Genomic DNA, 57,671 nt, shown 5'->3' on the forward strand with positions numbered 1-57,671 from the left:
TATCTTTTTTCATGTCATACTCTTTTGTTACTTCAGGATGAGCAGCTAAAAATTCATCGGCTGCTTTTACTTGTTCTTCTGTTAATTCGCTAATTGGAACAGTATGATAATGGTCACCATGGGCAACGATGTATTTATCATCTTCTTTTTTTACTACATCATCCACGTCAAATTCGAATCCATCTTCGTGATCGTGGTCATGGTGGTGATGCTCATCGTGGTGGTCATCTTCATCATGATGTTTGTCGTGAGTGCAGTTTTCTTCTTCTTCAGCAAAAATTGTAGTGCTGAATGAATTAATGGCAGCACCTCCTAATAACATTGAGCTAAATAATGCTGCTAATATTCTTTTTTTCATATAAAAATCCCTCCAGATTATCTTTTTAGTAAAAGTTACTTTTTAATAGTAACATAGGGTGGGATGAAAGGCAAGTAAAATGTAATTGATACGATAAATTGTAAATTGCAAACATACATTACAAAGTTAATCTTTAGGTAACCATTTTTCAAGATTGGCAATAGGTACTTGGATATGTTGCGTTAATTGCTGACAAAGTTCAGCTAATATTTCAGGTTCATAAATAAACTTATCATTTACCCATTCAACGAGTATATTGAAAATACTACCGATGACACCTCGCATCAAATACCGGTCATGTAAATTTTCTAATGGTAAGCAAAATGCTTCGTTTAAATAGGCGAGAAAATGATGATTTTCTTTAGGAGATAAAAGAATTTCTGCGACGTCTTGATGCTGGTATAAAAACAAAAATAATCCTTTCCAAATGTTAAAACCATGACGTTGCATTAGTGGAGATTTATTTTCTTGGAAAAATTGTTGGAAATAATCGTCATACACATCGTGATATAAATGGGTAATCGATTGATAGTTACGATAATATGCCATGCGTGAAACACCTGCCCGTTGCGTGAGGGAAGTGACACTGATTTGTTCGACTTCATTGTCTTTGAGTAGTTGAATTAAGGCAGTTTTTAAAGATTCTTTTGTTAATTGATTGAGATCTTGATTGTTTGACATGGTGGGGGCCTCCGTTTTTGGATTGATTGTATAGTGTTTTGCCTGTTTCAAAATGGTAGAGTTTGTCACAGCAGTATGGAAACTGATTGAAAAATAAGTTACTAGATGTTACGATTGTAACATCAATAAAAGGCGATGTATAGTAAGTATAAACAAGTGTACTATGCATCTTTATTCGACTGAAACAGGAGATAAATATGAGATTACATAAATTAACGAATCAAGCAGTTAAACGGATTGAATCCGGAGAAAAGTTGTTGCGTGCAGAAGATTTTGTTTTGCAAGATGCAGCTAGAGGACAAAAAGAGGGAACAATTTTACAATTAGTGGACGAAAATAAGCGATTTGTTGCAAAAGCATTTGTTAGTCAACAAAACAAAGGCTTAGCTTGGGTCTTTACGCAACATGAAAAAATCTACTTCAATGAGGATTTTATTGATAATTGTATTGAAGATGCGATTGAATTGCGAGCGTCTTATTTTGATGATGAAGAAACAACAGCCTTTCGTATTTTTAATGGTGAGGGTGACGGTATTGGTGGTGTCACGATTGATTGGTATGCTGGTTTTGTGCAAATCAACTGGTATACACGAGCTATCTATAATGAGCGTGAATGGTTTGTTACTGTATTAAAGCATTACTTACCCGAGATTAAAGGAATTTATGAAACGAAACGCTTTACATTAGTAGAAGGTGAAGTGGCGATTGAACATACTGACGGTGAAGTGGCACCGAGTCCGATTGTGATTTTAGAAAATAATATTCGCTATGCTATTCATTTAGGCGAAGAATGGATGACAGGATTATTTTTAGATCAACGAGAAGTGCGACGTTTCATTCAACAACAATCGCAGGATATGAGTGTGTTAAATTTATTTAGTTATACCGGTGGCTTTTCGGTTGCAGCAGCAGTAGGTGGTGCAACTAAAACGGTGAGTGTTGATGTGGCAAATCGTAGCTTGGAAAAAACACAGGAGCAATTTGAATTAAATGGAATAATGACTCCGAGTGATGCTCATGAGATTCGTGTTATGGATGTTTTTGACTACATTCAATATGCTAAGCGTCATCAATTACAATTTGATTGGGTTGTTTGTGATCCACCGAGTTTTGCTAGAACGAAGCAATATCAATTTAGTGTAGAACGTGATTATCAACAATTAGCAAAAGATTTATTTGATTTGACGGCTGTTAATGGTTTTTGTGTCATAAGTACGAATCATAGTGGTTATGAGAAGCAACAGTTAATTCAAGATATGAATCATGTGATACAAGCACATCAAGGTGATTTTCAATTGATTCAAGTTGCGACTATGCCGAGTGATTTTCCAACTTCTGCTGATGAGGCGAGTCAATATTTGAAAGTGCTAATTTATTATCGTGTAAGTTAGAAGGGATTATCGATGAGTTATATTGAATTTAAAGATGTAGTGAAAGAATACCGAACTGGCGATGTAGTGACTAGAGCGAATGATGGTATTAATTTTTCGATTGAACGTGGGGAGTTTGTAGTTATTTTAGGGCCGTCTGGAGCAGGAAAATCTACTACCTTAAACATTTTAGGGGGTATGGATCAAGCGACGAGTGGTGTGGTGTCTATTGACGGTGAAAATATCGCTAACTATTCGCAAAAGCAGTTAACAACTTTTCGCCGTAATTCAGTTGGATTTGTCTTCCAAAATTACAATCTTGTGCCTAATTTAACGGCAAAAGAAAATGTGGAATTAATGATTCAAATTGCAAAGAGTGATTTGAAAGCAGAAGATGTATTGCAACATTGTGGTTTGAGTCATCGGTTGGATAATTTCCCAGCACAATTATCCGGTGGGGAACAACAAAGGGTGTCGATTGCTCGTGCGATTGCAGGAGCACCTAAGCTACTATTATGTGACGAGCCAACTGGTGCATTAGATTATGAAACAGGTAAACAGATTTTGCAGTTATTGCAAGATACATCACGACATTCGGACACGACGGTCATTGTGATTACGCATAATAGTATGATTGCTGACATGGCAGATCGTATTATTGAAATTCGTAATGGTAAAGTAAAATCAGAGCGATTGAATGCCACACCAAAAGCAGTGGCTGAAATTACATGGTAGGTGAGTGAAATGAATCGAACAGTATGGCTCGATAATCTTCGAGAGATAAAAAAATCATGGCCACGATTTCTTTCAATTTTACTCATTATGATGCTAGGTGTTGCATTTTTTGTTGGTATTCGTGCGACAAGCCCAGCTATGTTAGAAACGACAATACGGTACTTTGAACAACATCAATTGCCAGACGGTCAAATTTTATCCACTATGGGTTTAGATACGACTGATGTTGAGTTATTTGAATCGCTTGGATTAGAAGTAGAGCCATTACAAACATTAGAAACTTCATTATCTCCACTCGGTGAGCGTGTAAAAGTGTACCCTTATTTATCACAACACTCTTATTTTTATGCTGTTGACGGACGTTTACCACAATCAAAAAATGAGATTGCATTAGATGTTCGTTTTCAAAATAAAGAAATCCAAATAGGAGATTCCATAACACTGGAACAAGTAGCAGCAATGCCGAATGATGAAGATGAAACGTTAGACGGAATGCAAGCACCTTATTTATCACAATTGGAATATACTGTAGTTGGTTTTGTTGATTCACCATTGTATTTTTCTAGGTTATCACGTGGTGTGGGTAATATTAGTGGTTTTGTAGTTGTATCGAATACGGCTGTTACTGGTGATTTATATACCGGTCTATTTTTCTGGCAAAAAGATGCCCGTCATTACCGAGCGTATGAATCGGCTTATGATGAGTTACTTGCGGCAACTCAACTAACACTAGAAGAAAAGTTGACACCCCAAGCAGAATTACGTCTTGCCGATGTGAAACAAAAAATGATGACTAAAGTATCAGACGGACAAGAAGAAATTGATAATGGGTATCAGAAATTAGCTGATGCTGAAGAAAAATTGCAAAATGCCAAGAAAGAATTAGAGGCAGGACGCAAGAAATATGAGGACGGTCAGAAAAAAATAGCAGACGGTCAAAGTTCATTGGTTGTTGGGCAACAGACGTTGCAACAATCAGAGCAAGATTATCAAGCGGGACTATCGCAGTGGCAATCGCAATCAGATTTATTATCCGACAAGGAGCAAGCCTATCAGACAGGATTAGCAGCACATAAGACAGGTGAAGCGACATTTCAAACTAAAATTATGAATGCAGAGACTGAAATCGCAGCAAATCGTACTAATCTTGAAGTAGCACAGCAGCGTTTAGCTGCAACTAAGGAAACCTTAGATAATGGTTTATCACAATTATTGTCAGGAGAATCAACTTATCTTGCGTCACAAGAAACGCTAGTATCGCAATTAAAGGCTGCTATTCCTGATTTAGAGCAGCATTTGGAACAGTTAAAACAACAGGCGAAAGCAGATGAGTTAGAAACTGAACAAAAAGAATTTGTTTTATCAGAATTAACGACGACACCAGAATTAACTTTGATTTATTTGAAAGAACAAGAAAAAGCCTTAAAAGTAGGGTTGAGCCAATTAACGCAGCAAATGGAACAAGCACCAGAACAATTAACATCAGTGCAACAAGCATTGGATACTATTGGTGAGCGATTAGGAACAATTTCAGAGCAGTTGGCTGCGATTGAAGCGACTAAATTGGCACTAGATACAGAAGTGAATGAAGTAACAGAAAAGTCGCAGTCATTATCTGAAACACTGGAATCAGCTAAGACACAGCTGGCAACGGTTACGACCCAATTTGAGCAACTTAATAATGTAGCACCATTAGCGGAAGATGAATCGGAGCATCAAGCTGCGATTGCAGCGGCACAAGTAGAAGTGGATATTGCGACCCAAGCAGTTGCGGAGGCAGAAACAGCTTTTGTAGAAGTGATGTCACAACTTGAATCGTTACAACAACGACAAAATACATTGCAATCAGAGAAAGAAATATTGCGTGCTACACAGGAATCTTTAATCCAACAACAAACAGAGTTGACAACGAAACAACAACAATTGCAATATTTACTCAGTCCGGAAATGACGGAAGAAGTAAATATACGAAAAGCACAAGCAAAGTCATTATCACAGCAAATTGTGGAATTAGAGTCGGCTATTCAATCTTTATCAGAAGCTAAAATGCGGTTGGAAACTAGTCGCAGTGAACTAGCAACTGGTCAAGCTGAATACGATGCAGGAGTTATAGCGTATGAGAACGGCTTAGCTCAGTTAACTGCAGGCGAACAAGCATTAGCGACTGAAAAAGCAACGGCTCAAGCTGAATTGAATGCAGCTTTGATGCAATTAAATGATGCTCGTTTGCAATTAGATAGTGGCTGGCAACAATTACTTTCTTCAAGAGAAACATTAACTTCAGCAGAAAATCAACTACAATCTGGACGTGAAGAACTCATTAACGCAGAAAATGAACTTGAACAAGGTCAGCGTGAATTAGAGCAATCTAAACAAGAATTGGACGACGGTGAAAAAGAATATCAAGAAAATCTCAAAAAATTTGAGCGAGAGAAAAAAGATGCATTAAAAAAACTTCAAGAGTCAGAAAAGAAATTGGTTGATGCAGAAGATGAAATTAAAAAATTAGAAAAGCCGAAATATTATGTCAATTTACGTGATAATTTCGACTCGTACGAAAGTTTATATGATAATGCACAACAAATTAAGCAGATTAGCCAAGTGTTCCCACTATTTTTCTTTGCGATTGCAGCCTTAGTAACCTTTACAACGATTAAGCGAATGGTGAGTGAACAACGTAATTATATGGGAACAATGAAGCAAATGGGTTATCCTAATCGTATCATTTTAAGTAAATTTGTTTTATACGCATTACTGGCAACTTTGATTGGTATCGTAGTGGGAATTGAACTAGGGTATCGTATTTTTCCACCGGTGATAATGAATGCGTATAATAATTTATTCCATTTTGATGAACCGATGATTGTACGCTCATGGCCTTTAAATATTGGAGTTGCAATGATTGCTTTAGCTTGTGCTTTGATTCCGGCTATTTGGACACCGATACAATTATTGCGTCAACAACCAGCCCATTTATTGCAGCCTGAGGCTCCTAAAGCAGGAAAGAAAATTTTATTGGAACGTATCCCAGTCATTTGGCGACAATTGAGTTTCAATAAAAAAATGACGATTCGCAATTTACTGCGTTACAAAGGTCGTAATTTGATGACATTAATTGGGGTAGCAGGTTGTACAATGTTGATTGTAACAGGATTTGGTATTAGTGATACGATTAAAGATTTAGTATCTACTCAATTCGAACAACTCCATACTTATAATTCGTTAGTTTATTTGAATGAGGATGTCAAGAATAATGAACAAGTAGTTTCAGCATTGAAAGAAGAATATGGTGAGACGCATTTACTTAAAGCTCGCAGTGAACAGTGGCAGACGAGTAGTGCTAAGGCAGTACAAAATGTTTCGGTTATGGTACCAATGGGGGACATGACATCATTTGTGCATTTGCGTGAACGTCATCAAGCTAATCAAACACTCACGCTTGATGATTCAGGAGTTGTGATTTCTGAGCGTTTAGCAGAATATGTAGGGGTTAAAAAAGGTGAGCTACTCACATTAGTTAAAGACGGTGAAATGGTTCACTTACCAATTACTAATATTACTGAAAATTATATTGGGCATTATGTTTATTTGACACCGAAAGTCTATCAACAAGATTTTGCCCAATCAGCGACAGTGAATGCTGTGTTAGTCAATGATTTAACGAACGAACAAGTACAGACTTTAGAGGAAGAATGGAATGACGATAAGCGAGTGCTGACGATTTTGAATCTAGGTGTGGCAGCAGAAAAGGTTAATGCGACAATGGGAAGTTTAGGTGTAATCACTTTGGTACTGATTTTATCAGCAGCAGCCTTAGCATTTGTCGTTTTATACAATTTAACGAATATCAATATTTCGGAACGAATGCGTGAATTATCAACGATTAAAGTCTTAGGTTTTTATAGTCGTGAAGTTAGTATATATATTTATGATGAAATTTTGATTTTAACCTTATTAGGTTCGGCTATCGGATTAGGGTTAGGTACTTTTTTGAATCGCTATATCTTAAAAACTATTCAGATGCCAAACTTACTATTTTACCCAGAAGTTAGTTGGAAAAGTTATCTTATTTCAGCGATTATTACCTTTATTTTTGCCTCATTAGTAATGTTAGTCATGCATCAAAAATTGAAAGCTATTAACATGGTTGAAGCACTCAAAGCAGTTGAATAATAAGTGAAGCATAATCTTAATGGAGCAGTCTATTAGGATTATGTTTTTATTTTGCAAGATTTATGCATTCGTTTTTGCAATTAAAATTATTTGTTCGAGTAACCGTTATTGATGTAGATAATTTTCATTGAGTTCCTATGCTAACAATGATAAAATGAGAACGAATTGTAAAATGTTACACAAAGGAGAGTGTTATAAATGAAGAAGTGGATAATCTCAAGTTTGAGTACCTTACTTTTAGCAACAAGTAGTCTAATGACAATATCAGTAGAAGCAGCACAAGCATTACGCTTTGGTGCTATGCCAGCAACTGATTCGGTACCAGTATTATGGGCAGTTGAAAAAGGTTATTTTGAAGAAGCCGGATTAACGGTTGAAATTGTTCCGTTTACGAATGCTTTAAACCGTATTACAGCTATGCAAACAGGAAATATAGATGCAGATGTAGAGGGGCTAAATGAATTTTTAAACTTAGTTCAACAAGATGCTGAGTTTGGGAAAATTATTACGACAACGAATGATAATTTTCAGTTGGTAGCTGCTAAAGACTATCAAAAGGAAGATGATAAAGAAATTGTTGTCGGTTCATTATTAAATTCAGTGATTCATTATTTAACATTGACATACTTTGAATCGCATTCAGGTGGGTTCCGTGAAGAATATATTCCGGAAATCCCAGTTCGTATCCAGATGCTGCAACAAAAGCAAATTGATATGGCAATTTTACCAGAGCCTATCGCATCAACAGCTGCAATGCAAGGGTTAACGAAAGAACGTTTGAAATTTGATGAAAATCCTAATGCGATTATTTTTAAACAATCTTACTTAAAAGATAATGAAGCTGCAGTAGAGGCATTTTTAAAAGGGTATAATCGTGCCATTGATGATTTGCAAGATGTAGAGAATATTGAAGCAGCGAAGAAATTATTAGTTTCAAAATTTGAGTTGCCAGAAGCATTATTAGAGCACATTGATTTTCCAGAATTTGAAGCATCAGCATTACCAACTGAAGCATATATTCAACATTTACAAGATTGGTTAGCGAAAGAGTTTGACCAAACATTTGATCGCTTGTATAAGGACGTTGTTTATGAACATTAAGATTAAAGAATTAACGGTCAAACGTGACGGGCAGATTATTTTAGAGAATCTGTCCGTTGATTTTTCTGATAAACAAATCACAGCACTTGTAGGTGTTTCAGGGTCAGGGAAAACGACTTTACTTCATGCATTGGCGGGGTTGGTACCGTTGGATAGTGGTGTCATTGAACCGAAATTACAGGCACAAGATGTTGCACTAGTAATGCAAGAGCATGGGTTATTTCCATGGAAGACGGTAAAGCAAAATATCGAATTAGCACGAATTAATAAAGGTCAAAAGACACAGTGGTTGCATGAATTAGTGGCAGAATTAGGGCTTGAATCTTTATTGAATCGTTATCCACACCAATTAAGCGGTGGACAATCGCAACGTGTAGCGATTGCACGTGCTTTGTATCAAGAGGCAAAAGTGATTTTAATGGACGAGGCGACTGCGTCTTTAGATGAGGTAACGCAATTAAAATGGCAACAATTATTGAAAAAAGTACAATCACATTATCCGATGACGATTATTTATGTGACACATCGTTTACAAGAAGCTGTAGCATTAAGTCAACGCATTGTGTTGCTTTCAAAAGGTAAAATTGTCGAAGTGGTTGATGCTGATGAAACTATGACCTTAGAGCAGCGAGAAAGTTTGTTAAGAAATAAATTAATGCAACTAATGGAGGACGAGCAAGATGTCAATGAAATCTAAGTATAATCGTTTAAAAACATTATATGCAGTCATCATTGTACTGCTTGCATGGTCACTATTGAGCCTTTTACTCAATTCAATAGTATTACCGACACCGTGGGCAACATTTGAACAGTTGACGGTATTATTTATGGATAAATTATTACCCCATACTTTAATCAGTTATACACGACTAATAGTTGCTTTAGTCATTTCTAGCTTAGTGGGAGGGCTGATTGGTATTAGTTGTGGTTTATTTCCAAAAGTTGAAGTATTGGTTATTCCAATCGTTGATTTGTTTTATCCAATTCCACGTATTGCTTTTTTACCATTGTTCTTAATTTGGTTCGGATTAGGTGAGATATCGAAAGTGATTGTAATGGTGGCTGTTTCGGTGTTTTATTTCATCTTACCTGTACATCGTGCGATTAAGCAATTGCCTACTACCTACCATTTAATTGCTCAAACTTTAGATTTGAATCGTTGGCAATGGTTTTATCATGTTGTATTGCCAGCTTGTTTACCAGCCTTTTTTACGGCATTAAAATTGACGGTCGGTGCAGCAATGGCAGCCTTATTTTTTGCTGAAAATGTTGCATCTACCACGGGGCTTGCTTACTACATTATGAATGCGTGGAGTTTTGGAAATTATCCGGCAATGTATGCAGGGATTGTTCTGTTATGTGTAATGGGTGGTTTGATATTTTCCCTATTAAATTATGTAGAGCAATGTGTGACACCTTGGTTGAAACAGAAAAAGGAGTAGGTAGCAGATGTTCAAACATAGTGTAGGTATCAAAGGCATATTATTCGATAAAGACGGGACGTTGATTTATTTAGATGATTTATGGGTAGAGCCGACGATTCAGTTTATGGAGAATTTTATATCGCAGCATACTACGATGACAGAGGAAAAAAAAGCAGCATTCTATGTGGAAATCGGTATTGAAAATCATCGGTTAGTTGCTAATGGTATCGTTGCTGCTGGTACGATTCGTGAGCAGGCAGAAGCACTTGCAAAGCATTGCCATTTACCAATTAATCAAATAGAAACAGAGATGACGCAATATTTTACGGACTATTTAAGTCATTATCCGGAAAAATTAATTCCAGTGACGGATTTAGTAGCATTACTATCGAATTTGAAAGAACAAGGATATGAATTAGGGGTTGTAACAGCCGATAGTCGCCAACCAACAATAATGGCATTGGAACTATTGGGCATTGCCAATTATTTTAGCTTTGTAGTAGCTGCAGATGATGATTATGCACTAAAACCTAATCCTGAAGCACTTCATGCTTTTGCTCAGTTGATTCAAGCTGAGCCAGAGGAAATTTTATATATTGGGGATTCGATTAAGGATATGCAGTTTGGTAAACATGGTTATGGTGCTATTGGTGTATTAACAGGAAATACATCGAAAGAAACATTATTAGCTCATACTGATTGTGTTATTGAGTCGATTGAATACTTGCCGTCATTACTTAAGAGCATTAAATAATTAGCGGCAATAGGTAGTAATTTTTACAAAACAGTAATAAGAATATTTATGTAAAAATAAAGATAGAAAAGTAGTGTGAAAACGATGAAAACATGGTACAATAAAGCGTATACAAAAAGAAAGAGGGGAAAATGGTGGAATTAAGTAAATTTTCTGAATGGACGTTTTATGAAGAAGTTACCAGTACCCAAGAAATAAATAGTATGTTGCGTGAAGATGAACATGTGTTTAAAGCGTATAAAACAATTCGAGATGTTGCTGTCTTTACTAATTTGCGATTGATTGTCGTGGATTCTCAAGGTTTTACTGGTAAGAAAAAAGAAATTTACAGTGTGCCGTATAAAAGTATCCATATGTGGTCGACTGAAAATTCAGGGACATTTGATTTGAACTCAGAAGTTCAATTGTGGACAAAAGCAGGGGTCATCAAAATTAACTTAGGTAAAAAAGTGAATGTTCGAGATTTTGACAAATTAATCCAAAATGTCTGTTTATAATATAGGATTCAAAGTATGATTTTAGGTTAAAGGAGAGTGACAATGGTTACGATAAATGACATCGCAAAGAGAGCTGGGGTAGCGAAAAGTACGGTTTCACGTTATCTTAATGGAGGGTCTATCAGTCAAAAAACGGCTGAAAAAATAAATGCTATTATTAAAGAAACAGGCTATGTTCCCAATACGTTTGCACAGAGTCTGAAAGCTAAAAGCAGTAAAATGATTGGTGCCATATTGCCTCGTTTGGATAGCTATGCTTCGAATACGATGCTAGCTGGTGTGGAAAACCAATTGCGAAAAAAAGGGTATCGTATGACCTTTGTCAATACTAATTTGAATCAAAATCATGAGTTGGAGGCTATGCACTATTTTCAAGTGACGAAAATGGACGGCATTATTTACTTAATGACGCATTTAGATGATCAAGTTGAAAAAGCTATGGAGCAGTCGTCAGTACCGATCGTGGCGATTGGTCAAGAAAGTCCATTGGGAGATTCGATTTATTTTAATGAAACTCAAGCGGGTAGATTAATGGCGGATTATTTGTATAAAAAGGGACACCGTCAATTACACTTTTTAAAAGCGACGAGTACCGATCCAGCAGTTGGTGTGTATCGAAAATTAGGACTTAAAGATAGGTTTATGTCATATGGAGATACACAATGGGTTGAAAGCGAATGTGGATTTAGAATGGAAGAAGCGTATGCAGTAACTAAGAGTGAATTGCTGCCACAAAAACCGACATTAATTGTGGGGGCTACTGATATGATGGCGATAGGTGCTATGCGTGCGTGCTTAGAAGAAGGGTATTCGATTCCTAATGATATTAGTATTGCCGGATTTGGTAATCATGCGACAGGTTCAGCTTTCTATCCACGTTTAACGACAATTGATTATCCATATTATCGTGCCGGTGAAATGGCTGCTGAGTATTTAGTTAATCGTATTAAAACAGGAATTATCGAAACGAATATTCAATTATCAACATCATTAGTGGAGCGAGAATCGGTTAAAGATTTAACAAAATAATAGATTAATAGATATGAACGAGTAGAAAACGATGAGAAATTATGCGAGCTTTTGACGTATGATTATCCATTTGTTTGATATTGAGAATCATATCTATTTTTTTATTTAGATGTCAATTTTTTTAGTTGCATTAATAAACAATTGTTCGTATAATATACTCATAAAACGGAACCGTTTCCGAATAGTAACAATATGGAGGAATCACAATATGGAATTTAAAAATATTGCTGAATCGGTTGTGGCCAATTTAGGTGGAATCGAAAATATTAATAGCATCGCACATTGCGCAACACGTTTACGTGTAATGGTGCGTGATGAAGCAAAAATCAATAAAGAGGCAATCGAAAATACAGATAAAGTAATGGGTGCCTTTTTCAATTCAGGACAATATCAAATTATTTTTGGTACTGGTACTGTCAACAAGGTGTATGAAGCAGTAGCTCAAATACCAGGTATCAATGCTGTGACAAAATCAGAGCAAAAAGAGGAAGTAGCAGCGAAACCACAAGGAAATGCTTTCCAACGTGTTGTTCGTACATTTGGTGATGTCTTTGTACCAATTATTCCTGTACTTGTTGCGACAGGTTTATTTATGGGATTACGAGGTTTAGTGACACGTCCTGAAATTTTAGGTTTATTCGGTATGACGAAAGATATGATTAGTCCAAACTTTTTACAATGGACTGAGATTTTAACGGATACTGCATTTGCCTTTTTACCAGCTTTAGTTGCATGGTCTTCATTTAAAGTATTTGGTGGTAATCCAGTATTAGGGATTGTCTTAGGATTAATGATGGTACATCCGTCATTACCAAATGCGTATGATGTAGCAGCAGGACGTTCTGAAGCCTTAACATTCTTTGGCTTTATTCCAGTAGTAGGTTATCAAGGAACTGTTATTCCAGCCTTTATCGTAGGGTTTGTTGGTGCGAAATTAGAAAAATGGTTGCACAAAAAAGTTCCAGATACTTTCGATTTATTAGTAACACCATTCTTAACTTTATTAGTAATGAGTATTCTTGGTTTATTTGCGATTGGTCCAGTTTTCCACTCACTTGAAATAGTTGTATTAACTGCAACTGAATGGATTTTAGGTTTGCCATTCGGTTTAGCTGGTTTAATTATCGGTGGTTTACAACAAGTAATCGTGGTAACGGGTATTCACCATATTTTCAATTTCTTGGAAGTGCAATTAATTTCAAATTCTGAACAAGCTACTGGTGTTGCAGCAAACCCATTCAATGCCTTTTTAACGGCAGCGACTGCAGCACAAGCAGGTGCAATTTTTGCAGTTGGTCGTAAAACTACGAATGCAAAGTTAAAAGCATTGTCATTCTCTGCTGGTATTTCTTGTTTATTAGGGATTACAGAACCGGCGATTTTTGGAGTTAACTTACGATACGGAAAACCATTTATTATGGGATTAATTGGTGGTGCAGTCGGTGGCTTTGCTGCAGGATTATTAAACTTATCAGCAACTGGTATGTCGATTACTGTATTACCAGGAACATTATTATACTTAAATCAATTATTACCATACTTATTGATGATGGCTATTTCATTCGGTGTTGCGTTTGTGTTAACCTATACAATCGGATTTAACGATGAAATGACAGCTAATAATTAATAATATTATTGGGACGATGGGTGAAATATCTCAGCAGTCCCTTTTTGTATGTTGATTCCAATAATCTGAAATGACATTGATTCCAGAAATTTTACGAGTGTTTCTAAGCACTTGGACAGTTTCTAATATAGACGTTCATTTCAAAGTATTTGTTATCACACCATGTTTATTTTAGAATAGGAGAGTGTTATGAGAAATATCGGAAAGTTTGCACAGCATTATCATATTACCCCAGAACAAGGATTATTAAATGACCCAAATGGATTGAGTTATTTTGACGGTTATTATCATGTGTTCTATCAATATAATCCGCATAAAACGGATCATTCAGTGAAGTATTGGGGGCATGTTCGTTCAAAAGATTTAGTCCATTGGGAGCAATTACCTATTTCTTTAAAATCAGATGACTGGTTTGATAAAGACGGTGTGTATTCTGGGGGTGCTTGGGTACACGAAGGGGAATTGTATTTATTTTATACTGGTAATACGAAAGATGAAAATGGTGTACGCACGAGTTATCAATGTTTAGCGACATCAAAAGACGGAATCCATTTTGAAAAACAGGGGCCGATTTTAGAGCAAGCTCCTGGTTTTACAGGACATGTGCGTGACCCAAAAGTGTGGTTTGATACAGAACGACAAGGTTGGTGGATGATTTTAGGTGCTCAACGTGAAGATGAAACTGGAGATACGATTGCTTATTTTTCTACTGATTTAAAAAATTGGGAATATACAGGGTCAATTTTCCAATTTGATAAGTCATTTGGTTATATGTGGGAGTGTCCGGATATTGTCTTTTTACATGATGAAGTGACGGGTGAAGAGAAAGCAGTCTTTATCTTTTCGCCACAAGGGATTGAACCACAAGGAGTAGCTTACCAAAATATTTTCAATACAGTTTATTTAGTAGGACAATGGGATAGTGCAAGTGGCAAATTCATTCCAGATAATCCGTCAATTGAGGCTTTAGTAGAGTGTGACCATGGTTTTGAATATTATGCTCCCCAAACATTTGTTGACCCACAAGGTCGTGTGATTCAATATGCGTGGATGGGAACTATGGCACCAGATGTCGAAGCAAGTGTGCCAACGATTGCAGATAATTGGTTACATCATTTATCGATGCCGAAGACATTGCATTTAGTAAATGGTAAATTAGTACAACGCTCGCTCAGTGAAATGGCACAATTAGTTGTAAATGAAAAAACGTATTCGATTGGTGGAGAGCGTCAGCAATTCCCACTAGCTGGGCCGAGTTGGATTGAGTATCGTGTAGGTGATGAAGTCGATGATGTAGTATTAATGGTTGATGATGCCTGCCAGATAATGTATAATCAAACAACTCAACTGATGAAAGTTAGCCGTACTAATTGGTTGACCAAGGAAGTCGAATGTCGTGAATGGTATTTGGAAGAATCATTAGAGCAATTTGATTTATGGCTAGATAGTAGTTCGATTGAATTATTGATTAATGACGGAAAGTTTGCTTTCTCTCAAAGAGTATTTGCTGAATCTCCATTGAGCAAATTGGAAGTGGCGGCAACTTCTGGGCAACTAACGATTCGTTCGTTATCAAGCTATCAGTTTGATTAAATGCTTTGTGCAACATTCGATAATCATTAGAAAACTCGCAGTTTTTCAGTTTTTGCTGAAAACTGCGAGTTTTTGTGTATCAATAATTTGTTAGATGTGAATTTTTAATGAAGTAATAGCGATAAATGGTAAATAAGTGTGATATTTTTGTGGAATCTGATTTTAAGTCAGTAGAGTATGGTACAATGAATATGTAGATGAAAACGATTAATTTTTTTAAGATAGGAGAATGAGAGATGCGTCAACATAAAATGAATTACTTGTTGCTAAGCTTAATGGTGGCATTAATGACACCTTATTCACTAGTTCAAGCACAAGAGGAAACGGTACAGTTTAATGTTCAAGTGAAAACTAATCTACCGGATTTTTCAAGTAAAACTCTGACAGATGTTAGTTATGATATTATTGATAAGACTACCAATGAAGTGGTTTGGAGTTATCGTAATGGTGTTGGGTCAACAGATAATCTGAGTCTTTCATCGGGTGATTATGTATTTCGACTTTATCACTGGGATCAACTTTCTCAAGGTGGTGCGATTATCGCTGATGAATTGGTGCAGTCCACTGTAAATCCAACGGATACGGAACATTCTAAAGCAGAGCAATATCAATTAACAGAATATCCAGGAGAAGAAGTAGTATTAGGTGACGGCAGTGTTGTTTACGATATTCCGTTTAGCGTAAAAGCGACAGACGAATTGCTCAATAAAATAAGTCTTCAATATGAAAGTAACTTTTTCTTGTTTTTATCTGATTCTGAAACAGCGAAACAAACGAATTTCAATAATGAGAATGCTCAAGGTTCTGATCCAATGGAAGAAACGAATGCTGAAGAAGTGACTGAAACCGAAGAAGTAACGGAAACTAAAGAGTTGACGACAATTGAGGAGTCGATTGATGTAGCAGACGGTGCTTTGCATGTTGTAGTGAAAGATGAATCAGGTAATCTTGTTACAGGAGCTACTTTGGATTTTCAAGGGCAACAATTATCGACTGATGAATTAGGGCAAGTTGAGTTCAATCATCTTGCAGCAGGTCAAAGTACCTTAACTTTATTATCGTTGCCAGAGGGTTATCAAGGAGAAGTAAGTGAATTAGTTGATATACCAGCAGGTGAAATTAAAGAGCTTGAATTGACAGTGATGAAAGTTGCTGAAACAAAGGCGGCAACGCAGACAGTCACATTGACAGTAACAGATGAAAATGGACAAGTATTACAAAATGTAGGAGTAGCAATTGGTGGAATTGAGTATGTGACAGATGAAATGGGGCAAATTTCATTGGAACAGTTACCGCTCGGTGAGTATGCTTATGAGATTGTTTCCGTACCTAATGGCTTTGAAATCGGTCAAAACGGTAATTTTACTTTAACGGCTGACAATCCGAATCCAATGGTGAATATCGCATTAAAACAAGAGAAAAAGGTTGCAACACTTAGCTTTTTTGCAACTAATGAAAATGGAGAAGCTTTGGCAGGAGTAGGTATTACCGTTGCTGGACAGCAACTCTTTACGGCAGAAGACGGAAAAGCGTCTGTTCAAGGACTTGATTTAACGGAGTATCCGTATCAAATCACAACTGTTCCAGAGGGGTATCTTGCACCAGTAGATGACATAGCGGCATTAACAGAGCCTAATGAAGTGAAACAAGTCAATTTATCCTTTACAAAACAACAATCAAAGGCAAGTTTATCCATAGTTGCGGTTGCTCAAAATCAACAACCAGTTGCGAATGCTAAAGGATTGATTGATAATGCGATTCCTTTTGAAACAGATGCAAATGGGCAAGCAATGATTGCTGATTTGACGACTGGAGTACATACATTGCGTGTAACTGAATGGCCTAAAGGCTATCAAGGAGATATGTCAGAACAATCATTTGAATTGTCAGCAGAGGGGACAAAAGTGACTGTAATGGCTGAAAAAGAAACACCACGTCAGACTATTCGCCTTAAAGTTGTCGACCAGTTTGGTGCAGTTGTACCGAATGCAAAAGTAGTAATTCAAGGGCAAGAGAAAATAACGGATGCGAACGGTAATGTTGAGCTAGCAGATATAACAATAGGTCAAGCTCATTATGCTATTTCGCAATTGCCTGAAAAATTTGAATTACAATATGAGGGTGATGTTAATATTGTTGAGGGGCAAACTGATTATGCGTTAACATTGAACCGAAAAGTTACATCGGGTAGTGCGACCTTAAAAGTTGTCAATCAGCATCAACAACCAGTTCCGAATGTAACCGTTAAATTTGGTGGTTTAACAGGTACGTCCGATGCTAATGGTCAAATTAAATTCAATCAATTAGAATTAGGTAACTATTATTATGCGATTACAGCTGCTGCGAATAAAGCTGAATTTTCAAGTGAAGAAAAAATGGCGACAATAACTGAGGGATTGGCATTTGAAGACATCTTGACGGTTAAAGAACAATCTGTTGGAAAAGTGAAATTTACGATTCGAAATGCACAAGGTGTTGCATTAAAAGGTATTACACTAGCGATTCAACAACAGCACTATGTTTCAGATGAAAATGGGCAAATTCTTGTTGAAAATCTGAATCCAGGCACATATGAATATGCGATTACCGGTGCAAATGGTTATCAATTTAATCAAAGTAAAGGTATAGTTGAGATTCAATCGGATACATTGACACAAATGGATTTGATTGCTCAACCACAGGAAACTACTACCACTACTCAAACAAGTGTTACAACAATCGCAACAACGAATACAAGTTATCGACAATTTGTAGATGCGACAACCAATATTGAAGTATGGGTGGCTCAACAAGATGCCGACAAGGTGAAACAATTAAAAGTTGACAAAGTAAAAGTGGATAGTTTAGCCAATAAAGACGCAGATATTTACGCAATTCAATTATTGGATGCACAAGGACGAGTGATTACCTTAACACAGGCTGCTCAAATTAAAATTCCAACTCGTTTAGTCAATTCACAATTACAGTTAGTGAAAGTAGACGATTTACAAGCTATGACGCTTGAGCATACGCTCCATAATCGCCGAGTGACTTTTTCGGCGAATCAAACAGGAACATTCGCAGTCATTTATGGTGATAAGAAAGCAATCATTAGCCAAAACGAAGTGACAACAACTCAAGCTCAAACGCTTAAAGTAGAAACTTCAACAGCTATAGAACGCCGTATTCCAAATACAGGGGAACGTAAATCCTTATCTTATGTGATTGCAGCTGGGGCTATCATACTTGGTGCATTCTTTATCCTACGAGATAAAAAAGGTAAGCATAAGAAATAAAGTAAATCGCCATTGGAAAACAATCCAATGGCGATTTGTGTACTCTGTATCGCAGTTTAGGCATCTGATAAATCTGATTTCTTTTGAATGACTTGACTTGCCCAATGATGATTAATAATTAAAAAGCGTCCTTTAGGAGTTGTCGTAATGGCTTTGTTGAATTTACTACGAATGAAGTCTAATAATTCTGTATTATATTCTACCATTAACTGGTCTTTTTTGGTTATATACAAAAATTTCGGTTGATTTTCTTGATTGAGGTAAAAATAGCGATTGCGAATTTTTGTATCGCTATTTTCTTGTAAAAATAAGCCGTCAGTAAGTGCTTTTACTAATTCGATTTCGGTATCCACTAAGTTAAAATCGAAAATTTGTACTTTTTCCATTAATTCAGCTGTTTCTAGCATGATACGCATATGATAACCGTCCAATGATAAACGCATTGAGTAGATTAATTCTTGTAATTGCTCATTTATGGATTCGTGCTCGGTAGCATAAGTAGGGGCAACAAAAAATAATAATTTTTTGTCGGGGTCATGATACAATACTTGGGTTGTAATTCTACGTTTAGCACCACAATTAGAACATTCAAACATCAATAAAGAGCCGTCTAATAGTTTTTTCTTTAATTCGGGTTGTCTTCTTGTATTGATAGCTGTTTGAACCGTACGATGCGATTCGTGCTGACAAATTGGACAGGTTATAGTCGGTTTTTCTGCCATGTGAAACGTCACTCCTATCATTTCAGTTTATTTTATTATATCAAATTATTTAGGAAATGATAAATTCTTTTTAGTTCTTCAATTGAAAGCGTATTATGTGATATAATAATGTCACAGTGCACGTTGGATTTAGAGAAAGTGAGGTGTACAAATGGAAAAGATTGTTATTCATAGCACAAAATATGGGTCAACTGAAAAATATGCTAATCGAATTGCTAAACAAATTCAATGCCCAGTTGTAAAAGGGGATAAAGTATCAGTTGAAGATTTAAAAGATTACGATATTATTATTCTCGGTTCGTGTTTATTAGAAGGAAAATTAGCTAATTCATCTCTCTATCAACAATGGATTGCAGCTTATCCGGATAAACATTGGTTGATTTTTACAGTTGGATTATCCAATCCTAAATTGACAGATTTTCAGCAAATTTTATCTACGGAATTTGATAAGGAAATATGTCAGAAAGTTTCGTTTTACCATTATCGTGGCACGATTCAATATAAGCGTATGCAATTAATGGGAAATTTAGCTAATCGAGCTGTCATGGGGAGAATGGCATCGATTGATACGGTAAAATTAAAAGAAGAAGATAAAGCTCTGTTGCAAAAGTATGGCACAAATTATGATTTAGCCGATGAAAATAAAATTAGCTATCTTATTGAAACTGTACAGCAAATTGAAGCGAATGATATTGTGGAATAGTGAATAATTCGATAGAAATGAGGAGAATTATGGATAGTAAAGAATTAGTCGGTCGTAAAGCGGCAGAATATGTTGAAGACGGTATGGTTGTTGGTTTAGGTACAGGTTCAACAGCGTATTGGTTTGTTGATGAAATTGGTCAACGTATTAAAAGAGGCGAGCTCAAGCATATCATTGGAGTGCCCACGTCTAAACAAACTGAAATGCAAGCACGTCAATTGCGTATTCCACTATCCAGTCTAGATGAAGTGAACCATATTGATTTGTTAGTAGACGGTGCAGATGAATGTTTATCCACTTTCCATGGGATTAAAGGTGGTGGAGGTGCACTGCTTATTGAAAAAATCGTTGCTCAAAATAGCAATAAAATTATTTGGATTGTAACAGAAGAAAAATTAGTCGAGAAACTAGGTCGTTTTCCATTACCGGTTGAAATTGTGCAAACAGGTAGCTGGAAATTATTTAGAGTCTTTGATCAAGCCGGTATGAGTCCAGCATTCCGTAAAAAAGGAAAAGATTCGTTGTTTGTGACGGACTCAGGAAATTATATTATTGATTTGCATTTGAATCAAATTGATAATCCACAACAATTAGCATTTGAATTAAAGACAATGGTTGGAGTGGTCGATCATGGTTTGTTTTTAAATTATCCAGATATTATTTTGGTGGGAAAACAAGATGGTACTATTTTAACAATTGAACGATAATATAGTTGAAAGAGGGAATTTAGACAATGAGAATGGTAGATATTATTGCAAAGAAACAAGCAGGACATGAATTGAGTAAAGCTGAAATTGAATTTGTTATTGAGGGATTTACAGCAGAAAAAATTCCAGATTATCAAATGAGTGCTTTGGCAATGGCAATCTATTTTCAAGGAATGACGGAAGAAGAATCTAGTTACTTAACCTTGGCAATGGCAGCTAGTGGTGACCAAATCGATTTATCAGCAATTGACGGGATTAAAGTAGATAAGCACTCAACTGGTGGGGTGGGTGATACTACGACATTAGTATTAGCACCATTAGTAGCGAGTTGTGGTGTTCCAGTTGCTAAAATGAGTGGACGAGGTCTAGGGCATACAGGTGGTACGGTCGATAAATTTGAAGCGATTGAAGGTTTCCGATATGAACTACCAATTGAAGAATTTATCAATCTAGTCAATCGACATAAAGTGGCTGTTGTTGGACAATCGGGTAATTTAACCCCTGCCGACAAAAAATTATATGCATTGCGTGATGTGACATCGACAGTACAATCAATTCCTTTAATTGCAAGTTCGATTATGAGTAAAAAAATTGCTGCTGGAGCTGATGCGATTGTCTTAGATGTAAAAGTCGGCGAGGGTGCTTTCATGAAGACGGTTGAAGAGGCTGAGAAACTGGCTCATGCTATGGTAAAAATTGGTAATCAAGTAGGCCGTAAAACATTAGCCGTTATTTCAAATATGAATGAGCCGTTAGGATATGCAATCGGAAATGCATTAGAAGTCAAAGAAGCTATTTTGACTTTACAAGGTAAGGGACCTGAAGATTTAATGGAACTTTGCTTTGTCTTAGGTGCACAAATGTTAATGGCGGCAGAAAAAGTGAATACCATTGAAGAGGGTAAAGCATTGTTACAACAACAAATTGGGAATGGTCAAGCCTTAGAAACATTCCGTCAATTTATTGCTCGTCAAGGTGGAAATGCTGCAATTGTTGATGATGTTAATTTATTACCACAAGCTGCTTATCAAATTGAATTACCAGCTTTAGAAGACGGTGTTGTGAGCCATTGGGTAGCGAATAAAGTAGGAGAAGCTGCAATGGTTCTTGGAGCAGGACGTGAAACGAAAGAAGATACGATTGACCCAGCCGTTGGTCTAGTTTTACATAAGAAAATTGGTGACCCAGTTACAAAAGGTGAATCACTATTGACCATTTATAGTAATCGAGAAGATGTAGAAGATGTGAAACGACGCTTGTATGATGCGTTGACGATTGCACAAGAGACACATCCTGAACCATTGATTTATAATGTGATTACAGAATAATTTAAAGTAAGCAAACATAAAAAGCACTAGAATAACCCAAGTGGGATATTCTAGTGCTTTGTTTATGTATGATGATAAAAGATTATCTGACAACAGCTGCGAAGATTTTTTTACGAGTTGTCCAATAGCAGAATCTGAAACATAATCTGATAGAACAGTTAATACGAAAGGTTTCTTTCCTTTAACCACACCAGATGATTATGATGTGCTAAATATTGTTATGCTAAGAATTTATCAATTCGTCAAAAAATAATTCGGTTGATTTGGATAAGGTCTGATTAATCGGCCAAATTATTCTCATTGGAGAGGAAATAACTGGCTCCACTGGAACAAATACTAACCCACTTTTTGAACTTGTATCGACGAGTTTGTCAAAACAAAATGCATAGCCTAGTCCTTGTTTGACGAAAAGGCTGGCGTTATAAAGTAAATCATAGGTTCCAATGATAGTTAGATTTTTCTGCATATTTTTTAATTCATTAGGCATTTCATCTGAAAATCCTTGTCTCGAAATAATTAAGGGCATTTTAGTGAGGTCACTGAGTTTGATAGTATCTTGATTAGCAAATGGGCTATCTCGACGCATCAGAATACCCCATTGATCTTTGTAAGGTAATGTGAAAGTATTGTATAAAGATGTATCGACATTTTGGACCGTAATCGCAAAGTCTAATAGACCATTATTCAGTTTTTCGGTGACCGTTTGAAAATTCCCACTGTAGAGATGAAAGCGAACATTGGGATATTTTGTCATTAGTGTTTTAATAGTTTCGGCAATGATAGTGATACCGTAAGATTCGGCACAACCTATATGTAAATCACCACCATTGAAATCATTCATCGATTGAAATTCAGCCTCTGTTTTATCGACGATACTGAGTATATCAAGTGCACGTTTATATAGTATTTCACCTTCAGGTGTTAAATTGGTATTGTATTTTGAACGGACAAATAATTTCTGTCCTAATTCTTCTTCTAAGACTTTTAATTGCTTGGATAGTGTGGGCTGTGTGATATGTAGTTTATTTGCTGCTTTTGTCATGCTTTTATGGTTAGCTGTTTCAACAAAATATTTAAGTACACGAATTTCCATAGTAACCTCCTAAATGTTTCAAATTCAATTATACTTTAGATATAGACAAAAAGCATAATTAATCATTCACTATAAATATTTGCTATTTATTTTATGAGCTTACATAATAAATTTATAAATAATGTGTGAGTAAACATTTGAATCCAATCGCAAGAATAGTGCAAAGTGGATTATGATAACGTTTAAATGCACTGTAATACGAGGAGAATAAGATGAACTTAGATGAATTTTTAGCTATCATGAATAGTGGGCAAGAGGTCATTGCTGGCTCACCGACACATAAATTTATGCATACTCTGGCACAAGAGGCTATTGAGATTACGATGAATATGAATACAAAGTATCATTCAGGTGAAGAAATACGGGCTTTAATGGAAAAACTGACTGGAAGATTAATAGATGAAAGTTTTTCATTATTTCCACCATTTAATACTGATTGTGGCAAAAATATTAAAATAGGAAAAAATGTATTTATTAATTCAGGTTGTAAGTTTCAAGATCAAGGTGGAATTGAATTGGGTGACGGGACTCTGGTTGGGCATAATGTTGTTATGGCGACATTGAATCATAATTTGAGTGTAGAAAAAAGAGGGAATCTGATTCCAGCTCCAATTAAAATTGGGCGAAATGTATGGATTGGTGCCAATGCAACGATTTGTCAGGGAGTAGAAATCGGTGATGGTGCTGTAATTGCAGCTGGTGCGGTGGTAACGAAAAATGTTGAAAAAAATACTGTAGTGGGTGGTGTACCTGCGAAAATATTGCGTGTTATTGAATAAATGGGGAGACAACAATATGAAATATCATTTGCTATTGAAGTAATTCAGATACGACAATATTGAAATACATATTACTCTTACAAAAGAATCACGCTAAAATTTTGATGTAATCAATTTTTAGCGTGATTTTTTTTGATTGGAGTAATTAGTATGGGGAAGTTAAATACTATAATGTATAGATGTTGAGAAAAAGTTGGAACATATAGCTGAAATGAATATTTTTGTTGACAGTATATGTATCAAGGAATATAATAGTTCACATGCGAACTATAGTGGAGAAGAAAGGAGTTATTATGTTACATGTAGGCTTTCAAATCAGAGATGTCAGTTTAGCGTTAGATAAGTATTTAACACAACTAGCAATTAAACACGATGCTGAAAATTTAGACGGTCCGCAAGGAGCTGTGTTGTTCTTTTTACACACACATAGAGGTGTTGAAATTGTTCAAAAACACATTGAACAATTTTTATCTATCCAAAAATCGGCAGCTAGTGGACTAATCAAGCGTATGGAAAAAAATGGGTTTATTTCTGTACAATCGCATCCAACGGATAAGCGATATAAATTGATTGCGATAACCGAATTAGGCGAAAAAAAATATGAAGCAATCATTGAGTTTCTAGCCGCTTCGGAGAATTTGATTACAGACGGAATTAGTAGTCAAGATTTAACAGTTTTTAAAGAGGTTTTACAAAAAATAAAAGATAATGTTTGTTCAGTAGAATGTAAGTAATAGAGTATAATTTTGAAGGAAGGCATGATGGAATGTTAAAATTATTAAAAAAATTGAAACGACAAGAAATTATTATGATGCTCTTTAGTGTCTGTTTTGTCGTTACGCAAGTATGGCTTGATTTAAAAGTGCCAGATTATATGTCAGAAGTGACTCAAAAGTTAGTTAAAGAGGGAACAAAAGTTTCTGACTTATATCAACCAGGTGGCATGATGTTAATATTATCTTTAATAAGCTTTGCGATGAGTTTAATTGTAGGATTTTTTGCTGCTCGTATCGGCGCAGGCTTTACTCGAACATTACGTGGAAATGTCTTTGATAAAGTATTGAGTTTTTCTGCCAAAGAGGCACAACAATTTTCAGTACCAAGTTTGATTACACGTACAACAAATGATATTATTCAAATTCAATTAGTCATTACTCTTGGTTTGCAAGTAATGATTAAAGGACCGATTATGGCAGGTTGGGCAATTTATAAAATATCTGATAAAAGTGGAGAATGGATGATTGCAACAGCTGGTGCAGTATTGATTCTTTTAACTATGATTTCGATTTTAATGTTATTTGCTTTCCCAAAACAAAAAATTATTCAAGGATTAACTGATAAATTAAACGGATTAGCACGAGAAAATATTACAGGAATACGAGTGATTCGAGCATATAATGCAGAAAATTATCGTAATCATTCCTTTGATATGGCAAGTAGCGAACTAACGAATACTAACTTATTTACAATGCGTTTATTTGGATTATTCCAACCAGTAATGATGTTAGTTTCAAATGGGCTTTTATTAGCGATTTATTGGATTGGTGCGTATTTGATTGATACTGCCTCTCTTATGGAAAAGGTAACGATTTTTGGGGATATGACAGTTTTCATGTCTTATGCGATGCAAGTAGTTATGGGATTTATGATGATGACAATGATTTTCATTATTTTACCACGTGCGATTATTTCAGCTAATCGTATTAATGAAGTGTTAGATACGACACCGGATGTTCAATACCCTACATCAATGAGTGAAGTTAGTGAAATGAATGATACAGTAGTTGAGTATGAAAATGTGACTTTTGCTTATAGCGATAGTGCAGAACCAGTCATTGAAAATGTGTCCTTTAGTGCTAAAGCAGGTGATACAGTTGCTTTTATTGGTTCTACCGGTAGTGGTAAGAGTACATTAGTGAATTTATTGCCGCGTTTTTATGATGTGACGAAAGGGAGTGTACGACTGAATGGTAAGGATATTCGTGAATATACTCAAGATGAGTTAAATAAACGAGTGGGATATATTCCACAAAAAGCTGTATTATTCAGTGGAACTATAAAATCAAATATGGATTTCGGTGTAAGTCAGGCATCGCCATTAAGTGAAGCAGATATGTATGATGCATTAGCTTTAGCGCAGGCGAGTGAATTTATAGAAAGTAAAGAAAATGGTTTGCAGTCTGAAGTTGCACAAAATGGGACAAACTTTTCTGGTGGACAAAAACAACGTTTAGCCATTGCTCGGGCACTTGCACGAAAACCGGAAGTATTAATTTTTGATGATTCTTTCTCGGCACTTGACTATAAAACAGATAAATTATTGCGACAAGATTTAGCAGAAAAAACACAGTCAATGACAAAATTAATTGTGGCACAACGCATTTCTACGATTATGGACGCAGACTTAATTTTAGTATTAGATAAAGGAAAAGTAGTAGGGCAAGGTACGCATAAAGAATTACTGGCTACAAATGAAGTGTATCAAGAAATAGCCTACTCACAATTATCGAAGGAGGAATTAGCGAATGGATAAACAAAAAACAGTGTCAGAAAAAGTTGTTCAACGTGGCCTTCGTTATGGTAAAAAGTTTGGATTACCGATAATAATAGCGATTGTTTTTGCGATTGTTAGTAGTATCATTACCGTTATTGGTCCTGATAAATTAAGTGAAATGACGAATGTGATAACACAAGGTATTATGACCGGTATTGACTTGGAGAAAGTCCAAGCGATTGCAATTAGCTTAGCGATATTATATGGAATTGCAGCTTTAATGGGATATGGTCAAGGATTTATTGTGGCGACAGTATCGCAGCGTTATGTGGAACGTCTGCGTCATGCAGTTGCTGAAAAAATGGATCGATTACCATTAAAATATTTTGACAGTCGTTCAACAGGAGATATTTTATCAATTATTACAAACGACCTAGATACTGTCGGTCAATCTTTAAACCAAAGTTTAGGGACATTAGTATCGTCTGTGGTTTTATTGATTGGTGTTTTGTTCATGATGTTTAAAACAAATGCTGTAATGTCGTTAACTGCAATTTTATCCGTATTAATAGGATTTGTGGGAATGTTTTTTATTATGAGTAAATCACGTGTTCATTTTAAAAATCAACAAGCAAATTTAGCAGATGTCAACGGTTTTATTGAGGAAGCTTATTCGGGCCTATCTATTGTGAATAGTTACAATGCTGGTCAACAAATGACAGCGAACTTTGACCGATTAAATGAAAAATTATATAGCAGTGCATGGCGAAGCCAATTTTTATCAGGAATCATGATGCCATTAATGATATTCATTGGAAATTTTGGTTATGTAATGGTATGTATTGTTGGGGCCGTCTTAGTTATTAAAGGGCATATTAGTATCGGTGTGATTGTTGCATTCATGATGTATGTTCGACTATTCTCACAACCATTATCTCAAATTGCTCAAGCAGCACAAAGTTTACAATCTGCTCAAGCAGCATTGGGTCGTGTAATGGATTATTTAGATGCAGAAGAAATGGAAGCTGAAACAGATAAAACCATTCAATTGTCACAAGTTAAAGGAAATGTTGAGTTTGAAGATGTTTCATTTGGCTATGATGCAGATAAAACTATTATTCACAATTTCTCTGCTCAAGCAGCAGCTGGTCAAAAAGTAGCGATTGTTGGTCCGACAGGTGCGGGTAAAACGACTATTGTTAACCTATTGATGCGTTTTTATGAAGTCACTAAGGGACGTATATTAATTGACGGCATTGATACACGTGATATGACACGTGAAGAATTGCATGATGAATTTAGTATGGTCTTGCAAGATACATGGCTATTCGAGGGAACTATTCGAGATAATTTAGTGTTTAACCAAGTCGGTGTGTCGCAAGAAGAAGTTGAAAAAGCAGCGAAAGCAGTTGGAATTCATCATTTTATTAAGACTTTACCAAAAGGTTATGATACAGTGTTAGATGATACGGTTACGTTGTCAGTTGGACAAAAACAATTGATGACAATTGCTCGGGCGTTATTAAAAGATTCTCCGTTATTAATATTAGATGAAGCGACAAGTTCAGTTGATACGAGAACGGAAGAATTAATTCAAAAAGCAATGGATACATTAATGAAAGGGCGTACTTCGTTTGTGATTGCGCACCGTTTATCAACTATTCGAAATGCTGATTTAATTTTAGTGATGAAAGAGGGCAATATTATCGAACAAGGAAACCATGAAGCACTGATGTCAGTGAATGGTTTCTATGCTGATTTATATAATAGTCAATTTGAAAATGGTTCATTTGACGAAGATGCAATGTAAGATATAGATGTAAAACATGGATGTGAATACCGTCCATGTTTTTTTGCATAGTAGCTAAAAATGCAAATATGCTTGATAATAAAGGTTATTTTTGTCTAGTTGTATGGTTAAAAAATACGGATTTGTACATAAATAACAAGATTGTGTAATGAAATAGCAATAATATGTATTTATATTGTTATGAAAACGCATTATACTTAAATCAAGGGGAATTAGGAAATGAGGTGAAACAATATGACAATTGGAATATTATTGACAGGACATGGTGAATTTTCGATTGGTTTATCACATGCTTTAAAAATGATAGCAGGTGAACAAGCGCATTTGCAAGTGGTGCCGTTTAATGACGGAGAGAGTTTGGACGTGTATAGTGAACGACTTGAACAGGCGATACAGACATTAATATCAGAATATCAACAAGCAATTATTTTTACCGATTTATTAGGAGGTACGCCGTTTAATACAAGTAAAATGCTAACACATCAAAATAATCAAGTGGTTGTATTAACTGGAACCAATTTACCGATGTTAATTGAAGGTGCAATGCTTGCACAAGTATTAGATGATGTTACAGCTTTAGCAGAACAACTCGTTTCTGTAGGTCAACAAGGTATTCAAATACCAACATTACCAGCAGCATCCTCAAATGATGAAGAGGAGGACGGTATTTAATGGCAAATTTTTGGCAAACATTATTAATGGTTTCGATTGTACTAGTTGTTATCTTGTCGATAATGATGCTTGTGTACTATCTAATGAGTTATCGCAATATTAAACAGAGACGAGCACATTTCGAACATTTGCATCAAAATTTAAAAACAGGGCAAAAAGTAGAATTTGCGAATGGTTTAATTGGCAAAATCGTTAAAGTAGAATTGGAAACCTGTGATATTGAAATTAAATCTGGAGCAGTCGTGACAGTGTCACGCTATGCGATAACAAGTTTGATTGAAAATTAATTGGACGAAAAAGGAGGAAAATACAATGCCTAATATTTTATTAACAAGAATTGATAACCGTTTAATTCACGGTCAAGTAGCGACACAATGGTCAAGTTTTTTAGGTGCAAATTTATTATTAGTTGCTAACGATGAGGTATCACAAAATACGATGCGTCAAGGTTTAATGGATATGGCAGCACCAGCTGGGACTGCAACACGCTATTTTTCAGTGCAAAAAACGATTGATATTATTCATAAAGCAAGTGATAAACAAAAAATCTTTATCATTTGTGAAAACCCACAAGATGTTTTGAAATTAGTGGAAGGAGGAGTGCCGCTTAAAAAAGTAAACATTGGGAACATGCACATGGCAGAGGGCAAACGCCAAGTTGCAGGTTCGGTTGCAGTTGATGACAGTGATGTTGCAGCGTTTAAACGTTTGCAAGAACTCGGCGTAGAATTAGAAATTCGTCGTGTGCCACAAGAATCAACTGAGCCAGTTGCGAAGTTGTTTGCCTAGAAGTCAGTATAGAAACATAAAAGGAGAGGAGTTAGTAAAATGGGTAACTTTATTCAAATTGTTTTAATATTTATTGTCACATTTATTGCAGCAATTGATCAATTCAACTTGTTAGAATCATTGTATCAACCGATCGTTATGGGACCGGTAATTGGACTTATTTTAGGAGATGTTCAAACAGGTTTATTAGTAGGTGGTACCTATCAATTGATGACTATCGGTAACATGCCAGTAGGGGGAGCACAACCACCTAACGCAGTTATCGGGGGAATTATGGCAACTGTTTTGGCAATCTCATTAAAAGTAGAGCCAGCAGCAGCTGTAGGTTTGGCTATTCCATTCGCTTTATTAGGTCAATATGCTGTAACACTTATCTTCACAATTGCATCACCGTTAATGTCTAAAGCAGATACTTATGCAGAAAATGCTGATCCAGATGCAATTGATCGTTTGAACTATATCATGATGGCAAGTTTAGGTTTAATCTTTGCAGTTATCGTAACATTATTCTTTGTCGGAGGAACAACTTACGGAGAAAACATGGCTAATTTCTTCAAAGCACACGACTGGGTGATGAAAGGTTTATCAGCTGCCGGAGGTATGATGCGTTTTGTCGGATTTGGTATCTTACTTAAAGTAATGGTATCACGCGAATTATGGGGCTTTTACTTCATTGGTTTTGCCTTAGCATTAATTGTAAATGCAGTAGGTAGCCTAGGTAGTTCAGCTTTACTAATCTTAGCGTTTATCGGATTTGCACTTGCATATTGGGATTATCAAATTCAAACACGTGTTAAACGTGCTGGAGCAATGACTGACTTTGGAGGTGACGAAGATGGCATTTAATATTCCAACAAATTATTCAAATACAACGCCAGCTGAAAAATTAGATCGTGCAACCTTGAATAAAATGGTTTGGCGTTCACTAAACTTACAAGGTTCATTTAACTATGAACGTATGCAAGCGAATGGCTGGTTACATAGTATTTTACCAGGATTGAAAAAAATCCATACTGATAAAAATGACTTATCAGCTTCAATGGCACACAACTTAGAGTTCTTTAATACGCATCCATTCTTAGTTACCTTTGTAATGGGGATTGTATTATCACTAGAACAAAATAAATTAGATATTCCAACTATTCGTGCCGTACGTGTTGCTGCAATGGGACCATTGGGTGGTATCGGAGATGCGATTTTCTGGTTCACTTTAGTACCAATTACAGCAGGTATCACTTCTCAAATGGCATTAAACGGTAGTGTTTTTGGCCCAATTTTATTCCTATTAATCTTTAACGCAGTACAATTTGCGATTCGTTATTGGTTAATGTACTGGTCATATGACTTAGGTACAAATGCGATTGGTGTCTTAACTGCTAATGCGAAAGAATTTACACGTGCTGCTTCTATGTTAGGGGTATTCGTTGTAGGTGCGTTAACATGTCTATATGGTGGTACAAACTTGGGTGGTTTAGTTATTAATAACGGTACTACTCAAACTCCAACAGAAATTGTTGAAGTGGTTAATGAGGCTGATTTACCAACTTATCAATCAATCATCTATAGTGATGTAGCTGCTGAAGAAAAAGCACTTGGTCAAGGAGATGCTTCTATTACAGCATTACCAAGTGGACGTTACCAAGTGAAATACTTCGAGTATTCTGAAACACCAGTACAAATCAAAATTCAAGAAGTATTAGACGGTATCTTACCAAAATTAGTACCATTAGTGATTACTTTAGGATTGTACTACTTATTAGCGTTTAAAAAATGGACGCCAATTCAATGTATCGCATTGTTATTAGTACTAGGTTTATTAGGTGCTGGACCATTCGGTTGGTGGCCAAGCATTTGGGGATAATTGAACCTCAAACAATAAATTAATTCGTGGTATGAGCACAATTACTCTACCATGAAACCTAAATAGCCTCTAGATTAATTTCTAGAGGTATTTTTATAAAAAGGCAGGCATGATGAAGTAGTGTTCATCGTGCCTGTTTTTCTATACTCTAAAATCTCTATTCCTCAATTTAGGCCCATTTTTTCTAAAAAATCAGGGTCTTGATGATAGTGACTACGGAATACTTTTGGTGTAATACCGTAACGTTCCTTAAATTTTTTAGAAAAATAATGGTTTGAGTAGAAACCAACGGTTTGAGCAATTTGTATAATGGAATAATTGGTTGATTTTATTAATTCAATTGCATGGTGAAAACGTACTTCCATTAAATAATTAATTGGCGACATTCCTACTTCTTCTTTGAATAAATGAGAAAGATGATATTTGGAAATATGTGACCGTTGCTCTAGCGTTTCTAATGTTATCTGTTTTGAATAATTATTATCGATATAATTTTTAGCTAAACTAACACTAGGTGATAATAATTTTGACCGATTAGTTGAAGAAAACAGCGAGTTAGCATGGTTGCTTAATGTTAATAGCAAAGCATTGGTTAAATGGTCAATGATTTGGCTCGTATAATCTTGTCTTATAGTGATTTCGTCTAAAATTAAATTGATTAAGTGATAGTAGGTTAAGTTAGTATCATCAAATAAAAATAAGTCATTGGCAAGTATTTTTTCAGGAAAAATCAGCTCGGGACCACGAGTTCCAATGACCACATATTTCAAAGGATTATGTATGGAACTGTGTTCAGTATGCTCGACATATGGATTGACGATAATTAAGGAGTGTTTCTTAATCGGTTGCATTCCAAAATGCGTCTGCATATGACCTTCTCCGTCTAAACAATAAAATATTTCAGTGAAATCATGATAGTGCATCATACTATGCCAATTAGCGTCATAAGTCGATTGATTGACTGAAATAACGTCAAAATGAGTTGATGCTAAATCTTCAAAGGTGTGATGTAATGCAAAATTCTGGTACAAAATGCTCCCCCTCTCTCAAATAGGCACAAAAGCAAAATATCAGCTAGTGTATTTATTTCGTACATTGTAAGCGTACAACAAATAGCAAAAAAATGCAACCTTTAAGCAAGATAATACATTTTTTAATATAAATGAATACGCTATACTTAAATTGTCGGAAAGAAAGTAACAAAAATTTAGAGAGGATGTTTTGTATGAAAAAAGTTTTATTATCAGCAGCAGCAACATTGATGGCAGCATCTGTTTTTGTTGGATTGCCATTAGTGTCAGCAGAAGAAATGGTAAAATTAGATTTTGCAGCCGTTGAGTCAGCATATGGTACAGATTTATGGAAAGAAATTATTGAGGCGTATAAAGAAATTAATCCAAATGTTGAAATTAGTTTAACGCAAGAAAAAGAACTAGAAGATGCATTGACACCACGTTTTCAATCTGGCGATTATCCTGATGTAGTAATGTTAGGATTAAGTCGTAAAAAAGCCTTACCTGAAACATTAATTAAAGACCATGCATTAGCAGATTTAACAGATGTAAAAGATTTAATGATTCCAGGTGAGGAAGGAACAGTTGCAGATAAATTATTACCTGGATTTACTGATTCAACTTCTACAAATCCATATAATGACGGTAAAACTTATTTAATGCCGATGTTCTACGGGCCAACAGGATTATTCTATAATAAAGGTTTGTTTAAAGAAAAAGGCTGGGAAGTGCCAAAAACTTGGGACGAAATGTGGGCATTAGCTGATAAGGCTAAAGAAGAAGGCATTGCTTTATTCACTTATCCAACAGCTAGCTACTTAGATACATTCTTTGCATCTGTTATCTTAAATAATGGTGGATTAGATTTTTATAATTCAGCAATGAACTATGATCCAGAAGTTTGGAAAGGTGAAGATTTATCGAATGTTTTTGAAATTTTAGGTAAATTAGCTGAAAATACTGAAGCAACAACAGTTGCGAATGCTAATAATGATAGCTACACACGCAACCAACAATTGATTTTAGATAATCAAGCATTATTTATGCCAAATGGTACATGGGTAGCGGGTGAAATGGCAGAAGCACCACGTGCAGACGGCTTTGAATGGGGAATGACGCCAGTTCCAACAGTTAAAGAAGGTATGGATCGTTATGCTTTTACATTTATAGAGCACATTTGGGTTCCGGAAGGAGCAGAACAAAAAGAAGCTGCTAAAGAATTTATTGCATTCTTGTATTCAGATAAAGCAGCAGAAATCTTTGCTACTCATAATGCTATTCAACCAATTAAAGGTATTGATGCAAAATTATCAGAAGAACAAAAAGTACTTTACAATGTTTACACTGACGGTGTTTTACCAGGTATGGGTGGATTTGTTGCAACAGAAGCAATTGAAGGTGTTAACTTAGGTGAAACATTATATGAATCATTTAACTCTGTTGTATCAGGCGATTTAGCGGTAAAAGATTGGCAAGCAAATGTTGTTGATATGATGGGTAAATTCCATGAAAAAGTGACAGCTCAATAATAACAATCCTTTGGAATGCCCACGAATAGCATTGGCTGTTGCGTGGGCATTGCTTTTGGGGAAAGATTGAGTAAATAAAAGAAGGGGGATAACTATGAATGGAAAAAAATCCCGAACACGTTTTGCATTACTTTGTGTTTTTCCAGCTACGATATTATTCTTTATTTTTATGATTTATCCAACCTTTCAAGTGTTTAAAATGTCATTATATAAATGGGGTGGCTACTCCCCCAAAAAAACATTTGTTGGGCTGAATAATTTTAAAATTTTAATGGAAGATATGAAGTTTGTAAAAAGTTTTCAAGATACTATTTTAGCCATTGTGGTGGTAACGATTGTGACGCTAACCTTAGCGATTATCTTTGCAGCCATTTTGTCACGTGAAAAAATTAAAGGACAAAACTTTTTTAGAATTATTTTCTATATACCAAATATACTATCTATTGTTGTTATCGCAGGGATTTTCTCTGCTATTTACAATCCAAAACAAGGTTTATTAAATTCAATTTTATCTTTATTTAATGGTGGAGGTCAGCCGATTCTTTGGTTAGGGGATAAACATTTAGTCAATTATGCGATTATCGGTGCACTTATTTGGCAGGCGATAGGGTACTATATGGTAATGTATATGGCGAGTATGGCCAATATTCCGGATAGTTTTTATGAAGCAGCTGATTTGGACGGTGCTGGTAAGTTCAAACAATTTTTTGCTGTAACATTACCATTGGTTTGGAATAATATTCGGACAACACTGACATTCTTTATTATTAGTACGATTAATTTGAGTTTTTTACTGGTGCAAACGATGACGAGTGGTGGGCCGAATGGGGCAAGTGAAGTTGTACTGTCCTATATGTATAAACAAGCCTACTCAAACTCAAGTTATGGCTATGCCATGGCGATTGGTGTTATCGTCTTTACATTTTCATTTGTATTATCTGCAATTGTTAGCTTTGTAACGAAACGTGATATTTTAGAATATTAGAAAGGGGGATTCGTCATATGAAACAATCTGGAACAAAATTATATAAAGTATTTATTTATTTAGTACTTTGTTTATTAGCGATTTCCATTATTATTCCGGTAGGATGGGTCTTTCTAGCGTCTATTAAAGAAAATTCTGAGTTTTATCGTTCGCCATGGGCAATGCCAGCTGGTATTTATTTTCAAAACTTTGTTGATGCTTGGAATCGTGCCAGTATGGGAGCATATGTTTTAAATTCAATTGTGGTTACGGCAATGGCATTGAGCTTATTATTGGTTACGGCATTGCCAGCATCTTATGTATTAGCACGATTTGATTTTCCTGGAAAACGGCTGTTGCGTCAATTATTTAAAGGCGGCTTATTTATCAATGTTAACTACATTGTAGTGCCAATCTTCTTAATGTTTGTAGATGCACAAAAATTTTTAACGAGTGCTCATATTGAGTTTATGCCAATGCTATTAAATAACCGTTTTATGTTAGCAGTGGTCTATGCGTCAACAGCTTTACCTTTTACCATTCATTTACTCTCTAGCTACTTCATCACCTTACCGAGTACATTTGAAGAAGCAGCAGCAATTGATGGGGCTGGGTATTTTACAACGATGTTAAAAATTATGATACCGATGGCGAAACCAAGTATTATTACGGTCATTCTATTTAATTTCTTGAGTTTTTGGAATGAGTACATTATTTCGTTTACCTTTATGACGAAACAAGAATTACGTACTTTACCCGTAGGGTTGATGAATTTAATGGCAGCACAAAATGCGGCACAACAATATGGACAGTTATATGCAGGAATGGTTATGGTTATGTTACCAACATTAATTTTATACATTTTTGTTCAAAAACAATTAACTGAAGGTATGACAGCCGGTGGTTCAAAAGAATAGTAGAAAATATAGGGAGAACGCTCTGAAATGAACGACTGGTGCAAAGGACATAGAAGTGCTATGCAAAGTGGGCGTCATTTCAGCTCGATGAAGCCAGAAAAGGATGTGAAACAAGTGGCAAAAACTAAAGGTAGAGTCACTTTACCGAGTGAAACGAATTTTTTAGCAGAAACAAAAGAATTAATGGAACGTTGGGGTGCTGATGCTATTCGGGACTCTGACGGTACAAAATTAAGCGATGATGTTAAAGATTTAGATGCGAAAATTTACACAACGTATTTTGTGGCAAGAAATCATAACGATTTCATCAAAGACCATATGGAAGAATGTCAGCAACTCTATTTAATGTCGCAATTTAATTTAGCAACAACGGATACATTAGAAATTGATTTTATGAAAGGTTATTATCGTGAACAATTAACTCCTAATTATGATGCCAATCCAAAAGAGTGGTGGGAAGTTATCGACCGTACGACTGGTGAAGTGGTTCCGGTGACGCAGTGGGATGTTGATAGTGAAGCAGATACCGTTATATTGCATTCTGTTGAAGCTTTTCATGAATATACGGTTTCGTTTTTAGCGTACAAAATATGGGATCCGACCCAAATGTATAATCATACCACTAACAATTGGGGAGATAGTGTCCCGCATGATATTCCTTTCAATGTAACAGGGCAATACTCAAATCAATTTATGTCAGATTATCTCGAACAATGGTGTCAAGATAATCCTAAAACAGATGTGGTTCGTTTTACAACCTTTTTTTACCACTTTACTTTGGTGTTTAATGATTTAGCCAAAGAAAAATTTGTAGATTGGTTTGGTTATGGTGCATCAATTTCAATCGAAGCATTGGAACTATTTGCACAAGAAAGAGGGTATCGCCTGCGACCTGAGCATATCGTTGATCAAGGGTATTATAATTCAACGCATCGGACACCGACAAAAGAATATTTGGACTATATTGATTTTATGAGCCATTATGTAGCACAGCAAGCTAAAAAATTAGTGGATATCGTTCATCGTCATGGCAAGGAAGCAATGATGTTTTTAGGTGATAATTGGATTGGGACGGAACCTTATGGTAAGTATTTCAAGGAAATTGGGTTAGATGCTGTTGTAGGGTCAGTCGGTGGTGGCGCAACTTTACGTATGATTTCGGACATTCCGCATGTTAACTATACGGAAGGACGTTTTTTACCATATTTCTTCCCAGATGTCTTCAAAGTGGGCAATGACCCGACGATTGAGGCGAATAAAAATTGGTTAACTGCTCGCCGAGCGATGATGCGTAATCCTGTTGACCGTATTGGTTATGGTGGCTATTTAAGTTTAGCGTATAAATTTCCACGCTTTGTTGAATATATTGAGCATGTTACTGATGAATTTCGAGAAATCTATGAGGTTGTAAAAGGGACAAAACCATATACGGCATTGAAAGTGGTGATTTTGAATGCATGGGGTAGTCTTCGTACTTGGCAAGCACATATGGTTGCCCATGAATTACCGTATAAACAAATTTATTCTTATCTTGGTATTATGGAATCCTTGAGTGGAGCAGCGGTTGATGTGGTATTTATTAGTTTTGATGATATTATCCAACATGGCGTACCAGAAGATGTCGATGTATTGATTAATGCTGGAGATGCTGGTACGGCCTTTAGTGGTGGTGAGGTATGGAAAAATACAGACCTTGTAACTGCGATTCGACGATTTGTCCACGAGGGTGGTGGTTTTATTGGTGTCGGCGAGCCGAGTGCGTGTCATCATCAAGGTCGTTACTTCCAATTGGGTGATATTTTGGGTGTTGAGCGTGAAATGGGATATAGCCTATCGACCGATAAATATTTCACGAAGCAATTACCTACCCATTTTATAACAGCTGATGTAAAAGATGTTCATGCAATTGATTTTGGTGAAAGTATGAAAAATGTGTATGGTCTTTATGAGAGTACGCAAGTGATTGAGTTTAGTCATCCTAAAACGTCTGCAGAATCAGACGGTGTGGTGATGCCAGCGAATGCTGAAGGTAAAGAATTTGGTGAAATTCATTTAGCAGCTAATCAATATGGCAAAGGACGAGGAGTTTACATTGCTGGTTTGCCGTACAGTGTGGAAAATGCACGATTATTATTAAGAGCACTTTATTTTGCTGCCAATAAGGAAGATATGTTTGAAAAATGGAATTGTGATAATAGTTTTGTGGAAGTTCATGTCTACCCTGAAAGAAAAAAATATGCAATTGTGAATAATACTAATGATATACAAAAAACAATCGTGTATAATGGAAATGGAGAAGGTGTGGAAGTGACTTTAGCACCAAGCGAAATTCGATGGGAGGTAATATAAATGGAACAAAAAACAAGAGTAATTATCCGTTGGATTGTTTTTATTATTTGTTTAGTTGCGATTATTTATTTCCAACGTATGACTGGTGTAAAAGAACTAGGACTGATGCTGGTAGCATTGTTAGGCATGCTAGGGGTACTTTACGATTATAATCGTGATTACACACATCCTAAACGTGACTAATATGGGGGTCATCGTATGAAAAAAGCATTAGGTGTCGATATTGAGGACACAAAAATTGTGGCTGCGATTATCTATGAGGACGGCACATTTAAACACCGGATTGATGAAAAAACGACTGCCGAAAATGCTGAAGTTATGTATGAAACGTTGCTTTCAGTGATTCACCATGTGTTGATATTATCTGGAGAATCGTGGAATACTTTAGTAGGTATAGGGTTAGGCGTTCCTGGAAAAGTGAATGTGAAAGAGGGTGTAGCAGTCTATCAAAATAATATTCCATGGTCAAATTTTCCCCTTGTTGCTCGATTAAAACAAGATTTTCCTGGAGTGGTAGTGAAAATTGATAATGATGTTAAGGTAGCAGCCTATGCAGAATATCGTTTATTGGCACTGGATTCAGAGGATATGTTTGGGTATGTGACCGTTTCAACTGGGATTGCTTGTGCGAATATTTGGAATAATCAAATGATACGTGGTAGTGGTTTTTCAGGTGAAATTGGGTTTGTACCTGTTCCGTCCAGTACTGGCTTACGAGCTGTGGAAAAGGTTGCGGCTGGGCCTGCAATCGAACAAGCTGCAAGGGAAATGTATCAAAATCCAACTCTTACCACTGCTGAAGTGTTTGATAAATGGCAGCAATGTGAGTGGCAAGCAGCACAAATTATTGAACAAAGTGCGTTAGGTGTTGCATTAAGTATTTATTCAATGATTTGTTTATTAGATCCTAAAGTGATTATTCTAGGTGGTAATATACCGGTTCGAAATCCTAAATATGTTGATTTAATTAAAATTGAATTGAAGAAAATAATACATGAAGAACAGTTACACATATTAGAGCAGATACAGATTTCGAAATTAGAGAGTAATAATGGAATTGTGGGAGCAGGCTTTTTGGTAATGTAAGTAGGTTGGAAAAAGTGGGTGCCATTATTCGAATGATAGCCCCCAGTAATTCAAATAAAGAAAACAAACAAATTATAGGAGGTTCGAAATGTTTAAAGAATCAGTAGAAAAATTAGAGCAATTAGGTGCTGAAATCACAACTAGAGAAATCAGACAACAACCAGAGCTTTGGAGTGAAACATTACAAACATATAAAGAACGTGAATCTGAAATTCAACAATTTTTAGCGGCAATTATTTCAGAACATCAGCGTATTCGTGTAATTTTCACTGGTGCAGGAACATCGCAATATGTTGGGGATTCTATTACACCTTATTTAAAACAAGTGAATGATGAACGTGTATGGGATTTCCGTTCAGTAGGGACAACGGACTTAGTGTCTAATCCACGAGCATATTTTCAAGCAGATATTCCAACTTTATTAGTTTCTTTTGCACGCAGTGGGAATTCACCAGAAAGTGTGGCTGCCGTTGAATTAGCTAAGACGATAGTCGACGAATTATATCAATTAACGATTACTTGTGCACCAGACGGAGCTTTAGCACAAAATGCACAAGGTGATGAACGAAACTTAGTATTATTACAGCCAGAGCGTTCGAATGACGCTGGTTTTGCGATGACTGGTAGCTATTCATGCATGCTATTAACAGCTCTCTTAACGTTTGACCCAAGTGATTTGAACGCTAAAAGTACTTGGACACGTCTTGCGATTGACATGGGACAAAATGTGATTAATCGTGAAGAAGAGATTGCTGCACATTTAAGTGGCGATTTTGACCGTGTAATTTATTTAGGTAGTGGTGGTTTTGCTGGTTTAGCTCGTGAAACACAATTGAAAATTTTAGAATTAACAGCAGGGAAAATTGCGACTGCCTTTGATTCTTCATTAGGATTCCGTCATGGACCTAAATCATTTGTGAACGAAACTTCTTTAGCGTTTGTTTATGTATCGAATGATGAATACACTCGTGCATATGATTTAGATATGTTAAATGAGTTAGCGAGTGATCAAATTGCACAAAAAGTGGTAGCTATTCGTGTAGAAGATAATGATTCATTGAAATCAGAATCATTTGATTTCACTTCAGACTATAAAGGAGTACCGGACGCATATCTAACATTACCTTATGTTGTATTTGGTCAAACAGTTTCACTATTAGCTGCTATTAAAGTAGGTAATACTCCGGATACACCGTCAGCAACAGGTACGGTAAACCGTGTAGTAAAAGGTGTAATTATACATCCATTTTCAAAATAACCCTGTACGTTTTATGCGAAAAGGTTTATAATAAAACTACAAATAATTTATTTAAATGGAAGACAAAAGTTTGGACGAATTAAGAATAAATCCATTGCTGAATGTCTAATATTTAATTAAAGCAGGGAGGCCAATTATGAACTATTATATTAAAGCAAAAGGTATCGTGTTAGATGATACAGTCGCTGAAAATCAATATTTAGAAGTAGTTAATGGCAAATTTGGTTCAATTGTCAAAAGCGTTCCAGACGGTAGTAAGGTTGTTGATTATTCAGAATCGTTAATTGCACCGGGGCTTGTGGATACTCATATTCATGGATATAAGTCATATGATGTAATGGACAATGATTTTGAAGGTATTAAAGTAATATCGAATGGTTTATTAGAGTGTGGGGTGACTTCATGGTTGCCGACTACTTTAACGTCATCAATTGAATTATTAGATGCAGTGTGCCAAACGATTGGTGAACACTACCAAGAAGTAACTGGTGCAAAAATTCGAGGTATTTTCCTAGAGGGGCCATTTTTTACTGAAAAGTATAAAGGTGCTCAAAATCCAAAATATATGGGGGACCCGTCGATTCCAGTGTTAGATAAATGGCATCAATTATCAAATCAATTAGTGAATAAAATTGCGATAGCACCTGAACGTAAAGGAGTTAAAGAATTTATTGAATTTGCGTCAAGCAAAGGAATTTATACGGCATTAGCCCATAGTGATGCAACGTATGAAGAAGCACATGCAGCAGTGGAAGCAGGAGCAAATATTTTTATTCATACATATAATGGAATGAGTGGACTACATCATCGCAATCCTGGTATGGTTGGGGCAGCGTTGTCGTGTGATAATGTATTTGCTGAATTGATTTGTGACGGACACCATGTGCATCCAGCAGCAGCCAAAGTCGTGGTTAAAGCTCGAGGTCCAGAAGAGACGGTTTTAATTACGGACTGTATGCGTGCTGGCGGTATGGGTGACGGAGAGTCCATGTTAGGTGAATTTGAAGTAATCGTCAAAGAGGGTACTGCACGTCTAAAAGATAATGGTAGCCTAGCTGGTTCGATTTTAGAGTTAAAACAAGGTGTTAAAAATGTCTATGACTGGGGCTTGGTAGAAGCAGCAGATGCTTTAAGAATGGCGTCACTATCACCAGCTAAATCAGTCGGTATTGAAAATGTTTGTGGACGAATTGCACCAGGATATGATGCAGATTTTATTGTAGTATCGCCACAGTTAGAATTAGAAGCAACTTATTTAGACGGTACACTACGTTACGAAGCAAAATAATAAGAAAAGAGGATTTGAAATGCGTAAAATCTCACAAGAAAAATATGATAAATTAGTTAACTTGTCAACTGAAAATCACATCATCTCTGCACTAGCGATTGACCAACGTGGGTCATTGAGAAAAATGATTGAAGCTGGTGGTGGTGTTGATGATGTTCAATCAGCCGTTGAAGCATTTAAAATTGCGATTTCAGAAGAATTAACACCATTTGCATCATCTATTTTATTAGATCCAGAGTATGGTATTCCAGCTTCAAAACAACGTGTAGCAGGTGCTGGTCTTTTAATGGCTTATGAAGAAACAGGATATGATGCGACAGAACCAGGACGTTTACCAGATTTATTACCTGAATGGTCTGCAAAACGTATTAAAGAATTAGGGGCAGATTCTGTTAAATTTTTATTATATTATGATGTTGATGAAGATGAGAAAATCAATGATTGGAAACATAGCTTTACAGAACGTATTGGTTCAGAGTGTGAAGCTGAGGGTATCCCATTCTTCTTAGAAATTTTAACATATGATGCGACAGATGAAGATAATAAGAGTGCGAAATTTGCGAAAGTAAAACCACATAAAGTGATTGCAGCGATGAAAGAATTTTCTAAAGAACGCTATAATGTCGATGTGTTAAAAGTGGAAGTACCGGTTAACATGAATTATGTTGAAGGATTCGCTAAAGATGAAGTGGTTTATACGAAAGAAGAAGCACAAGCGATTTTCCGTGAACAAGAAGATGCTACGCATTTACCATATATTTATTTAAGTGCCGGTGTGTCAGCTAAGTTGTTCCAAGATACACTTGAGTTTGCACATGAAGCTGGTGCAAAATTCAATGGGGTATTATGTGGACGTGCAACTTGGAAAGATGCTGTGCCAGAATTTGCATCAAATGGTGAAGCAGCAACTCGTGAGTGGTTACGTACGATTGGTAAACAAAATATTGAAGAATTAAATGCAGTGTTAGAACGTACGGCTACACCTTGGACAGATTTAATTGAAGTAAAATAATCGATTGCCCTACCACACTTCATAATATGTGTGGTAGGGATTTTGTAATTATTGTCGGACTATGCTTTCAATGCTTTTTCAATATCTTTGGCGATAGATTTGGGTGAAGTGGTAGGAGCATAGCGTTTGATAACTTGCCCTTTACGATTGATTAAAAATTTAGTGAAATTCCACTTAATATCTTCTGATAATAATCCCCGACATTCTGATTTTAACCATTGGAAAATCGGTGCAGTTTGCTCACCATTTACTTGGACGGTTTGATGTAAAGGAAAGGTCGTGCCGAATGTTAATTGGCAGGTGCTGACCATTTCGTCATCAGATACTTTTTCTTGTTTGAATTGATTGCTAGGGAAACCGAGAACGGAGAACTTTTGCTCTTTATAGGTTTGATACAAGGTTTCAAGCTCGTTCATCTGTGGGGCTAGTCCGCAACCGGTCGCTGTATTAACAACTAAAAGTACATGGCTACAATAATCATGTAAGGGATAAGTTTCGCCATTGCTACGAGTTAGTAAAATGTTTGGAAGTGCCATACTTGAAATGCTCCTTTCTTTATCTGAAGATAAACGGAAACCCTCGTCAAGTCATTTAGTCTAACTTGACGAGAGTTTTTAATTTTATAAATCAACGTTATGGTAGACACGTTGAACATCGTCATCATCTTCGAGTGCATCAATTAATTTTTCAAATTTAACTAAATCATCGCCCTCTAAAGTTACTTCGTTTTGAGGCAATAAATCAATTTCTGCTACTTCAAATTCAGTGATACCCATATTTTCTAATGCAGTACGAATTGTAGCGAAGTCTTGAGTTTCACCATATACAATGACTTGATTTTCTTCAGCAAATACTTCACGCACATCAACATCTGCTTCTAATAATCCCATCATCACTTCATCAGCATCTTGATTGCTCATGACAAAAACAGCTGTTGGGTCAAATAAGTAGTTAACAGAACCACTAACACCCATGTTTCCACCGTTTTTACCGTAAGCGGCACGAACATTACTTGCAGTACGATTGACATTGTTTGTTAAGGCATCGACAATAATTAATGAACCATTTGGCCCAAATCCCTCATAACGTAATTCTTGGAAGTTTTCATCGTCGCCACCTTTTGCTTTATCGATTGCTTTATCAATAACGTGGCGTGGCACATTATATGTTTTGGCACGTTCTATAACAAAACGTAATTTTTGGTTTAACTCCGGATCTGGTTCACCTTGTTTTGCTGCTGCATAAATCTCAATTCCAAATTTTGCATAAATTTTGGAGGTGTTTTGATCTTTATTCGCTTTCTTTTCTTTGATGTTCATCCATTTACGACCCATATTTTCACTTCTCTTTCAATAATTTGTGTTTATATTATACCGTATTTTTAGCTGCGTGGATAGTAAAAATCCAAGAGTGTGTTAGAGTAATTTTGACAATCTGATGACAGAGTAAGAATTAAGAAAAGGTTAACATTACGAAGTGATGACATTTGAGTGTATCGGTGGAGTGACTAGGCAAAAAATGATATAATTTAAACGTAAATTAGAAATATCTATGCTATGCCAGTAGGCATGAGCAGTATAAAATAAATGAAGAACGTAGAATAATTGGAGGAAAAACGAATGAAACTTTATAAGAAAATAATGTCATTATCTATGGTGGCGTTAGCTTCAGCTAGCATTTTGTCACAGTCTGTAATGGCTCAAACGATGATTGGAACACATACTGTTCAAGTTGGGGAATATTTATTTGATATTGCATTGAAATATGGTGTGACAGTTGACCAAATGAAAGCATGGAATGGCTTGACTAGTGATTGGATTAATGTTGGTGATGTGTTAGCGATTTATGATAGTTCATCTACTTACACACCTTATACATCAACTGTAGCAACAAGCACGACAGGATATCATACCGTTGCACCTGGAGATACATTATCTGGTATTGCAGCCGTATATGGTGTATCAGAATATGATTTATGGGCATGGAATGGTTTATCAAGTGATTGGTTAAATGTTGGGGACGTATTATCAGTATCAGGTTATGCAACTGCACCCGTTAGCTCGTCTTATGCAGCACCGGCAGTGGCGGCTGCAACACCGATAACTACTGGGGAAACGACAACTTATACCGTTAAAGCAGGTGATAGCTTATGGGCAATTGCAGAAGCACACGGTATGACATATGATGAATTATTGGCATTAAATGGCTATGCAAGTACATTTTTACAAGTTGGTGATGTGTTAACAGTAAAAGCTTCATCAGCGAATAGTTCAGCGAGTGATGATAATAGTCAATCAATTGCTCCATTGTCTCAAGCAGATAAGGAAGATGGCATTAAGGCACGTCATAAGGTAGTTGCAGGTGATAATTTATGGCGAATCGCTAATAAATATGGTGTGACAGTCCATAATGTAAAAGTATGGAATAATTTAACAGATGATTCTGTCATCAATGAGGGTGACGAATTGGTGATTAAGAATTCTGTTTATGAAGCGAAAAAACATAAAGTGACGGCTGAAGATACATTAGAGTCAATCGCAGAACAGTATAAAACAACGACTGAAAAATTAACAGAATGGAATAGTTTAACTGGAACAGAATTGGAAGTCGATAAAGAATTATTAGTTAGCGACCCTAATACTAAAATTCATGAAGTGAAAACAGGCGAAACATTAGATAAAATCGCTGAACAATATCATGTAACGGTTGAAGAATTACGTGAGTGGAATGAATTACCTGAGGCGACAGTTGTAGTTAATGGGTCATTAATCGTATCAGACCCAACTGGTATGAAAGAAACAGTTAATACGATAGAAGCGACAGAAGCAGTTGAAACAACTGAAGCTATGGAAACTACGACAGTAGCTGAATAATAGATAAAATAAAAGTGTGCAGGTTTGTCTTGCACACTTTTTACGTTATGGGGCAGAGAGCGAGAATTTTTCTGAAATGGGCTGACCAATATTATTATTGTTTGCTCGGTTTCTAAAATAAAAAAAGAGTCGAAACGACTCTTATATAATCAATTATTTAACTAATTTTGCTAAACGTGACTTATCACGAGCAGCTTTGTTTTTATGGATTAAACCTTTTGTAGCTGCGCTATCTAATTCTTTTGCTGCTAATTTGTATAATTCTTGTAAATCACCTTCACCTGATTCTACAGCTGAACGGAATTTTTTAACTGCTGTACGCATTGCAGAAACGTGAGCACGGTTACGGTCAGTTTTTGTAGCAGTTTGACGAATACGTTTGATTGCTGATGGGTTATTTGCCATGTCGGTCACCTCTTTCTTATCTTAATGGTGTGTAAGTCGAATAGACTTAGTCAACAAACATCATTATACATGAAAAATAGTCTTTCGTGCAACTAAAAATAAGAAAATTCATAGAATTTGCGGTAATTTATTGAAAAAGGTACAATTAAAGAGTACAAAGGTAAGTGTATAGGGAGTGATTTGAATGGATAATCAACAATTTAATATAAAATCCCAGTACCAACCCAGCGGTGATCAACCGACTGCTATTCAGGAATTGGTAACTGGTTTAAATAATCAAACGAAAGAACAAGTATTATTAGGGGCGACCGGTACAGGTAAAACATTTACTATCGCAAATGTAATTCAATCAGTGAATAAGCCGACCTTGGTTTTAGCACATAATAAAACATTGGCAGGTCAATTATATAGTGAGTTATTAGAATTTTTCCCTGAAAATTCGGTTGAATATTTTGTTTCATACTATGATTACTATCAGCCGGAAGCGTATGTCCCTGCATCAGATACATATATTGAAAAAGAATCGAGTGTCAATGATGAGATTGATAAATTACGTCATTCTGCATCATCAGCCTTATTAGAGCGTCGTGATGTGATTGTAGTAGCATCGGTGTCATGTATTTATGGTTTGGTTGACCCTGAAAATTATCGTGAGCATGTGCTGTCATTGCGTAAAGGGCAAGAAGTTAGTCGCAATGCCGTTCTCAATCGATTGGTTGAAATGCAGTTTGTTCGTAACGATATTGATTTTCAACGTGGGACGTTTCGTGTTCGTGGTGATGTTATAGAAATTTTTATGGCATCACGTGATTCAGAAGTTATTCGAGTTGAGTTTTTTGGAGATGAAATTGACCGTATTCGTGAAGTAGATGTATTAACAGGGGAAATTCGACGAGATATGGATCATTATCCGATATATCCGGCAACACATTTTGTGGCGAATGAAGACCAAGTAACTCGTGCAGTTGAAAGTATTCGTCAAGAATTAGAAGAACGTTTGGAAGAGTTGCGACGTGAAAATAAATTATTAGAGGCACAACGTTTGGAACAACGGACCAATTATGATATTGAAATGTTATTAGAAATGGGCTATTGCAGTGGGATTGAAAATTATTCACGTCATATGGATGGTCGTTTGCCAGGAGAAGCACCATATACACTATTAGACTTCTTTCCAGATGACTATTTAATTGTAGTTGATGAATCACATATTACGATGTCGCAATTACGAGGAATGTATAATGGAGACCGTGCTCGTAAACAAATGTTAGTTGACTACGGTTTTCGTTTACCAAGTGCGATTGATAATCGCCCACTACGTTTGGAAGAGTTTGAAGAACGTGTCAATCAAATCATTTATGTATCAGCAACACCAGGACCTTATGAATTGGAACATACGAATAATCAATATGTTGAACAAATTATTCGTCCAACTGGTCTATTAGACCCAATCGTTGAAGTGCGTCCAATTAAAGGGCAAATTGATGATTTAGTCAAAGAAATTAATATCCGAGTTGAGCGTGGGGAACGTGTATTCGTTACGACCTTAACGAAAAAAATGTCGGAAGATTTGACAGATTATTTAAAAGAGCTGGATATCAAAGTGAAATACTTGCATAGTGACATTAAAACATTGGAGCGAACTGAGATTATTCGTGATTTACGATTAGGGATTTTTGATGTGCTAGTGGGGATTAACTTATTGCGTGAGGGACTAGATGTACCAGAAGTGTCCTTAGTGGTTATTTTAGATGCCGACAAGGAAGGATTTTTGCGTAGTGAGCGTTCATTAGTTCAAACGATTGGTCGTGCAGCACGTAATGAGAATGGTCGTGTTATCATGTATGCCGATAATATTACGCACTCAATGCAACGTGCCATTGAAGAAACGGAACGTCGTCGTCAAGTCCAAATGGCATATAACAAAGAGCATGGTATTACACCGAAGACGGTCAAGAAAGAAGTGCGTGATTTAATTCGAATTACACATGATGTGGAAAGCGAAGAGCGTCAAGAAAATCTACTGGTGACATTTAAAGCATTGTCACGTTTACAACGTGAAGAAGAGTTAGAACGTTTAACGCTTGAAATGAAACAGCATGCTAAAAATATGAATTTTGAGGCAGCAGCTGAATTGCGTGATATTATTTTAGAATTAAAAGCGACTTATGGTGGCAAATAATTGCATGGACAGGATACGGAATGGGTTCGTATCCTACCTTGTAAAGATAGCTGCGAAATTAGCTGATTGTCACCTTTAATAATAGTAGATAATATCGTATAATATGGATAGAATTTTAAAGGATTCTTCATAGGAATGGGTGAAAGGTTTGAGTAAACAAAAGCGAATTAATAGTTATGACGGATTAAAAGGATTTTCGATTTTAGCAGTTGTTTTATATCATATGTATCAAAAGCAAGTTCCCGGTGGTTTTCTAACAGTTAATACATTTTTTGCTATTGCTGGGTATTTCTTTGCACGCAAAATTGAACAAGTAACTTTTAATCGTCAGCAACAGGACTGGCGTGCATTAGGCAAATATGTTCGTTCAACGGTTGAACGTTTATTTTTCCCAATGTTTTGGATGTTAGGTAGTATTATCTTTGTGCTCTTTATTTTTAATCGTGAGGCATTGCATCATTTGCGTAGCGATTTATTTTCAGGTATGTTTTTTTACAATAATTTTTATCAAATTGCAACCGATAAATCATATTTTGCTAAAATGACAGAGGCATCACCCTTTACACATTTGTGGTATGGAAGTTTATATTTACAAATGTTTCTGATAGGGATTATCGGTTCGTGTCTATTAAAATGGTTGAAATTGCCAGGGACGGCAAAAGCAATCCTTTGGGGCTTAATCGCTTTTATAAGCCACAGTACATTAATGTTTTTATACGAACCGAATGCTGACCCCTCACATGTTTATTATGGTTTAGCGACACGTTTTTCGTCCTTTGCCTTAGGTATGATGACAGCGTATATGATTCCAGCTATTTTAAATGCAACGTACAATGTTAAAAATAAAAAGGCATTGTACACATTAATGGGGCTAACAGCAGGGGTACTATTTATCTATTTACCTTTTGTTGTACAAGATCAAGCACCGATTACTTATTATATTGGCTTACCTTTTTATTCTGTATTGAGTATGTTTGTTTTATTTGCGATTGCGACAGGTGTTCCTGTTATTCGTAAGCCACTATCCTTTAAACCTTTTGTTATGCTAGGTCAACGTTCTTATTCTTACTATTTATGGTATTATCCAGTCATTGTATTTTGGTTACAATATCGACGTTTTATGGCAGATAATCAAGTTTACTTATTAAATATCGCCATTCTAATTACTTTAATTATTTTGAGTGAATTAACGTATCAATTGATTGAACGCAGAGTATATCCTATTCCATTTGGTCAACATTTTAACTGGAGCATGGATATAGAGCGATTAAAACAAAGCAATGCGATGAGAGGAGTAGCAGCTGCCTTTTTAGCCATGGTAGCAGTTGTAGCGTGTGGTTTAGCTATTTCACGAAACGATCAAACATTGGCACAGTTTAATTTAGAATATCAATTGCAAAAAAGTTTGCCGAGTTTGCATGAAATTGCGAATCCGACAGAGCGTTATCTTCACCAAACGATGACACAAGTGCAGTCTTATGATAAGGAGTTATCGAGCTATTTTGTTGAATCGTTGCCGGAGCAAGATTATATAGCAGAGTATCAAAAAGCGAAAGAATATGTGGCATTATTAGCCGATGAAGTATCAGAATTAGCTGCTGAACAGCAAGCCGTATTGGATCGAATTGCTGATAATAATCCTGATTTGGCAGCTTTAATTCCAGCAAAAGAGCAATTATTTGCTGCTGAGTTACCTGTTACATTTTTTGGAGATTCGTTAATTTTATTATCTGCACCAGTTGCAATGGACGTCTTTTTAAATGGAAATCAATGGGGTATTAAAAGTCTGCAAATTTGGGACGCAGTTGGCAAATTCCAAGATTGGATTAATGAGGGCGAAGTCAAGCAGAATGTTGTGTTCAATTTAGGAACTAATGCTGGGCTTGACGACGAGGGAATGGAAGATTTGATTGCTGTTTCAGGGGATAGAGAATTATTCTTTGTTAATTCGAATTCAGATGTTGCACACAAAATGGAAGTGAACGAAATTATTCATAAATTTGCACAACGGTATCCGAATGTCCATGAAATTGATTGGTACAGTTATGCTGTTGACCACCCTGAATATTATTGGGAGGGCGAGGGTGTTCACCATACGCCAGAGGGGGCACTTCATTTTGCAGCGTATGTGACCCATGTTTTATATGAAACATTAGCAGAAGGAAGATAAAAGTATTAATGTAGCGTTTGGAGAACTCTCTCTGAACGTGTTTTTTTGCAAAGTCAAGTATTAGGAGGGATGCAAATGGATTTTAGAGTGATAACTAACACGCACCGTTATGGTGTAAGAGTGACGGCATTAATTATGAAAGAGAATAAATTACTGTGTTATAAAGTAGCAGACCAATATCATTTAGTCGGTGGTGCGATAAATGTTGGAGAAGCGAGCTATGACGCTGTTATTAGAGAAGTCAGAGAAGAATTAGGTTTGGATTGTTCGGTTCAAGACTTAATGTTTGTTGTTGAAAATCGCTTTGATTATGAGGGCGAATTGCATCACATGATAGAGTTTCATTACAAAGTTGCTATTTTTGGAGAAACTCCGAGTCATATATTAGACGGTGAACCTTATGAATGTGAGTGGGTATCGCTAGAAAAACTATCCAATATTGATTTGCGACCAAAATTTCTAAAAGAAGAACTGCCAAAGTGGAATGGTGGAGTGCGTCATATTGAAACGGATTAGGAAAATACAGGCGCTTTGGAACAGTAGAAATGGAGTATGTTGAGCGATGATTGAAAAAGTTGAGTTTACCAATATGTGTATGATACAGTCTGGTAGCAAAGTACTTGTAATTGATAGAAAAGCGAAGGATTGGCCAGGTATTACATTTCCAGGCGGCCATGTTGAATACGGAGAATCATTTAGCGAATCAGTTGTGAGGGAGATAAAAGAAGAAACAGGACTAACAATAAAATGTCCACAATTATGTGGGATAAAAGATTGGTTAGAAGATAATATTCGATATGTTGTGCTGTTTTATAAAACTGCGTATTTTGAAGGCGAGCTTCAATCGTCAGATGAGGGAGCGGTTTGGTGGGAGGAACTGGAGAATCTGCCAAATCTTAATCTATCACTTGATATGCTGGATATGATTCGTGTATTTACAGAAGAGAATTTAAGTGAATTTTATTATCGTTTAGACAGAGATAATTGGGTGTATGATTTGAAGTAAGAGGTAATAGAGTTTTGGCTGAGTGATATGAATGCAGCTGAAACTCTATTTTTTGATTTAGGAACTGGTGAAAATGCTAGTGTACAAAAAGTTGAGTTTCTGGGTAGAGTTCTGTAAAATGAAATATAAATAAGAAATACAAAGGAGCAATACATAGTGGCAACTTATGATAAATCATACACTTTAAGGACTTATGATGCAGTTTTTTCGGAAGCAAAAAAGGTGTTTCAACAAAATGATTTGAATGTAGCGAGTGCATTTAATCTTTTTCTCAAAAATGTTGCAGTCACAGGTAAAGTAGATTTACTGAGTGAGGAGGAGTTGGAGAAAGAAAAAGCGTTTAAAGAGCTTCAAGCTGTTGTTCAAGAAAGAATTAGTGATTACAAATCAGGCATAAATTTTGTGACAGATGAAGAATTGAGGGAGCGATTTGGAATATAAGTTAATCTACCATGATTCGGTATTGAGAACATTGGAGGAAATTTATTATTATATTTTAAATAACTTTCAGTCAGAACAATCAGCAAAAAATAAAATCGCTGATTTGTATTCGAATCTAGAAGTGTTAAAGACTTTTCCAGAAGCTGGTTTTTGTGCAGATGAGAAGTTTGGAAAAGTCATTGATAAACGTTATATTACTCGCGGGATAGCATTAGGAAGAGAGTATATTGCCTTGTATTTCATTGATAAGGAGAACATGACCGTTGTGATTACGCATTTATTACCGACTCGAACTGATTATCTTCAGATTTTTAGGTAATAGTGACTTGTACACTCAAGAATGATTTATTTAGACTAAAACAGGAGAGATAATAACAAATGAAAGTAATATTCATACATGGATTAGGGCAGAAAAAAGAAAGCTGGAATAGTGTTTGTGATAATCTTGCGCTGGAAGATGTTGAGCTTGTTGATTTGATTCAAGTACAAAATAGGGGGCAGGTTGATTATAAAAATCTGTATGCAGAAGTAAAGGCAATTTGCCAAAACACCGATGAAAAAGTAAATATTGTTGGAATCTCACTGGGAGGATTATTGGCATTAAATTATGCAATTGATTTTTCTGATAAGGTTAATTCATTAGTGTTAATTAATTCTCAGTTTAAAATGCCAAAAATATTATTATCAATTCAAAATATAATCTTTAGGTTTATTCCAAAACGAAAATTTGAGACTATGGGGTTTGCTAAAGAGAATTTCATCAATATAGCGAACTCAATCAAAGAGTTAGATTTTACAGATAGATTAAAGGATATTCAGTGCAAAGTATTGGTAATTAATGGTGATAAAGACACTGTGAACAGAAAGGCATCGAGAGAATTAAGTCGCTTGATTCCCAATTCAGAGTTAGTGATACTGAATCAGTCTGGGCATGAAGCGAATATTGATAACCCAGTTGAATTAGCGAAAATTATCAACAATTTCTATCATGAATTGTTATAAGTAAGGCTCGTTCTATTACTAAATTCGAGAAGTCGATTGCGTAATATTTTTTCAAGTATTTCGTGATAATCCCTTGAAAAATCGTGTTATTTCGTGTACATTATTAGTTAGTGGTCGTTTGTTGCTGTGTAATACCGACATTTGGCTTAATTTTTTGACCGCTGCTCAGTTTAACGAATCACCAACGTTTTACTTAGTAGACGGCATATTTTCGATAGAAAGGTGGAAAGCAAGATGGCATTATCAAAAGAGCGTAAAAATGAAATCATCAAAGAATATGCGACTCATGAAGGCGATACTGGTTCTCCAGAAGTACAAATCGCAGTTTTAACTGAGGATATTAACTTATTAAACGAGCATATCCGTACGCATAAAAAAGATTTTCATTCATACCGTGGACTTATGAAAAAAATCGGTCACCGTCGTAACTTATTAGCTTACTTACGTGACAAAGATGTTCAACGTTACCGTGAACTTATCAAACGCTTAGGTCTACGTCGTTAATTCATCTAAGTGATTTAGGGGCTGGATATTGTTCAGCTCCTAATTTTTTTAGTTGCTAGCAAAAGGGACTCCTGATGTTTTCATACTATGCAAATATGAGTTTAGTCAAAAAGAGTAAATTGATATTTGTTTAGTAATGCAAACAATTTGAGAGTTATCCTTTTGTAAAAATAGAAAAGGAGAAAAACATTATGGCAGAAAAACATATTTTTAGTACGACATTAGGTGGTCGTCCATTATCAGTTGAAATTGGCGAATTAGCTAAGCAAGCTAATGGTGCAGTGTTAGTTCGTTATGGTGATACAGTTGTCTTATCAGCTGCCGTAGCATCAAAGAAACCAACGACAGGAGATTTTTTCCCGTTGACAGTGCATTATGTTGAAAAAATGTACGCAGTCGGAAAAGTACCTGGAGGCTTTATTAAGCGTGAAGGCCGTCCGTCTGAAACGGCAACTTTAACGAGCCGTTTAATCGACCGACCATTACGACCAATGTTCCCAGAAGGTGTGCGTAATGAAATTCAAGTAACGAATACCGTTTTATCTGTTGAACAAGATTGCACACCAGAAATGGCAGCGATGTTAGGTTCATCATTAGCATTAGCAGTATCGGATATCCCATTTGACGGTCCAATTGCAGGGGTCAATGTAGGGCGTGTTAATGGCGAATTAATCATTAATCCGACGGTTGAACAAGCTGAAGCATCAGATATTGAATTAACAGTAGCAGGTACAGCAACAGCGATTAACATGGTAGAAAGTAGTGCTAAAGAAGTTAGCGAAGCTGACATGTTAAAGGCATTATTATTTGGTCATGAAGCCATTAAAGAATTAGTTGCTTTCCAAAATGAAGTAATTGCAGCAATCGGCAAGCCAAAATTTGAATTGACATTAGCAATGTTAGACCCAGAAGTGGAACAACAAGTTAAAACATTATATAAAGACAAAATGGTTGCAGCGATTCAAACAGAAGAGAAAAAAGCTCGTGAAGCTGCAATGGAAGCTGTTATTGAAGAAGCATTAATTCACTTTAATGATGTGTTAGGTGACCACCCAGAGAAAGAACAATTATTAAAAGATGTAAATGCTGCTTTACATGATTTAGAAAAAGATGAAGTGCGTCGTTTAATTACAAAAGAACGTGTTCGACCTGACGGACGTAAAATTGATGAAATTCGTCCATTAAGCTCATCTGTTGCTTTATTACCACGTGTTCATGGTTCTGGTTTATTTACTCGTGGACAAACGCAAGCATTGACAGCAGCAACTTTAGCTCCATTAGGCGAACATCAAATTATTGACGGTTTAGGTGCTGAAGAGATGAAACGCTTTATTCACCACTACAATTTCCCTAATTTCTCAGTAGGTGAAACAGGTCGTGTTGGTAGCCCAGGACGTCGTGAAATTGGACATGGTGCTTTAGGTGAACGTGCCTTAAAACAAGTAATTCCGTCGGTAGAAGATTTCCCATATATGATTCGTTTGGTTTCAGAAGTATTAGAATCAAATGGTTCATCATCTCAAGCAAGTATTTGTGCTGGAACATTAGCTTTAATGGACGCTGGTGTGCCGATTAAAGCGCCAGTAGCTGGTATTGCAATGGGATTAGTAATGGAAGGCGAAGATTATACTGTCTTAACGGATATTCAAGGTTTAGAAGATCACTTAGGTGATATGGACTTTAAAGTAGCGGGAACAAAGGACGGTATTACTGCCTTACAAATGGATATTAAAATTCAAGGTATTACAGAAGCTATCTTAGTTGAAGCATTGGAACAAGCACAAAAAGCACGTATTGAGATTTTAGCAGAATTAACAAGTACAATTGCTGAACCACGTGCAGAATTGAGTCCGTATGCGCCGAAGATTGAATTAATTACGATTGACCCAGAAAAAATTAAAGTAGTTATCGGTCGTGGTGGTGAAACGATTAATTCAATTATTGATGCAACAGGTGTTAAAATTGATATTGACCAATCTGGTGCTGTTAGTGTGGCGTCTTCAGATGCAGATATGATTAAGAAAGCAATCGAAATGATTGAATTATTAGTTAAAGAAGTTGAAGTAGGTGAATCATACGAAGGTACGGTTAAACGTATTGAAAAATTCGGTGCCTTTGTAGAGGTATTACCTGGAAAAGAAGGATTAGTTCACATTTCAGAATTAGAGCACCGTCGTGTGAATAATGTTGAAGATGTGATTAAATTAGGAGATAAAGTAACCGTTAAAGTCATTGAAATTGACGATAAAGGTAGAATTAACTTATCTCGCAAAGCACTATTACCACGAGACTAAAACATAGTGCGACAATGAGCGTTCTGAAATGAATCACTGGAGCAGAAAGTGTAGAAGTGCGTTATAGCACTTCAAGTGCTCTGCGAAGTGGACGTCATTTCAGCTCATTGGAGCCGGAATAACATAGTACGCGAGTAAAAAACAGCCCATTATACTCATTTATCGAGTACAATGGGCTGTTTGTGTCTATAGTTTATCATAAAAATAAAGAATAAATCAGCAATAAATGAAGAATGAATCGGACACAATGGTGACTATAATTAATTTTATTACCACTTTGTTTTCTATCATTGAAAAAGCTAATTGAAATGGCGACTAACAGAATAGATATTACTAATCTCAAAAAACTATTTATATAAATTAAATTTAACAGTGATGTAATAAATAGCAATGCACTTATTATTAACGACATAATAGATATTCCAAAGTCTTTTTTATAACCAAAATAAGTTGAACTTATTAAAACAATAGAATATGCGAAAACAAAATAATTCATTAGTTTTCTCCTTAAATACTTATCTAGTATCCTACACCGATTGCTTTTTCCATACGAGCTAGAGTTGCATTAGCTCTAACGCTTGCTTTTTGTGCACCGGCAGCTAAGATATCATGTAAATCGTCGCTGACTAATAATTTTTCGTAGCGTGCTTGGATTGGAGCTAATGTATCGGTAACGAGTTCAGCTAAATCTGTTTTGAAACGTCCATATCCAGTGCTACCATAGTCATTAACTAAATCATCAATTGAACGGCCACTTAAACTTGAGAAAATATGAAGTAAGTTTGCTACACCCGGTTGATTTTCCACATCGTATTGCACAACGCCGAGTGAGTCAGTGACAGCACCTTTAATTTTTTTCGTAATCACTTTAGGGTCATCTAATAGTAAAATATAGCTTTTCTCGTTTGTATCTGATTTACTCATTTTTGAAAGCGGGTCTTGTAGGCTCTTCACTCGTCCACCAGCTTTAGGGAAAATAGCCTCAGGTTTTACCAGTAAGTTTTCACCATATCGAGCGTTAAAACGGTCCACAAAGTTACGAGTTAACTCAATATGTTGTCTTTGGTCGTCGCCGACAGGGACAAATTGTGTATCATGTAGTACGATGTCTGCTACCATTAATGGTGGATAGCAGAGTAGACCAGCACCGACACTTTCTTGTTTGGCAGCTTTATCTTTGAATTGTGTCATACGCTCTAATTCGCCCAGACCCGTTTGGCATAGAATTAACCAAGCTGCTTGTGCATGAGCTGGAATATCCGATTGTACGAAAATGGTTGCGACATTTGGGTCGATACCTAATGCTAAATATAGGGCTGCCATTTGTAGTGTTTGTTCTTTTAAACGGACAGGATCTTTTGGTACGGTTAATGCATGTTGATTAACCACACAATAAGTAGCGTCATAATCATATTGTAATTCGACGAAGCCTTTCATTGCGCCGATAAAATTACCAAGAGTTGGAGTTCCAGTAGGTTGAACGCCAGAAAAAATAGTAGGTTTCATAAGGTTCCTCACTTTATATTTATAAAAATTGTCTATACTAAATGAAAAAATACACAAATTAATTCGTGTAGTATAGCGTTAGCCCCATTTGCATTAAATCCATGCTGTATAAGGATTAACATGTAATTTAATCTTAACGATATTTTTTTGAATAGTCAAGCAGCAGGTGAAATCTAATCTTCACTTGGATTTTTTTGTCAAAAAATTGATGCAACAAAATAACAAAAACGACATAATATCGCAAATTTGTATTGAAAAACAAGTCAAAAAATGGTATACTGTCAATAATCATTGTCG

The 57,671-nt window shown here is 36.0% G+C and carries 52 protein-coding genes (1 of these 52 only partly in view); 43 read left to right on the plus strand and 9 right to left on the minus strand.

The features are described from left to right. Together JDW14_01455 and JDW14_01460 are read right to left on the minus strand one after the other, a co-directional pair. A protein-coding gene (locus JDW14_01455) for a pneumococcal-type histidine triad protein (protein ID QQD65814.1) crosses the window boundary here: on the minus strand, positions 1 to 358 show its 5' portion. The gene continues 530 nt to the left of window position 1, outside the view; the window shows 358 of its 888 coding nt (coding positions 1–358); the start codon lies at positions 356 to 358; its stop codon lies beyond the left edge, outside the window. 126 nt (positions 359 to 484) lie between these two features. Continuing rightward, positions 485 to 1,039, minus strand: a complete 555-nt coding sequence (locus JDW14_01460; protein QQD65815.1) for a TetR/AcrR family transcriptional regulator — start codon at positions 1,037 to 1,039, stop codon at positions 485 to 487. A gap of 197 nt (positions 1,040 to 1,236) precedes the next feature. On the opposite strand from JDW14_01460, the gene JDW14_01465 reads away from it, so the two are divergent. The 12 genes from JDW14_01465 (at position 1,237) to JDW14_01520 (ending at position 18,617) form a co-directional block, all read left to right on the plus strand. Continuing rightward, on the plus strand, positions 1,237 to 2,430 hold the full coding sequence (locus tag JDW14_01465) for a class I SAM-dependent rRNA methyltransferase (GenBank protein ID QQD65816.1): 1,194 nt from the start codon (positions 1,237 to 1,239) through the stop codon (positions 2,428 to 2,430). A gap of 12 nt (positions 2,431 to 2,442) precedes the next feature. Further along, positions 2,443 to 3,144, plus strand: a complete 702-nt coding sequence (locus tag JDW14_01470) for an ABC transporter ATP-binding protein (GenBank protein QQD65817.1) — start codon at positions 2,443 to 2,445, stop codon at positions 3,142 to 3,144. 9 nt (positions 3,145 to 3,153) lie between these two features. Continuing rightward, on the plus strand, positions 3,154 to 7,317 hold the full coding sequence (locus JDW14_01475) for an FtsX-like permease family protein (GenBank protein ID QQD65818.1): 4,164 nt from the start codon (positions 3,154 to 3,156) through the stop codon (positions 7,315 to 7,317). 198 nt (positions 7,318 to 7,515) lie between these two features. Then, positions 7,516 to 8,418 (plus strand): ABC transporter substrate-binding protein, encoded by a 903-nt coding sequence (locus JDW14_01480; protein QQD65819.1) that lies wholly within the window; start codon positions 7,516 to 7,518, stop codon positions 8,416 to 8,418. Continuing rightward, positions 8,408 to 9,115 (plus strand): ATP-binding cassette domain-containing protein, encoded by a 708-nt coding sequence (locus tag JDW14_01485; protein ID QQD65820.1) that lies wholly within the window; start codon positions 8,408 to 8,410, stop codon positions 9,113 to 9,115. The genes JDW14_01480 and JDW14_01485 overlap by 11 nt, the downstream gene beginning before the upstream one ends. Beyond that, entirely contained in the window at positions 9,099 to 9,860 is a 762-nt protein-coding gene (locus JDW14_01490) for an ABC transporter permease (GenBank protein QQD65821.1), read from the plus strand. Before JDW14_01485 ends, JDW14_01490 begins: the two co-directional genes overlap by 17 nt. A 7-nt stretch (positions 9,861 to 9,867) precedes the next feature. Next, on the plus strand, positions 9,868 to 10,596 hold the full coding sequence (locus JDW14_01495) for an HAD family hydrolase (protein QQD65822.1): 729 nt from the start codon (positions 9,868 to 9,870) through the stop codon (positions 10,594 to 10,596). 131 nt (positions 10,597 to 10,727) lie between these two features. Continuing rightward, a complete protein-coding gene (locus JDW14_01500; GenBank protein QQD65823.1) occupies positions 10,728 to 11,093 on the plus strand; it encodes a PH domain-containing protein in 366 nt (121 codons plus the stop codon). A gap of 42 nt (positions 11,094 to 11,135) precedes the next feature. Further along, positions 11,136 to 12,122 (plus strand): LacI family DNA-binding transcriptional regulator, encoded by a 987-nt coding sequence (locus JDW14_01505; protein QQD65824.1) that lies wholly within the window; start codon positions 11,136 to 11,138, stop codon positions 12,120 to 12,122. A gap of 208 nt (positions 12,123 to 12,330) precedes the next feature. After that, positions 12,331 to 13,749 carry a PTS transporter subunit EIIC gene (locus JDW14_01510; protein ID QQD65825.1) on the plus strand — a complete coding sequence of 473 codons (1,419 nt, stop codon included), beginning with the start codon at positions 12,331 to 12,333 and terminating at the stop codon, positions 13,747 to 13,749. Positions 13,750 to 13,938: 189 nt separating this feature from the next. Then, on the plus strand, positions 13,939 to 15,342 hold the full coding sequence (locus JDW14_01515; protein ID QQD65826.1) for a glycoside hydrolase family 32 protein: 1,404 nt from the start codon (positions 13,939 to 13,941) through the stop codon (positions 15,340 to 15,342). A 236-nt stretch (positions 15,343 to 15,578) separates the two neighbouring features. After that, on the plus strand, positions 15,579 to 18,617 hold the full coding sequence (locus JDW14_01520) for an LPXTG cell wall anchor domain-containing protein (protein ID QQD65827.1): 3,039 nt from the start codon (positions 15,579 to 15,581) through the stop codon (positions 18,615 to 18,617). A gap of 56 nt (positions 18,618 to 18,673) precedes the next feature. Here JDW14_01520 and JDW14_01525 read toward each other — a convergent pair whose 3' ends face one another. After that, positions 18,674 to 19,339 (minus strand): CpXC domain-containing protein, encoded by a 666-nt coding sequence (locus JDW14_01525; protein ID QQD65828.1) that lies wholly within the window; start codon positions 19,337 to 19,339, stop codon positions 18,674 to 18,676. 151 nt (positions 19,340 to 19,490) lie between these two features. Here JDW14_01525 and JDW14_01530 point away from each other — a divergent pair, with 151 nt between their 5' ends. The 3 genes from JDW14_01530 to JDW14_01540 are packed head-to-tail and all read left to right on the plus strand — an operon-like array spanning position 19,491 to position 22,077. Continuing rightward, positions 19,491 to 20,042 carry a hypothetical protein gene (locus JDW14_01530; GenBank protein QQD65829.1) on the plus strand — a complete coding sequence of 184 codons (552 nt, stop codon included), beginning with the start codon at positions 19,491 to 19,493 and terminating at the stop codon, positions 20,040 to 20,042. 29 nt (positions 20,043 to 20,071) lie between these two features. Next, positions 20,072 to 20,749 carry a ribose-5-phosphate isomerase RpiA gene (rpiA, locus tag JDW14_01535; protein QQD65830.1) on the plus strand — a complete coding sequence of 226 codons (678 nt, stop codon included), beginning with the start codon at positions 20,072 to 20,074 and terminating at the stop codon, positions 20,747 to 20,749. 26 nt (positions 20,750 to 20,775) lie between these two features. Next, positions 20,776 to 22,077 (plus strand): pyrimidine-nucleoside phosphorylase, encoded by a 1,302-nt coding sequence (locus JDW14_01540; GenBank protein QQD65831.1) that lies wholly within the window; start codon positions 20,776 to 20,778, stop codon positions 22,075 to 22,077. A 223-nt stretch (positions 22,078 to 22,300) separates the two neighbouring features. Here JDW14_01540 and JDW14_01545 read toward each other — a convergent pair whose 3' ends face one another. Then, positions 22,301 to 23,170 carry a LysR family transcriptional regulator gene (locus tag JDW14_01545; protein QQD65832.1) on the minus strand — a complete coding sequence of 290 codons (870 nt, stop codon included), beginning with the start codon at positions 23,168 to 23,170 and terminating at the stop codon, positions 22,301 to 22,303. A gap of 212 nt (positions 23,171 to 23,382) precedes the next feature. Here JDW14_01545 and JDW14_01550 point away from each other — a divergent pair, with 212 nt between their 5' ends. From JDW14_01550 to JDW14_01590, 9 genes are all read left to right on the plus strand, one after another. Next, positions 23,383 to 23,949 carry a sugar O-acetyltransferase gene (locus tag JDW14_01550; GenBank protein QQD65833.1) on the plus strand — a complete coding sequence of 189 codons (567 nt, stop codon included), beginning with the start codon at positions 23,383 to 23,385 and terminating at the stop codon, positions 23,947 to 23,949. 293 nt (positions 23,950 to 24,242) lie between these two features. Beyond that, entirely contained in the window at positions 24,243 to 24,683 is a 441-nt protein-coding gene (locus JDW14_01555; protein ID QQD65834.1) for a MarR family transcriptional regulator, read from the plus strand. 32 nt (positions 24,684 to 24,715) lie between these two features. Next, positions 24,716 to 26,482 (plus strand): ABC transporter ATP-binding protein, encoded by a 1,767-nt coding sequence (locus JDW14_01560; GenBank protein QQD65835.1) that lies wholly within the window; start codon positions 24,716 to 24,718, stop codon positions 26,480 to 26,482. Continuing rightward, positions 26,475 to 28,253 (plus strand): ABC transporter ATP-binding protein, encoded by a 1,779-nt coding sequence (locus JDW14_01565; protein ID QQD65836.1) that lies wholly within the window; start codon positions 26,475 to 26,477, stop codon positions 28,251 to 28,253. Before JDW14_01560 ends, JDW14_01565 begins: the two co-directional genes overlap by 8 nt. 234 nt (positions 28,254 to 28,487) lie before the next feature. Beyond that, a complete protein-coding gene (locus JDW14_01570) occupies positions 28,488 to 28,925 on the plus strand; it encodes a PTS sugar transporter subunit IIA (GenBank protein QQD65837.1) in 438 nt (145 codons plus the stop codon). Further along, a complete protein-coding gene (gene yajC, locus JDW14_01575; protein QQD65838.1) occupies positions 28,925 to 29,212 on the plus strand; it encodes a preprotein translocase subunit YajC in 288 nt (95 codons plus the stop codon). The genes JDW14_01570 and yajC overlap by 1 nt, the downstream gene beginning before the upstream one ends. A gap of 25 nt (positions 29,213 to 29,237) precedes the next feature. Further along, on the plus strand, positions 29,238 to 29,714 hold the full coding sequence (gene agaB, locus JDW14_01580; protein ID QQD65839.1) for a PTS N-acetylgalactosamine transporter subunit IIB: 477 nt from the start codon (positions 29,238 to 29,240) through the stop codon (positions 29,712 to 29,714). A 39-nt stretch (positions 29,715 to 29,753) separates the two neighbouring features. Beyond that, a complete protein-coding gene (locus tag JDW14_01585; protein QQD65840.1) occupies positions 29,754 to 30,560 on the plus strand; it encodes a PTS sugar transporter subunit IIC in 807 nt (268 codons plus the stop codon). Next, on the plus strand, positions 30,550 to 31,575 hold the full coding sequence (locus tag JDW14_01590; protein QQD65841.1) for a PTS system mannose/fructose/sorbose family transporter subunit IID: 1,026 nt from the start codon (positions 30,550 to 30,552) through the stop codon (positions 31,573 to 31,575). Before JDW14_01585 ends, JDW14_01590 begins: the two co-directional genes overlap by 11 nt. A gap of 164 nt (positions 31,576 to 31,739) precedes the next feature. Here JDW14_01590 and JDW14_01595 read toward each other — a convergent pair whose 3' ends face one another. Further along, positions 31,740 to 32,606: a helix-turn-helix domain-containing protein gene (locus JDW14_01595; GenBank protein ID QQD65842.1), complete on the minus strand. Its 867-nt coding sequence runs from the start codon at positions 32,604 to 32,606 to the stop codon at positions 31,740 to 31,742. A gap of 194 nt (positions 32,607 to 32,800) precedes the next feature. Here JDW14_01595 and JDW14_01600 point away from each other — a divergent pair, with 194 nt between their 5' ends. The 9 genes from JDW14_01600 to lacD all read left to right on the plus strand — a co-directional run bounded on the left by JDW14_01600 (position 32,801) and on the right by lacD (position 42,991). Continuing rightward, positions 32,801 to 34,117, plus strand: coding sequence for a carbohydrate ABC transporter substrate-binding protein (locus JDW14_01600; GenBank protein ID QQD65843.1), 1,317 nt, complete (start codon positions 32,801 to 32,803; stop codon positions 34,115 to 34,117). 94 nt (positions 34,118 to 34,211) lie between these two features. Further along, on the plus strand, positions 34,212 to 35,102 hold the full coding sequence (locus JDW14_01605; protein ID QQD65844.1) for a sugar ABC transporter permease: 891 nt from the start codon (positions 34,212 to 34,214) through the stop codon (positions 35,100 to 35,102). A 17-nt stretch (positions 35,103 to 35,119) separates the two neighbouring features. Beyond that, entirely contained in the window at positions 35,120 to 35,998 is an 879-nt protein-coding gene (locus JDW14_01610) for a carbohydrate ABC transporter permease (protein QQD65845.1), read from the plus strand. A 114-nt stretch (positions 35,999 to 36,112) separates the two neighbouring features. Continuing rightward, complete coding sequence (gene gnpA, locus JDW14_01615) at positions 36,113 to 38,347, plus strand: 1,3-beta-galactosyl-N-acetylhexosamine phosphorylase (protein ID QQD65846.1); 2,235 nt, start codon at positions 36,113 to 36,115, stop codon at positions 38,345 to 38,347. After that, positions 38,348 to 38,530 carry a hypothetical protein gene (locus JDW14_01620; GenBank protein ID QQD65847.1) on the plus strand — a complete coding sequence of 61 codons (183 nt, stop codon included), beginning with the start codon at positions 38,348 to 38,350 and terminating at the stop codon, positions 38,528 to 38,530. Positions 38,531 to 38,545: 15 nt separating this feature from the next. Beyond that, a complete protein-coding gene (locus JDW14_01625) occupies positions 38,546 to 39,433 on the plus strand; it encodes an ROK family protein (GenBank protein QQD65848.1) in 888 nt (295 codons plus the stop codon). An 88-nt stretch (positions 39,434 to 39,521) separates the two neighbouring features. Then, positions 39,522 to 40,691, plus strand: coding sequence for an SIS domain-containing protein (locus JDW14_01630; protein ID QQD65849.1), 1,170 nt, complete (start codon positions 39,522 to 39,524; stop codon positions 40,689 to 40,691). A gap of 136 nt (positions 40,692 to 40,827) precedes the next feature. Next, a complete protein-coding gene (gene nagA / locus JDW14_01635; GenBank protein ID QQD65850.1) occupies positions 40,828 to 41,979 on the plus strand; it encodes an N-acetylglucosamine-6-phosphate deacetylase in 1,152 nt (383 codons plus the stop codon). 19 nt (positions 41,980 to 41,998) lie between these two features. Next, the gene (lacD, locus tag JDW14_01640; GenBank protein QQD65851.1) at positions 41,999 to 42,991 is read left to right on the plus strand and encodes a tagatose-bisphosphate aldolase; all 993 of its coding nucleotides are present in this window, start codon (positions 41,999 to 42,001) and stop codon (positions 42,989 to 42,991) included. Between the two features lie 59 nt (positions 42,992 to 43,050). On the opposite strand, the gene JDW14_01645 is transcribed toward lacD, so the two are convergent. Continuing rightward, positions 43,051 to 43,527: a glutathione peroxidase gene (locus JDW14_01645; protein ID QQD65852.1), complete on the minus strand. Its 477-nt coding sequence runs from the start codon at positions 43,525 to 43,527 to the stop codon at positions 43,051 to 43,053. A gap of 84 nt (positions 43,528 to 43,611) precedes the next feature. Beyond that, the gene (locus JDW14_01650; protein ID QQD65853.1) at positions 43,612 to 44,325 is read right to left on the minus strand and encodes a YebC/PmpR family DNA-binding transcriptional regulator; all 714 of its coding nucleotides are present in this window, start codon (positions 44,323 to 44,325) and stop codon (positions 43,612 to 43,614) included. A gap of 285 nt (positions 44,326 to 44,610) precedes the next feature. Here JDW14_01650 and JDW14_01655 point away from each other — a divergent pair, with 285 nt between their 5' ends. Next, positions 44,611 to 45,864 carry a LysM peptidoglycan-binding domain-containing protein gene (locus JDW14_01655; GenBank protein QQD65854.1) on the plus strand — a complete coding sequence of 418 codons (1,254 nt, stop codon included), beginning with the start codon at positions 44,611 to 44,613 and terminating at the stop codon, positions 45,862 to 45,864. Positions 45,865 to 46,017: 153 nt separating this feature from the next. Here JDW14_01655 and JDW14_01660 read toward each other — a convergent pair whose 3' ends face one another. Further along, on the minus strand, positions 46,018 to 46,269 hold the full coding sequence (locus tag JDW14_01660; GenBank protein QQD65855.1) for a 30S ribosomal protein S20: 252 nt from the start codon (positions 46,267 to 46,269) through the stop codon (positions 46,018 to 46,020). A 184-nt stretch (positions 46,270 to 46,453) separates the two neighbouring features. Here JDW14_01660 and uvrB point away from each other — a divergent pair, with 184 nt between their 5' ends. The 9 genes from uvrB to pnp all read left to right on the plus strand — a co-directional run bounded on the left by uvrB (position 46,454) and on the right by pnp (position 55,868). Next, positions 46,454 to 48,451, plus strand: a complete 1,998-nt coding sequence (gene uvrB, locus JDW14_01665) for an excinuclease ABC subunit UvrB (protein ID QQD65856.1) — start codon at positions 46,454 to 46,456, stop codon at positions 48,449 to 48,451. A 148-nt stretch (positions 48,452 to 48,599) separates the two neighbouring features. Beyond that, on the plus strand, positions 48,600 to 50,621 hold the full coding sequence (locus tag JDW14_01670; protein QQD65857.1) for an acyltransferase: 2,022 nt from the start codon (positions 48,600 to 48,602) through the stop codon (positions 50,619 to 50,621). 75 nt (positions 50,622 to 50,696) lie between these two features. Then, positions 50,697 to 51,137 carry an NUDIX domain-containing protein gene (locus JDW14_01675; GenBank protein QQD65858.1) on the plus strand — a complete coding sequence of 147 codons (441 nt, stop codon included), beginning with the start codon at positions 50,697 to 50,699 and terminating at the stop codon, positions 51,135 to 51,137. Positions 51,138 to 51,183: 46 nt separating this feature from the next. After that, positions 51,184 to 51,627: an 8-oxo-dGTP diphosphatase gene (locus JDW14_01680; protein ID QQD65859.1), complete on the plus strand. Its 444-nt coding sequence runs from the start codon at positions 51,184 to 51,186 to the stop codon at positions 51,625 to 51,627. Between the two features lie 153 nt (positions 51,628 to 51,780). After that, entirely contained in the window at positions 51,781 to 52,068 is a 288-nt protein-coding gene (locus JDW14_01685; protein ID QQD66471.1) for a hypothetical protein, read from the plus strand. Further along, positions 52,058 to 52,387 (plus strand): type II toxin-antitoxin system RelE/ParE family toxin, encoded by a 330-nt coding sequence (locus JDW14_01690; GenBank protein QQD65860.1) that lies wholly within the window; start codon positions 52,058 to 52,060, stop codon positions 52,385 to 52,387. The genes JDW14_01685 and JDW14_01690 overlap by 11 nt, the downstream gene beginning before the upstream one ends. A gap of 59 nt (positions 52,388 to 52,446) precedes the next feature. Then, positions 52,447 to 53,070 (plus strand): alpha/beta hydrolase, encoded by a 624-nt coding sequence (locus tag JDW14_01695; protein QQD65861.1) that lies wholly within the window; start codon positions 52,447 to 52,449, stop codon positions 53,068 to 53,070. Positions 53,071 to 53,304: 234 nt separating this feature from the next. Beyond that, complete coding sequence (rpsO, locus tag JDW14_01700) at positions 53,305 to 53,574, plus strand: 30S ribosomal protein S15 (GenBank protein QQD65862.1); 270 nt, start codon at positions 53,305 to 53,307, stop codon at positions 53,572 to 53,574. A gap of 191 nt (positions 53,575 to 53,765) precedes the next feature. Further along, a complete protein-coding gene (gene pnp, locus JDW14_01705) occupies positions 53,766 to 55,868 on the plus strand; it encodes a polyribonucleotide nucleotidyltransferase (GenBank protein ID QQD65863.1) in 2,103 nt (700 codons plus the stop codon). A gap of 519 nt (positions 55,869 to 56,387) precedes the next feature. On the opposite strand, the gene trpS is transcribed toward pnp, so the two are convergent. Next, the gene (trpS, locus tag JDW14_01710; protein ID QQD65864.1) at positions 56,388 to 57,374 is read right to left on the minus strand and encodes a tryptophan--tRNA ligase; all 987 of its coding nucleotides are present in this window, start codon (positions 57,372 to 57,374) and stop codon (positions 56,388 to 56,390) included. Positions 57,375 to 57,671 lie beyond the last annotated feature (297 nt).

Source organism: Aerococcaceae bacterium zg-252 (assembly GCA_016237705.1).
In the GTDB taxonomy this organism is placed as follows: Bacteria; Bacillota; Bacilli; order Lactobacillales; family Aerococcaceae; genus Globicatella; species Globicatella yangjingiae.

What these genes read in the sequence shown, in the direction of transcription:
- JDW14_01460 (QQD65815.1), bottom strand. Translation starts at nt 1,039, where the DNA reads ATGTCAAACAATCAAGATCTCAATCAATTAACAAAAGAATCTTTAAAA.
- JDW14_01465 (QQD65816.1), top strand. Translation starts at nt 1,237, where the DNA reads ATGAGATTACATAAATTAACGAATCAAGCAGTTAAACGGATTGAATCC.
- JDW14_01470 (QQD65817.1), top strand. Translation starts at nt 2,443, where the DNA reads ATGAGTTATATTGAATTTAAAGATGTAGTGAAAGAATACCGAACTGGC.
- JDW14_01475 (QQD65818.1), top strand. Translation starts at nt 3,154, where the DNA reads ATGAATCGAACAGTATGGCTCGATAATCTTCGAGAGATAAAAAAATCA.
- JDW14_01480 (QQD65819.1), top strand. Translation starts at nt 7,516, where the DNA reads ATGAAGAAGTGGATAATCTCAAGTTTGAGTACCTTACTTTTAGCAACA.
- JDW14_01485 (QQD65820.1), top strand. Translation starts at nt 8,408, where the DNA reads ATGAACATTAAGATTAAAGAATTAACGGTCAAACGTGACGGGCAGATT.
- JDW14_01490 (QQD65821.1), top strand. Translation starts at nt 9,099, where the DNA reads ATGTCAATGAAATCTAAGTATAATCGTTTAAAAACATTATATGCAGTC.
- JDW14_01495 (QQD65822.1), top strand. Translation starts at nt 9,868, where the DNA reads ATGTTCAAACATAGTGTAGGTATCAAAGGCATATTATTCGATAAAGAC.
- JDW14_01500 (QQD65823.1), top strand. Translation starts at nt 10,728, where the DNA reads ATGGTGGAATTAAGTAAATTTTCTGAATGGACGTTTTATGAAGAAGTT.
- JDW14_01505 (QQD65824.1), top strand. Translation starts at nt 11,136, where the DNA reads ATGGTTACGATAAATGACATCGCAAAGAGAGCTGGGGTAGCGAAAAGT.
- JDW14_01510 (QQD65825.1), top strand. Translation starts at nt 12,331, where the DNA reads ATGGAATTTAAAAATATTGCTGAATCGGTTGTGGCCAATTTAGGTGGA.
- JDW14_01515 (QQD65826.1), top strand. Translation starts at nt 13,939, where the DNA reads ATGAGAAATATCGGAAAGTTTGCACAGCATTATCATATTACCCCAGAA.
- JDW14_01520 (QQD65827.1), top strand. Translation starts at nt 15,579, where the DNA reads ATGCGTCAACATAAAATGAATTACTTGTTGCTAAGCTTAATGGTGGCA.
- JDW14_01525 (QQD65828.1), bottom strand. Translation starts at nt 19,339, where the DNA reads ATGGCAGAAAAACCGACTATAACCTGTCCAATTTGTCAGCACGAATCG.
- JDW14_01530 (QQD65829.1), top strand. Translation starts at nt 19,491, where the DNA reads ATGGAAAAGATTGTTATTCATAGCACAAAATATGGGTCAACTGAAAAA.
- rpiA (QQD65830.1), top strand. Translation starts at nt 20,072, where the DNA reads ATGGATAGTAAAGAATTAGTCGGTCGTAAAGCGGCAGAATATGTTGAA.
- JDW14_01540 (QQD65831.1), top strand. Translation starts at nt 20,776, where the DNA reads ATGAGAATGGTAGATATTATTGCAAAGAAACAAGCAGGACATGAATTG.
- JDW14_01545 (QQD65832.1), bottom strand. Translation starts at nt 23,170, where the DNA reads ATGGAAATTCGTGTACTTAAATATTTTGTTGAAACAGCTAACCATAAA.
- JDW14_01550 (QQD65833.1), top strand. Translation starts at nt 23,383, where the DNA reads ATGAACTTAGATGAATTTTTAGCTATCATGAATAGTGGGCAAGAGGTC.
- JDW14_01555 (QQD65834.1), top strand. Translation starts at nt 24,243, where the DNA reads ATGTTACATGTAGGCTTTCAAATCAGAGATGTCAGTTTAGCGTTAGAT.
- JDW14_01560 (QQD65835.1), top strand. Translation starts at nt 24,716, where the DNA reads ATGTTAAAATTATTAAAAAAATTGAAACGACAAGAAATTATTATGATG.
- JDW14_01565 (QQD65836.1), top strand. Translation starts at nt 26,475, where the DNA reads ATGGATAAACAAAAAACAGTGTCAGAAAAAGTTGTTCAACGTGGCCTT.
- JDW14_01570 (QQD65837.1), top strand. Translation starts at nt 28,488, where the DNA reads ATGACAATTGGAATATTATTGACAGGACATGGTGAATTTTCGATTGGT.
- yajC (QQD65838.1), top strand. Translation starts at nt 28,925, where the DNA reads ATGGCAAATTTTTGGCAAACATTATTAATGGTTTCGATTGTACTAGTT.
- agaB (QQD65839.1), top strand. Translation starts at nt 29,238, where the DNA reads ATGCCTAATATTTTATTAACAAGAATTGATAACCGTTTAATTCACGGT.
- JDW14_01585 (QQD65840.1), top strand. Translation starts at nt 29,754, where the DNA reads ATGGGTAACTTTATTCAAATTGTTTTAATATTTATTGTCACATTTATT.
- JDW14_01590 (QQD65841.1), top strand. Translation starts at nt 30,550, where the DNA reads ATGGCATTTAATATTCCAACAAATTATTCAAATACAACGCCAGCTGAA.
- JDW14_01600 (QQD65843.1), top strand. Translation starts at nt 32,801, where the DNA reads ATGAAAAAAGTTTTATTATCAGCAGCAGCAACATTGATGGCAGCATCT.
- JDW14_01605 (QQD65844.1), top strand. Translation starts at nt 34,212, where the DNA reads ATGAATGGAAAAAAATCCCGAACACGTTTTGCATTACTTTGTGTTTTT.
- JDW14_01610 (QQD65845.1), top strand. Translation starts at nt 35,120, where the DNA reads ATGAAACAATCTGGAACAAAATTATATAAAGTATTTATTTATTTAGTA.
- JDW14_01620 (QQD65847.1), top strand. Translation starts at nt 38,348, where the DNA reads ATGGAACAAAAAACAAGAGTAATTATCCGTTGGATTGTTTTTATTATT.
- JDW14_01625 (QQD65848.1), top strand. Translation starts at nt 38,546, where the DNA reads ATGAAAAAAGCATTAGGTGTCGATATTGAGGACACAAAAATTGTGGCT.
- JDW14_01630 (QQD65849.1), top strand. Translation starts at nt 39,522, where the DNA reads ATGTTTAAAGAATCAGTAGAAAAATTAGAGCAATTAGGTGCTGAAATC.
- nagA (QQD65850.1), top strand. Translation starts at nt 40,828, where the DNA reads ATGAACTATTATATTAAAGCAAAAGGTATCGTGTTAGATGATACAGTC.
- lacD (QQD65851.1), top strand. Translation starts at nt 41,999, where the DNA reads ATGCGTAAAATCTCACAAGAAAAATATGATAAATTAGTTAACTTGTCA.
- JDW14_01645 (QQD65852.1), bottom strand. Translation starts at nt 43,527, where the DNA reads ATGGCACTTCCAAACATTTTACTAACTCGTAGCAATGGCGAAACTTAT.
- JDW14_01650 (QQD65853.1), bottom strand. Translation starts at nt 44,325, where the DNA reads ATGGGTCGTAAATGGATGAACATCAAAGAAAAGAAAGCGAATAAAGAT.
- JDW14_01655 (QQD65854.1), top strand. Translation starts at nt 44,611, where the DNA reads ATGAAACTTTATAAGAAAATAATGTCATTATCTATGGTGGCGTTAGCT.
- JDW14_01660 (QQD65855.1), bottom strand. Translation starts at nt 46,269, where the DNA reads ATGGCAAATAACCCATCAGCAATCAAACGTATTCGTCAAACTGCTACA.
- uvrB (QQD65856.1), top strand. Translation starts at nt 46,454, where the DNA reads ATGGATAATCAACAATTTAATATAAAATCCCAGTACCAACCCAGCGGT.
- JDW14_01675 (QQD65858.1), top strand. Translation starts at nt 50,697, where the DNA reads ATGGATTTTAGAGTGATAACTAACACGCACCGTTATGGTGTAAGAGTG.
- JDW14_01680 (QQD65859.1), top strand. Translation starts at nt 51,184, where the DNA reads ATGATTGAAAAAGTTGAGTTTACCAATATGTGTATGATACAGTCTGGT.
- JDW14_01695 (QQD65861.1), top strand. Translation starts at nt 52,447, where the DNA reads ATGAAAGTAATATTCATACATGGATTAGGGCAGAAAAAAGAAAGCTGG.
- rpsO (QQD65862.1), top strand. Translation starts at nt 53,305, where the DNA reads ATGGCATTATCAAAAGAGCGTAAAAATGAAATCATCAAAGAATATGCG.
- pnp (QQD65863.1), top strand. Translation starts at nt 53,766, where the DNA reads ATGGCAGAAAAACATATTTTTAGTACGACATTAGGTGGTCGTCCATTA.
- trpS (QQD65864.1), bottom strand. Translation starts at nt 57,374, where the DNA reads ATGAAACCTACTATTTTTTCTGGCGTTCAACCTACTGGAACTCCAACT.